Source organism: Collinsella aerofaciens (assembly GCF_015557435.1).
Taxonomy (GTDB): domain Bacteria; phylum Actinomycetota; class Coriobacteriia; order Coriobacteriales; family Coriobacteriaceae; genus Collinsella; species Collinsella aerofaciens_Z.
On record NZ_JADNOH010000070.1, the window covers coordinates 1 to 57,671 of the forward strand.

General features: G+C 60.1%; 49 protein-coding genes (1 of these 49 running past the window's edge). 12 read left to right on the forward strand and 37 right to left on the reverse strand.

The window, feature by feature from the left end:
• Positions 1-23: 23 nt before the first annotated feature.
• From groL to I2G43_RS06405, 3 genes are all read right to left on the reverse strand, one after another.
• Positions 24-1,661, reverse strand: a complete 1,638-nt coding sequence (gene groL, locus I2G43_RS06395) for a chaperonin GroEL (RefSeq protein ID WP_022094352.1) — start codon at positions 1,659-1,661, stop codon at positions 24-26.
• 96 nt (positions 1,662-1,757) lie between these two features.
• Entirely contained in the window at positions 1,758-2,051 is a 294-nt protein-coding gene (gene groES / locus I2G43_RS06400; RefSeq protein WP_022094351.1) for a co-chaperone GroES, read from the reverse strand.
• A 919-nt stretch (positions 2,052-2,970) separates the two neighbouring features.
• Positions 2,971-4,614, reverse strand: a complete 1,644-nt coding sequence (locus I2G43_RS06405; protein WP_229071649.1) for an amidohydrolase — start codon at positions 4,612-4,614, stop codon at positions 2,971-2,973.
• A gap of 162 nt (positions 4,615-4,776) precedes the next feature.
• Here I2G43_RS06405 and I2G43_RS06410 point away from each other — a divergent pair, with 162 nt between their 5' ends.
• On the forward strand, positions 4,777-6,240 hold the full coding sequence (locus I2G43_RS06410; RefSeq protein ID WP_195535512.1) for a M20 family metallopeptidase: 1,464 nt from the start codon (positions 4,777-4,779) through the stop codon (positions 6,238-6,240).
• Positions 6,241-6,380: 140 nt separating this feature from the next.
• Here I2G43_RS06410 and I2G43_RS06415 read toward each other — a convergent pair whose 3' ends face one another.
• From I2G43_RS06415 to I2G43_RS06465, 11 genes are all read right to left on the reverse strand, one after another.
• Positions 6,381-7,673 carry a DUF4013 domain-containing protein gene (locus I2G43_RS06415; protein WP_195535513.1) on the reverse strand — a complete coding sequence of 431 codons (1,293 nt, stop codon included), beginning with the start codon at positions 7,671-7,673 and terminating at the stop codon, positions 6,381-6,383.
• Between the two features lie 150 nt (positions 7,674-7,823).
• Positions 7,824-8,846: a YitT family protein gene (locus I2G43_RS06420; protein ID WP_117584120.1), complete on the reverse strand. Its 1,023-nt coding sequence runs from the start codon at positions 8,844-8,846 to the stop codon at positions 7,824-7,826.
• Positions 8,847-9,052: 206 nt separating this feature from the next.
• The gene (locus I2G43_RS06425) at positions 9,053-9,568 is read right to left on the reverse strand and encodes an Asp23/Gls24 family envelope stress response protein (RefSeq protein WP_055251999.1); all 516 of its coding nucleotides are present in this window, start codon (positions 9,566-9,568) and stop codon (positions 9,053-9,055) included.
• A gap of 44 nt (positions 9,569-9,612) precedes the next feature.
• Positions 9,613-9,990, reverse strand: coding sequence for a DUF2273 domain-containing protein (locus I2G43_RS06430; protein ID WP_233540326.1), 378 nt, complete (start codon positions 9,988-9,990; stop codon positions 9,613-9,615).
• The gene (locus I2G43_RS06435; RefSeq protein WP_195535514.1) at positions 9,983-10,528 is read right to left on the reverse strand and encodes a hypothetical protein; all 546 of its coding nucleotides are present in this window, start codon (positions 10,526-10,528) and stop codon (positions 9,983-9,985) included. The genes I2G43_RS06430 and I2G43_RS06435 overlap by 8 nt, the downstream gene beginning before the upstream one ends.
• A 166-nt stretch (positions 10,529-10,694) precedes the next feature.
• Positions 10,695-11,501: a YebC/PmpR family DNA-binding transcriptional regulator gene (locus I2G43_RS06440; protein WP_117734266.1), complete on the reverse strand. Its 807-nt coding sequence runs from the start codon at positions 11,499-11,501 to the stop codon at positions 10,695-10,697.
• A gap of 164 nt (positions 11,502-11,665) precedes the next feature.
• A complete protein-coding gene (locus I2G43_RS06445; protein WP_324249512.1) occupies positions 11,666-13,849 on the reverse strand; it encodes a DUF6020 family protein in 2,184 nt (727 codons plus the stop codon).
• A gap of 137 nt (positions 13,850-13,986) precedes the next feature.
• A complete protein-coding gene (gene lgt, locus I2G43_RS06450) occupies positions 13,987-14,808 on the reverse strand; it encodes a prolipoprotein diacylglyceryl transferase (protein ID WP_195535515.1) in 822 nt (273 codons plus the stop codon).
• A 109-nt stretch (positions 14,809-14,917) separates the two neighbouring features.
• Positions 14,918-15,196 (reverse strand): NifU family protein, encoded by a 279-nt coding sequence (locus tag I2G43_RS06455; RefSeq protein ID WP_195535516.1) that lies wholly within the window; start codon positions 15,194-15,196, stop codon positions 14,918-14,920.
• Positions 15,197-15,367: 171 nt separating this feature from the next.
• Positions 15,368-15,892, reverse strand: a complete 525-nt coding sequence (locus I2G43_RS06460; protein ID WP_195535517.1) for a deoxycytidylate deaminase — start codon at positions 15,890-15,892, stop codon at positions 15,368-15,370.
• Between the two features lie 188 nt (positions 15,893-16,080).
• Complete coding sequence (locus I2G43_RS06465) at positions 16,081-16,932, reverse strand: type III pantothenate kinase (RefSeq protein WP_195535518.1); 852 nt, start codon at positions 16,930-16,932, stop codon at positions 16,081-16,083.
• A 212-nt stretch (positions 16,933-17,144) separates the two neighbouring features.
• Between I2G43_RS06465 and I2G43_RS06470 the strand changes: the two genes are divergently transcribed.
• Entirely contained in the window at positions 17,145-18,848 is a 1,704-nt protein-coding gene (locus tag I2G43_RS06470; protein WP_195535519.1) for an OPT/YSL family transporter, read from the forward strand.
• 201 nt (positions 18,849-19,049) lie between these two features.
• Here I2G43_RS06470 and I2G43_RS06475 read toward each other — a convergent pair whose 3' ends face one another.
• Positions 19,050-22,505 carry a CAP domain-containing protein gene (locus I2G43_RS06475; RefSeq protein ID WP_195535520.1) on the reverse strand — a complete coding sequence of 1,152 codons (3,456 nt, stop codon included), beginning with the start codon at positions 22,503-22,505 and terminating at the stop codon, positions 19,050-19,052.
• A gap of 308 nt (positions 22,506-22,813) precedes the next feature.
• Here I2G43_RS06475 and I2G43_RS06480 point away from each other — a divergent pair, with 308 nt between their 5' ends.
• Positions 22,814-23,953, forward strand: a complete 1,140-nt coding sequence (locus I2G43_RS06480) for a DUF389 domain-containing protein (protein WP_195535521.1) — start codon at positions 22,814-22,816, stop codon at positions 23,951-23,953.
• Between the two features lie 116 nt (positions 23,954-24,069).
• Here the strand turns inward: I2G43_RS06480 and I2G43_RS06485 are convergent, their stop codons facing one another.
• The 14 genes from I2G43_RS06485 to I2G43_RS06545 form a co-directional block, all read right to left on the reverse strand.
• Positions 24,070-24,519 carry a hypothetical protein gene (locus I2G43_RS06485; protein ID WP_195535522.1) on the reverse strand — a complete coding sequence of 150 codons (450 nt, stop codon included), beginning with the start codon at positions 24,517-24,519 and terminating at the stop codon, positions 24,070-24,072.
• A gap of 106 nt (positions 24,520-24,625) precedes the next feature.
• Positions 24,626-25,315, reverse strand: a complete 690-nt coding sequence (locus I2G43_RS06490) for an aryl-sulfate sulfotransferase N-terminal domain-containing protein (protein ID WP_195535523.1) — start codon at positions 25,313-25,315, stop codon at positions 24,626-24,628.
• Between the two features lie 87 nt (positions 25,316-25,402).
• Positions 25,403-26,215 carry an aminoglycoside N(3)-acetyltransferase gene (locus I2G43_RS06495; protein ID WP_195535524.1) on the reverse strand — a complete coding sequence of 271 codons (813 nt, stop codon included), beginning with the start codon at positions 26,213-26,215 and terminating at the stop codon, positions 25,403-25,405.
• 87 nt (positions 26,216-26,302) lie between these two features.
• Positions 26,303-27,262, reverse strand: a complete 960-nt coding sequence (locus tag I2G43_RS06500) for a 3-hydroxyacyl-CoA dehydrogenase (RefSeq protein ID WP_195535525.1) — start codon at positions 27,260-27,262, stop codon at positions 26,303-26,305.
• 417 nt (positions 27,263-27,679) lie between these two features.
• Entirely contained in the window at positions 27,680-32,461 is a 4,782-nt protein-coding gene (locus I2G43_RS06505; RefSeq protein ID WP_195535526.1) for a 2-hydroxyacyl-CoA dehydratase, read from the reverse strand.
• Between the two features lie 12 nt (positions 32,462-32,473).
• Entirely contained in the window at positions 32,474-33,184 is a 711-nt protein-coding gene (locus I2G43_RS06510; RefSeq protein WP_195535527.1) for a TetR/AcrR family transcriptional regulator, read from the reverse strand.
• Positions 33,185-33,458: 274 nt separating this feature from the next.
• Positions 33,459-33,584 (reverse strand): hypothetical protein, encoded by a 126-nt coding sequence (locus tag I2G43_RS10615; RefSeq protein WP_267473453.1) that lies wholly within the window; start codon positions 33,582-33,584, stop codon positions 33,459-33,461.
• A 154-nt stretch (positions 33,585-33,738) separates the two neighbouring features.
• On the reverse strand, positions 33,739-34,596 hold the full coding sequence (locus I2G43_RS06515) for an HAD-IIB family hydrolase (RefSeq protein WP_195535528.1): 858 nt from the start codon (positions 34,594-34,596) through the stop codon (positions 33,739-33,741).
• A gap of 114 nt (positions 34,597-34,710) precedes the next feature.
• Positions 34,711-35,973 carry an MFS transporter gene (locus I2G43_RS06520; RefSeq protein ID WP_195535529.1) on the reverse strand — a complete coding sequence of 421 codons (1,263 nt, stop codon included), beginning with the start codon at positions 35,971-35,973 and terminating at the stop codon, positions 34,711-34,713.
• A gap of 101 nt (positions 35,974-36,074) precedes the next feature.
• On the reverse strand, positions 36,075-36,737 hold the full coding sequence (locus I2G43_RS06525) for a TetR/AcrR family transcriptional regulator (protein ID WP_195535530.1): 663 nt from the start codon (positions 36,735-36,737) through the stop codon (positions 36,075-36,077).
• A gap of 74 nt (positions 36,738-36,811) precedes the next feature.
• On the reverse strand, positions 36,812-37,150 hold the full coding sequence (locus I2G43_RS06530) for a P-II family nitrogen regulator (RefSeq protein ID WP_195535531.1): 339 nt from the start codon (positions 37,148-37,150) through the stop codon (positions 36,812-36,814).
• A gap of 207 nt (positions 37,151-37,357) precedes the next feature.
• Positions 37,358-38,635, reverse strand: a complete 1,278-nt coding sequence (locus I2G43_RS06535) for an ammonium transporter (RefSeq protein ID WP_195535532.1) — start codon at positions 38,633-38,635, stop codon at positions 37,358-37,360.
• A gap of 198 nt (positions 38,636-38,833) precedes the next feature.
• On the reverse strand, positions 38,834-39,853 hold the full coding sequence (locus I2G43_RS06540) for a putative ABC transporter permease (RefSeq protein ID WP_324249513.1): 1,020 nt from the start codon (positions 39,851-39,853) through the stop codon (positions 38,834-38,836).
• Positions 39,854-39,856: 3 nt separating this feature from the next.
• Positions 39,857-40,414, reverse strand: coding sequence for an HD domain-containing protein (locus tag I2G43_RS06545; RefSeq protein ID WP_195535533.1), 558 nt, complete (start codon positions 40,412-40,414; stop codon positions 39,857-39,859).
• Positions 40,415-40,642: 228 nt separating this feature from the next.
• Here I2G43_RS06545 and I2G43_RS06550 point away from each other — a divergent pair, with 228 nt between their 5' ends.
• The 6 genes from I2G43_RS06550 (at position 40,643) to I2G43_RS06575 (ending at position 47,167) form a co-directional block, all read left to right on the forward strand.
• Positions 40,643-42,424 carry a 1-deoxy-D-xylulose-5-phosphate synthase gene (locus tag I2G43_RS06550; RefSeq protein ID WP_195535534.1) on the forward strand — a complete coding sequence of 594 codons (1,782 nt, stop codon included), beginning with the start codon at positions 40,643-40,645 and terminating at the stop codon, positions 42,422-42,424.
• A gap of 456 nt (positions 42,425-42,880) precedes the next feature.
• Entirely contained in the window at positions 42,881-43,876 is a 996-nt protein-coding gene (locus I2G43_RS06555) for a glutamate ABC transporter substrate-binding protein (RefSeq protein ID WP_055251966.1), read from the forward strand.
• Between the two features lie 138 nt (positions 43,877-44,014).
• Positions 44,015-44,674, forward strand: coding sequence for an amino acid ABC transporter permease (locus I2G43_RS06560; protein WP_195535535.1), 660 nt, complete (start codon positions 44,015-44,017; stop codon positions 44,672-44,674).
• On the forward strand, positions 44,671-45,504 hold the full coding sequence (locus tag I2G43_RS06565) for an amino acid ABC transporter permease (RefSeq protein ID WP_195535536.1): 834 nt from the start codon (positions 44,671-44,673) through the stop codon (positions 45,502-45,504). The genes I2G43_RS06560 and I2G43_RS06565 overlap by 4 nt, the downstream gene beginning before the upstream one ends.
• Positions 45,505-45,540: 36 nt before the next feature.
• Positions 45,541-46,305 (forward strand): amino acid ABC transporter ATP-binding protein, encoded by a 765-nt coding sequence (locus tag I2G43_RS06570; RefSeq protein ID WP_195535537.1) that lies wholly within the window; start codon positions 45,541-45,543, stop codon positions 46,303-46,305.
• Between the two features lie 52 nt (positions 46,306-46,357).
• Positions 46,358-47,167, forward strand: a complete 810-nt coding sequence (locus I2G43_RS06575; protein WP_195535538.1) for a gamma-glutamyl-gamma-aminobutyrate hydrolase family protein — start codon at positions 46,358-46,360, stop codon at positions 47,165-47,167.
• Between the two features lie 915 nt (positions 47,168-48,082).
• Here I2G43_RS06575 and I2G43_RS06580 read toward each other — a convergent pair.
• The 7 genes from I2G43_RS06580 to I2G43_RS06610 form a co-directional block, all read right to left on the reverse strand.
• The gene (locus tag I2G43_RS06580) at positions 48,083-48,907 is read right to left on the reverse strand and encodes a hypothetical protein (RefSeq protein WP_195535539.1); all 825 of its coding nucleotides are present in this window, start codon (positions 48,905-48,907) and stop codon (positions 48,083-48,085) included.
• Entirely contained in the window at positions 48,904-49,629 is a 726-nt protein-coding gene (locus I2G43_RS06585; protein ID WP_195535540.1) for an ABC transporter ATP-binding protein, read from the reverse strand. Before I2G43_RS06585 ends, I2G43_RS06580 begins: the two co-directional genes overlap by 4 nt.
• 146 nt (positions 49,630-49,775) lie before the next feature.
• Complete coding sequence (locus I2G43_RS06590) at positions 49,776-50,105, reverse strand: helix-turn-helix domain-containing protein (RefSeq protein ID WP_195535541.1); 330 nt, start codon at positions 50,103-50,105, stop codon at positions 49,776-49,778.
• A 9-nt stretch (positions 50,106-50,114) separates the two neighbouring features.
• The gene (locus I2G43_RS06595) at positions 50,115-50,675 is read right to left on the reverse strand and encodes a hypothetical protein (RefSeq protein WP_195535542.1); all 561 of its coding nucleotides are present in this window, start codon (positions 50,673-50,675) and stop codon (positions 50,115-50,117) included.
• Between the two features lie 230 nt (positions 50,676-50,905).
• Positions 50,906-51,262: an Hpt domain-containing protein gene (locus I2G43_RS06600; protein ID WP_138113231.1), complete on the reverse strand. Its 357-nt coding sequence runs from the start codon at positions 51,260-51,262 to the stop codon at positions 50,906-50,908.
• 24 nt (positions 51,263-51,286) lie between these two features.
• Positions 51,287-53,167: a diguanylate cyclase gene (locus I2G43_RS06605; protein ID WP_195535543.1), complete on the reverse strand. Its 1,881-nt coding sequence runs from the start codon at positions 53,165-53,167 to the stop codon at positions 51,287-51,289.
• A 211-nt stretch (positions 53,168-53,378) separates the two neighbouring features.
• Positions 53,379-54,176 carry an alpha/beta fold hydrolase gene (locus I2G43_RS06610; protein ID WP_195535544.1) on the reverse strand — a complete coding sequence of 266 codons (798 nt, stop codon included), beginning with the start codon at positions 54,174-54,176 and terminating at the stop codon, positions 53,379-53,381.
• A 175-nt stretch (positions 54,177-54,351) separates the two neighbouring features.
• Here I2G43_RS06610 and I2G43_RS06615 point away from each other — a divergent pair, with 175 nt between their 5' ends.
• The 3 genes from I2G43_RS06615 to I2G43_RS06625 all read left to right on the forward strand — a co-directional run bounded on the left by I2G43_RS06615 (position 54,352) and on the right by I2G43_RS06625 (position 57,229).
• On the forward strand, positions 54,352-55,128 hold the full coding sequence (locus tag I2G43_RS06615; RefSeq protein WP_195535545.1) for a radical SAM protein: 777 nt from the start codon (positions 54,352-54,354) through the stop codon (positions 55,126-55,128).
• 143 nt (positions 55,129-55,271) lie between these two features.
• Positions 55,272-56,159: a type I methionyl aminopeptidase gene (map, locus tag I2G43_RS06620; protein WP_195535546.1), complete on the forward strand. Its 888-nt coding sequence runs from the start codon at positions 55,272-55,274 to the stop codon at positions 56,157-56,159.
• A gap of 134 nt (positions 56,160-56,293) precedes the next feature.
• Positions 56,294-57,229 (forward strand): D-2-hydroxyacid dehydrogenase, encoded by a 936-nt coding sequence (locus I2G43_RS06625; RefSeq protein WP_195535547.1) that lies wholly within the window; start codon positions 56,294-56,296, stop codon positions 57,227-57,229.
• A 174-nt stretch (positions 57,230-57,403) separates the two neighbouring features.
• Here I2G43_RS06625 and I2G43_RS06630 read toward each other — a convergent pair whose 3' ends face one another.
• Positions 57,404-57,671: the 3' portion of a PIN domain-containing protein gene (locus I2G43_RS06630; protein ID WP_195535548.1), read on the reverse strand. Its footprint extends 227 nt past the window's final position; 268 of the gene's 495 nt are visible here — the last part of the coding sequence; the start codon falls outside the window, past its right edge — the gene reads right to left on this strand; the stop codon is at positions 57,404-57,406.

The window sequence follows — 57,671 nt, forward strand, 5'->3', positions numbered from 1 at the left end:
GGGAGTTCTAGACCTTGTCGGCCTTAGTACATACCGCCGCCCTGCTGACCAGCGGTAGCAGCAGCGATAGCGTCCTCAAGCTGAGTGTTCTTGGGCACATCGGAGACGGTAGCCTCGGTGATAAGAATCAGGCTGGCGACAGAAGCAGCGTTCTGCAGGGTGACGCGGCTGACCTTGACGGGGTCGAGGACGCCCATCTCGATCATGTCGCCCCACTCGCCGTTGGCAGAGTTGAGACCCTGGCCGGCGGGCAGCTCGGCAACCTTGTCGACCACGACGGCGCCCTCAAAGCCAGCGTTCTTGGCGATGGTGGCGACCGGAGCAGTCAGAGCCTTCTTGACGATGTCGACGCCGATCTTCTCCTCGGGGTCGTCAAGCTCAACGGCGTCGAGCGCAGGAGCAGCGTCCATGAAGGCGACGCCGCCGCCGGCGACAATGCCCTCCTCGACAGCAGCACGGGTAGCCTGCAGGGCGTCCTCGACGCGGTGCTTGATCTCCTTGAGCTCGGACTCGGTAGCAGCGCCGACCTTGATGACGGCAACGCCACCGGAGAGCTTGGCCAGGCGCTCCTGGAGCTTCTCACGGTCGAAGTCAGAGGTGGTGTTCTCCATCTCGCCCTTGATCTGAGCGATACGGGCGTCGATGGCCTCCTTGGAGCCAGCACCGCCGACGACGACGGTGTTGTCCTTGGAGATGGTGACGGACTTAGCGGTACCGAGCATATCGGCGGTGATGTCAGCGACCTTCACGCCCAGCTCGTCCAGGGCAGCCTGGCCACCGGTGAGGACGGCGATGTCCTCCAGGATGCGCTTGCGGCGATCGCCGTAGCCCGGGGCCTTGACGGCGCAGACGTTGAGGGCGCCACGGATCTTGTTGAGGACCAGGGTAGGCAGAGCCTCGCCATCGATGTCCTCAGCGATGATGAGCAGGCCACGGCCAGCGCGCTGGACAGCCTCGAGAACGGGCATGATGTCCTGGACGCTGGAGATCTTCTGGTCGGTGATGAGGATGTACGGATCCTTCATCACGGCCTCCATGCGGTCGTTGTCCGTGACGAAGTAAGCGGAGACATAGCCCTTGTCGAACTGCATGCCCTCGACGGTGTCGATGGTGATGTCGAACGTCTGGGAATCCTCGACGGTGATGACGCCGTCCTTGCCCACGACCTCCATGGCCTCGGCGATCTTCTCGCCGACCTCGGGGTCACCGGCAGAGATGGTACCGACGGAAGCAATCTGCTCCTTGGTCTCGACCGGCTTGGCCTGCTTCTTCATCTCGGCGACGGCGGCGTTGACGGCCTTGTCGATGCCGCGACGGATGGCCAGCGGGTTGGCGCCAGCGGCGACGTTGCGCAGGCCGTCGTTGACGATGGCCTGGGCGAGCAGGGTTGCGGTGGTGGTGCCGTCACCCACGGTGTCGTTGGTCTTGGTGGCGACCTCCTTCACCAGCTGGGCGCCCATGTTCTCGATGTTGTCCTCGAGCTCAATCTCCTTAGCGACAGAAACGCCGTCGTTGGTGATGGTCGGGGCACCGAACGTGCGCTGCAGCGCAACGTAGCGGCCCTTGGGGCCCATGGTGACGGTAACGGCGTCGGCCAGGGTGTTGACGCCCTTGGCGAGCTTAGCGCGGGCATCGGTGTTGAACGTAATGTTCTTTGCCATGGTAGGTAATCCTCCAAAAGAAATGTGACTCGCGTCGCCGCTTCCGAGTCCTATGCGGCGGGCGCGTTCAAAGACGAATCAGAGATTCTGACGAGACTAGGCCTCGACGACAGCGTAGATGTCGTCGGCGCGCATCAGCAGATACTTCTCGCCGTCGACCTTGACCTCGTTGCCACCGAACTTACCATAGATGACAACGTCACCGACCTTGACGTCCATGGGGATGCGCTCACCCTTGTCGTTGACCTTGCCGGCGCCAACGGCAACGATGGTGCCGCGCTGCGGCTTCTCCTGGGCGTTGCTAGCGATATACAGACCAGAAGCGGTCTTCTGCTCGGCCTCGTCGGGCTTGACCAGAACACGATCTGCAAGCGGCTTCAAAGACGACATGCTTGTCTCCTCCTTTTTGGGCCGCGTGGTTATGCCACGCGAATTAACCCTTTTTGTTTGCGTACGCGTTGAATGGTACCCACGAATGGCGGGTTATACAACACGGAGTCAAAAAATCTTATTTTTTGGCACTTAGATTTTCTGAATGCCGGGGGATAACTTAGCGATGCCTCCCGTGTGGCTCCGGAGGGGCGGGGCATAAGGTTTCCTGCTCGGGCAGTCCTGCTCGCACGAAGGCCACATTAAGTGGCCTTCGGCTCGTGCGGAACTCGCGATAAACCTTATGCCCCGCCCCTCCGGAGTCACACGGGAGGCAGGTTAACTAATTCGGGCCCGGCATTCAGAAAAGTCAGTGCAGCAAAATGGCGATGCGGATAGGAACGTGGGCATGGTTTTCGCTGCGCGCACGGGTCCCCTGGGGAGCACCGTGCATTTTTGGGAGTATTCAGCAGGCCAGGGTGGCTGCATACGCGCCAGACATACCTTATTGGTCCCAAGAACGCCTTCAGCGGGCGGTTTTGGTCGGTGGGCAGACCCCGTTGGGACAAATGGGCGTACTTCGCGCCGTACCGGAGCCCAAAATGACGTCAATCTCCGTAACGTTACTCAGCCGCAGCGGCACCGGCAGAGCTCGCGGTGCTGAATACTCCGTTTTTTGCACGGTCCAGGCGGGGGTACATCAGGGCCAGAAAGAACATCCCGGCCTTTTTATGCAATCTGTAATGTGAAGTATGCAAAACACATGAGGTTGCACTGCTGATGTCCAAATTGAACGCACGGAGCAGCAGTACCTCAACCCCGCGCCCAAATCCAACAGAGCAGGGACGCTCATGGCGGATCCCCACCGAAACGCAAACGCGGCTCGAGCGCCATCCCAAAATAGGCTGCATGAGCCGCGTTTAACGGTACGACATGAATATCAGCGCTCGTAAATCAAGTTGCCTGCCAGGTAGGTGGCCTGAACCTTGGTGGCTTGGAGTTCTTGGGGGTCGATGGTGAGTGGGTTTTGGTCCAGGACTACCAGGTCGGCGTATTTGCCGGGTTCTAGGCTGCCGAGGTTTTGCTCGTCGCCCGCTGCATAGGCGCTGCCCAGGGTGTAGTTGCGCAGGGCTGTTGCTGCATCGATGCGCTCGCTCGGCAGCCAGCCGCCCTCGGGCCAGTGACTTTTGGGGTCCTGGCGCGTGATAGCCGTGTAGAGCACGTTCATGCTGGTAACGGGCGTGATAGGGCTGTCAGTACCGAAGGCTTGGCGGATGCCGCGCTGCTTATAGGTTGCAAACGGCCACATGATGCGGCTGCGCTCCAAGCCCAGGTCGCGCTCCGGACCACCTGGGTCGAGCGTGATATGGCAGGGCTGGCTCGAGGCAACGACGTTAAGCTTGCGTAGACGATCGATGTCCTCGGGCAAGAGGTTCTCCAGATGCTCGAGCGTGTTATGACCGTGCTGGGGCAGGCCGTACAGCTCTGCCGCCTCCTCAAAGATATCGAGCGCGGCATGGATGGCACCGTCGCCGATGACGTGGATGCGCACGGTGTGGCCGCGCTCCGCGGCCGCCAGAACTAGCTTGCGCATGCGCTCGGCGGGAACCGTCAGACGGCCCTGGTCGCCCGGGAAGCGCGGATTGGTATAGGGCTCGGTGAGATACGCCGTGTGTTCGCTCGACACGCCGTCGAAGAACTGCTTAAAGCCCGGTGCCGAGAGCAGCACATTGTTCGCGTAACGTGCCTGCAGCTCTTCCAAGTGCGACTGGTCATCCAGCAGCGTGGGGAACAGATGGGCTCGGATGCCCAACTTGCCGGCTGCCTGCAGTTTGTCGTAGACGTCGTCGCGGATAAAATCGCAGCCCGGCATGGGCATGAGCGACATATCGCATATCGAGGTGATGCCCTGCTCGGCCATACGCCTCATTTGATCGGCGTAAGCGCTTGCGATGCGATCCTCGCCCAGCCACTCAAGGCAGCGCGGTAGCAGCTGCATGGCAGCCGCCTCGTGAGCAATGCCCGTGAGCTCGCCGTTTGCGTCCTTGTCGTAGCTGCCGCCCGCTGGTGGCTCGCTGTCGCGCGTGACGCCGAGCGCCTCGAGTGCGCGGCTGTTGAGCCAAAGCGTGTGCCCGTCACCCGAATACATAACGCAGGGGCGATCGGGGAATGCCGCATCGAGCGACGCCTTGGTAGGATGCTCGGGCGGGTCCCAACGGTAGTCGCGCCAGCCCTGAGTCACAACCCAAGCGTTGTCGGGCAGGTCCTGGGAAAACTCGAGCGCGTGTTGCACCAGCGCCGCCTCGGACGTGCCCATATCCATGAGCATGTACGGCGAGGAGCCAACCGAAGTATGGAAGAAATGCAGGTGCGCATCGTGGAAACCGGGGCAGACAAACTGCTCGCCGTAGTCGATAACCGGCGTGGCGGCAGGCGCGGCGGCAATCACGTCATCGGGCGCACCGACTGCGACGATACGGTCGCCTGCGATGGCAATCGCCAGCTCGCGGGCGGTATCGATGCCGTCTTGCGCGGTAAAGACGTTCTTGGAGCGGATAATCCGATCGATATGTTGCATGGGCATCCCCATCTCTGGCAGGAAATTCAACACCCCCGAGTGTACTCCCCCGCCCTTGTAACAAAACCCCAAGCGGCAAACGGCAACTTTACCAGCCCTAGCGGCAGGTGGCATACTGGAGAGAGCCTGTACGATTTTGCGATCAACCCAGCAAGGAGCAAATCGACCATGACGAAGACCAAGGCACAGCAGATTATGGCGGCGACCGAGGCTCGCGCGGCTGACGACGTCACCGTAGCCATCAAAGATATCGCTACCGAGTTTGAACCCTATATCATCAAGCAGCGCCGGCACTTCCATAAGCACCCGGAGCTGAGCCTTGCCGAGGAGCGCACGACCTCCGACATCGCCAACCAGCTCGACGCCATGAATATCCCCTACGAGCGTCCGCTCAAGACCGGCTTGGTGGCAACGCTTCGCGGTACCGCGTCGGATGCCTACCATGAGGACGGCACGCCGCGCCGCCGTATCCTGCTGCGCGCGGATATCGACGCCCTGCCCGTCACCGAGCAGACCGGCGAGGAGTTTGCCAGCGTCAACGAGGGCTGCATGCACGCCTGCGGCCACGACTGCCACATCGCCATGATGCTCGGCACGCTGCAAATCCTGCGCCATATGACCGACGACATCCACGGCGAAGTCCGCATCGTCTTCCAACCCAGCGAGGAAAACGGCCAGGGCGCCAAGCTCATGATCGGCACGGGCGTGCTCGACGGCGTCGATGGCGCCTACGCCGCGCACATCTGGAGTGAGGTCGACGCCGGCACCGTGAGCTGCGAGCCCGGACCGCGCATGGCCAATACCGACTGGTTCCGCATCGACGTCCGCGGCACCTCGTGCCACGGTGCCATGCCCCAGCGCGGTCACGACGCCGTTATGGTTGCCGCCGAGATCGTCAACGCTCTGCAGACCATCGTTTCGCGCGAGATCAGTCCCTACGAGCCGGCCGTCATTACCGTCGGCGAGCTGCACGGCGGAACCGCGCGCAACGTTATCGCCGGCACGGCCTACCTCGCCGGCACGGTGCGCACCTACGGCGATTCGACCCACGAGGAAATGCCGGAGCTCATGCGCCGCATCGTGGAGCATACCGCGGCCGCCTTGGGCGCCGAGGCAAAGCTCACCGACTACACCATCGCCAACTACAAGGTCGAAAACGATGCCGCCTCGAGCGAGCGCTGCCGCCAGGCAGTAATCAAATGCTTGGGCCCCACCGGCCAAGGCCATTACCGCGGCACGCTTTCGGGCGAGGATTTTTCGGAGTACCTGCGCCGCGTACCGGGCGTGCTCGCCTTTGTTGGCACGCGCAACCCCCAGATTGGCGCCACGTACGCCCAACATTCTTGCTTCTACAAGATTGACGAGTCGGTACTGGCCAAGGGCTCCATGGTGGCCGCCCAATATGCCATCGACTTTTTGGCCGAGCCCACACAAGAAGAGCTCGACGGCCCCACGATTGCCGCGGTCGCCGAAACCAACCCCGACTTGGCCGCCAAGTTGCGCTCTGCCAAGGCCACGTCCGCCGAGGCTCGCGATGCTATCCATGATGCCCGCACGGCGCGCCATGCCGCCATCAAGGGCATCCATGATGCACGTGCCGCCGCTCGCCGCGAGGAGAAGCACGACGAGTAGTCGATCCACGACCATCTCGCAGTCATAGCCGCATCGCGATATCAAAGCGGGGGCGGACGCTTCGGCACGTCCGTCCCCGCTTATTTGTCAAGCGCTATTTCTACCGTTTCTACCCCGTCCCCAAATGGCAGGTGGCAGGGTTACTCGTCCTGCGGGTCCTCGTCGGAGCTTGGCGCAGGCTCGGGCTCAGGCGCAGGCTCGGGCTCCGGTTCCGGCATGGGCGCGGGCTCGGGCTCAGGCACGGGCTCGGGCTCAGGCTCAGGCTCGGGCTCGGGCTCGGGCGCAGGCGCCGGCGCCGCAGCGGAATCGGATACGGGCGCTGCGTCGGCGCTAAAACCAGCCGGAGCAGACTTCTTCTCAAACGGCAGCACAAAAGTCAGGACGTCGTCCTTGTCCTCGTCGGCCCACTCGCTTGCGTAGCGTGCAACCCAATAGCCAACGGCGCGATGCTTGAGCATGTTGCCAAAGACCGTGAGGAATACCGTGACAAACGCCGTCAGCACCAAGAACAATACGAGCGTGATGCCACCGCCGGTAACAAGCGCCTCAATAGCCGTAGGACGGTAGTAGTAGCTATACATACCGACAGAGGCAATGGTGCCAAAGACGAACGTCAGGATCCAGGTGACAACGTTGGCGACCAGGCCCGTCAAAAACTCGGGGAGGAACGAAGCGCAGAACAGCTTGGTCTTATTGTTCTTAAAGGCCGCCCAGACCTTATCGAGCGAAAACGCGCTCTCGACGCGGCCGGTCACCGCAAAGTGCATCACGGCGATGTCGGCGAACATGGTAAAGAAGACGCCCAGGACCGCCGCGGCAATCATAGCCAGAACAAACAGGCCCAGCGAACCGATCAGCGCGGCCTCGAGCGCATAAGAGCCGTAATATGAATACGAACCCGCGGCACCAATTACCACGCTCTCCACCAGCGAAAGCGCCACACCGATAACGGGAATGGCAGCGATAACCTTGAGCACGCCCGAGATAACACCCGAAAAGACGCCCAGACCAAACGACGTGGAGCGCATCAGCGGACGATCCATGCCGTCATCGACCTTAAGCGACAGGTCGCGGCCCCATTCGATGCCAAAGCCAGAACCGCATGCGCTTGCCACACAGGCAGCCAAAAAGCCGATGGCAGCCGCGATACCGCCGATAACGGGAATGAACAGCACGAGCACTGACACGACACAGATGAGCGCCGGCAAAAAGGCGATCTGGCACACGCGCTGCAGCACGCCCGGCGTCTTGGTCATGTCCTCAAACGCCTGAGCCACACAGCCCTTGGACGCATTCGCCACGGACGGTTGCGGAACAAACTGCTGGGGCTGACCCTGAGGGGCAGAGGCTGCGGCACCGGCATTGGGGGCACCACACGCACCACAGAACTTATCGTTGTCGCCCATGGGGGCACCACACTGCGAACAGAACATCGAGATCATCCCTTCGTATCTTGAGCGAATCATCTGGATCGCAAACGATGTCTTTGGCATCATTATCACCCAATGTGGGGACAAATACTCCAACATGACGCATTTGCAATACGCAGGGCGCTATTCGATTGTTTGATGAGCTCGACCGCGTTAGTTCGTTCCGCGGAAACCCTTGCCGACGATCTCGGAGCTGTCGACGATCGTGATAAAGGCACCCGGATCGACTTCGCGCGCATAGCGGCGCAGTTGCACGGCCTCGCGACGGCTTAGCACGCTCATGATCACCGTCACGCACTTGCCCGAGAAAGCACCGTAGCCGCGGCTGATAGTCGCCGTACGGTTGAGATGCTTGACGATAAACTCCTCGACCTTAAGGGGCTCGGAGCAAATGACCGTGCAGACTTTACGCAGGTGGATGCTCTCGATGGCCTTGTCGACCACAAGCGTCTTGGCAAACAGGCCGAGCACGCAATACAGACCGACGCGCGGGCCGTACAAGAAGGCCGCGATGGTCACGATGCCGATATCGACCAGCAGCAGCGCACGGCCGATCTCAAGCGTCGTGCGGCGTTTGAGAATCATGGCGAGGATGTCCGTGCCGCCCGTCGAGGCACCGATATCAAAGACGATGGCGCTGCCGAGCGCCGGCAGAATCACGGCAAAGCACAGGTCGAGCCACATATCGCCCGTCATCGAGACATCGGTCGGAATAAAGAGCTCAAACAGCGAAACATAGGCGGACAGCGCAAACGAGGCAAAGACACTCCACAGGATTGCCTTGCGCTCCAAAAAGATAAAGCCCAGAACGACAAGGACCGCATTGATAATCCACATAAAGACGCCGACGGGCAGGGTCGGGAACAGCGTGGACAGAATGACCGACACGCCCGAGGTGCCGCCAAAAGCAAAGTGATTAGGGGTTTTAAACGCGACGATGGCAAAGGCCGTGAGGATCAGGCCCAAATTGAGCTCGGCAAAAAAGCGCGGAAAGCCCGGCTCCTGGCTGCGCTTGCGACCAGCGCGCTCGCCCCGCTCGATAACATCGCGATCGACCACGCGCTCCATCGGCACTACGGGAGGACGATGCACCTCCTCGGCAGCACGCGACGCCGCCTCTGCCGCAGCGGCCTCAATTGCCCATGCCTTGCTTTCTGTTTCGTGCTCGTCGGCCATTACGGCAACTCCTCGTTAACAATTTGGAAACAATGTGCCCATTAGAGTAACGCGGAACGTGGGGATTGCAACCCTTAGTTAGACGAGCGGTATGACTATATCGGGAGCGTACAAAAACGGCCGGCCACGCTTTTGCTTGCGCGGTCGGCCGTTTAATGTTTTCGCAGATAAAACCTGCCAAAACAAACCTGTCCCTTTTTGGAAGGTTATTCGTGCTGGCTGGTGCGGTGCTCGTACTCCTCGGGGGTGATGACATCCTCGATGCGCAGGTTGACGCCCGCCACCTCAAGGCCAGTCATCGCGGCAAGGCGCTCGGTGACACGTGCCTTGACATCGTCGAAGATCGCGGGCGCATAGGCGCCGTACTCGATGATGACGGAGATGTTGACGACCACGCGATTGTCATCGGTGACCTCGACCGTCACGCCCTTGGTCAGATTCTCGGCACCAAACTGCTCCTGCACAAAGTGCATGAGGTTACCCTTCATGCCCAGAACGTGCGGAACCTCGCGAGTGGCCATGGCAACGATCTTCTCGATCACGCCGTTGGAATAGGTCAGCGAGTCCTCGGACTCGTCTGCTTCCTCGTCGTCCTCATCCGTATCGGACTCGGCCTCGACGAGAGCCTCGTCCTCGAGCGTCACATCCTCAGCTTCGGCGACGACCGCCTCGTTCTCCTCGAGCTCGGTATCGGCTACATCGACCTTCGTATTAAAAGCCATGGTTCCTCCTTATGCCTGCCGCGGATGCGACAGTCGAATACATATTAGCGGCCGCTAAACAGACGGCCGAAGAAGTTGACGATCCCGTTCTCGCCGTCGCGAATTTGGCCGATCACAGCGCCGATCAGCACGAAGAATGCAATGACGAGCGTGTCCCACAGGCCCAACGTGAGCACCAACACGGCGAGGATAAAGCCAGCGACGGCGCCGAGCGTGGTGTTGGGATGACGCACAGCATAGCTCCAGATGGCAGCGCCCGTACCCTTGATGAGACCCATAGCCTCGTCAAAATCCGCGGCTGCCGCGTCTTGCAACTCGGTTGCCTCCGCTTTGGAATCAACAGGTTCGTTCGCCGGCGTGGCGCTCTGGTCAATCGTCAGGCGCGGCGTACGAGCGGTCTTATCTTGATTGGTATCACTCACCGGAAACCTCCACGGTCTGGACGGTAGTCTTGGACGGCAAAAAACGGACGCGCGCGGTCGTACCCGGCGTGCCGAGCATGGTGTCGCAGGCTTCCTCGATGCGCTGCTGCATCGAGGAAGCCAGAGATGCCACGTCCTTATCGTCAAGCGCGATAGCCTCGACCTTAAAACGGACGTGCGAATCGTCGGAGCCTTGGACGCGGGCCTCGACATGCTCGACCATCACGCGGTCGTCACGCTCGGCAGCAGCCCTAGCGCACGAAGAAAGCGCCGCAAGGGTAACCTCGATATTGCGCTCCCCCGCCGGATGCACGCAGGACGGTTCGCGACGGGCGAACATCAGGCGGAAAAAGCTCAGCAGTGCGCCGAGCGCCACGACACCGGCACACGCCGTGACGACGATGCGCGGCATGGGGTCGCGCATCAGCAGCATAAAGCGATACGTATACGGCCCCCAAAACTGGCAGACAAGCGTACCCAGCGCCACGATGGTGGCAGCAAGATACACGATCGCTAGGGCTCGTTTGAGTACGCGCACGCGGCGCTCCCTTCAAATCTCGACTCTCGAAATGCAAAACGGTTCGCATCATTATAAAAGAGCCGGGTCCGGTGCTCTACGCACGCGGATCCGGCTCATCTATTCCACGAGGCTTGCATGCTCGCTTCATTATGCCCAGATATGCACGGCTCAATCCGTGCTGGCGCTACTCCTCCTCAAGGGCAGCGATGACCTCGTCGGTCATGTCCATGGTGCTGTAGACGTCCTGGACGTCGTCGAGCTCCTCAAGACGGTCGATGAGGCGCTGAACCTTCTTGGCGTCGGCGCCGGAGACCTCGGTCGGGGTGGTCGGGACCATGGTGGTCTCGGAGCCCTTGACCTGGACGCCCTGCTCCTCGAGTGCCTTGGAGACAGCCATGACGTCGTTAGCAGCAGTCCAGACAATCCACTCCTCGCCGGCGTCCTCGTAGTCCTCGCCACCGGCCTCGGCGATAGCCATCATGAACTCATCCTCGTCACCGGCAGCACCGTTGGCGATCATGGTCTCCTTCTTGGCGTTCTCGTCCAGGATCTCCTTGGCGACGACGATCTGGCCCTTGCGCTCAAACTGGAAGGCAACGGAGCCCGAGGTGCCCAGGTTACCACCAGCGTGGGAGAAGGCGGAACGGACATCAGCGGCGGTGCGGTTGCGGTTATCGGTCAGGCAGTCAACGTAGACGGCGACACCGGCGGGACCGTAGCCCTCGTACACGATGTTCTCGTAGACGGCGGCGTCAGCACCCGAACCAAAGGCCTTGTCGATAGCGGACTTGATCTTGTCCTTAGGCATGGACTGAGCCTTGGCCTTGGCAACGGCAGCGGCGAGGCTGGCGTTGTTCTCGGGCAGCGGGTCGCCGCCGAGACGGGCCGCAACGGTGATGTTGCGGCTGAGCTTGGAGAAGAGGGCGGAACGCTTGGCGTCCTGCGCGCCCTTACGATGCTTGGTTGTGGCCCACTTAGAGTGTCCGGACATACGTGTCTCCTATCGGTTTTGACCTAAAGCCCAGCGCAGATGCTCGGGCAATATAAACAAACGTCGTTATGATATACCTACTGGCCTGCGAGATAAACCCCAAAATGAAGGCGTCGTGATGATGGCCCCTTTGGTGCAAAGTAACCTGACCCCAATGCACCAGTTTAGGCCCAGAGGAGGTCGCTGCGGGTGATGGTGGCGCCGATGGCGAAGGGCATGCAGGCGATGGCCGGATACAGGTAGCGCATGTAAGTCGAGCCGTTGCACGGGCCAATCAGGCACACGGCGAGTACGCCCAACAGCGGCACCCAGATCGCCAGCGCACGCCATGAATGACGACGCAGCAGGTAGACCACCACGGCGATCATGATCCACACATAGGTGGCCGAGCTCATGGTGAGCGAAATAAACGGGATGCGCTGCACCGCTACACGGTACAGATTGATCAGGTGGTCGCACCAGCGCACCACGTTGCTGTCAACCGGATGGAAGTCGAAGTATTTGAGGTTGTCGGGGCGCGCCATGATCTCGGCACTGCGCGCCGTGCTGTAGACCCATGCGTCGCGGGCGCTCGGATAAAAGTAGCCATAGTAGTTATTGATAAGCGCTGAGATATAGCACTCGGGGTCCTTTTTAAACATCTGGGCCCAAACCTCAAAATAGGCGTCGATATCCTCCTGCGAGGCATATTCGTTAAAGCAGTTCTTGACGGCATCGGACTTGTCGGGGTTGTACCGGCGGCCCAGGTTTTCGTACTTGAGCACGCGATCGATCACGGCACGCTCTTCTTCAGTCACCAAACCGTCGCAGGGAGCTTCCACGATGGTGCCGTCCTCTTTAACCGTAGGATTGACGCCCGAGTTAAGGCCGTCGTGCTTTTGGACGAAGCGCGCCGTCTGCTGAAACGGAATCGAGAGCACCTCGCGCTTGGAGCTGGGCGTAATGTCGTGCGCCGGCATAAAGACCTTGGTGAAGTACATATTGGAGACAAGACAGAGCGCCAGAACGGCCAGGATGCCAACCCAGCGGAAGCGCGGCACGCGAAGCGAGGACGCAGCACCCGTCTGCTTAGCCGTACGGCGAGCCGCATGCACGTCCCAAGCGCAAAACGCCGCCGCGATCACGCATGCCGCCAGCGGAAACACCAGGCCGCCGTTACGCAAAAACGTCGACCCCATGGCGCCCAGGGCAAGCAACAGCCAGTCGTGACGCGCAAAAAGCACGGGCACGGGCTCGCCCACACGCTCGACATTCGCATCGCGACGAGGCAGGCCACAGGCCACAAGCTTGACGGTCTGCACCAGCAAAACCAAAAACGCATCGGTAAAGAGCACGTCTTTGGTGAGCAGCGCCGCGTAGTTTGAGAACATCGGCATAAGCGCAAAGAACAGCAGCGCCACGCCGCGAACGGGCATGCCGACGCCAAATTTACGCAGCGACGAGATGGAATATGCCATGCAGGCAGCCGTGATAATAAATTGGGCGCAGGTGTAGATGATGAGGCCCGCGTTTGCGCTGTTAAAGACCGAAAGGCCCAGCTGCACACACGAGCCGATAAGGGCCGTGTGCACAACCGGGTGATGCCCGTTGAGCAGCACATTGGGGTTGAGCAGGCGCAGGTAGTCGCTCGTACCGTTGGGATAGTTGAACCACTGGCGAATCTGCGCGCCCGTGTCCCCCATAAAAAGGCCGGGCAGCGAGGCGATGAGCGTGGGCGTCCAGGCAACCACGAGTACCAAGAAGGGGCCAGCAAAGGGGTGTTTTGAGAGCACGGCGTGGGCCACGCGCCACAAACGGCCAAAGCGCGCTTCCGAAAACGGAATGCGCCGAGTGCTCAGCCAGTCCAAGCACTCAAACGCCAGATAGAACGCCACGATTGCCAGGAGCATCCAGCCTGCGCCGCCAATCCAGGCGCAGATAATGCGGGCTTTGTCGCCGAGCACAATTTCGGCCGAATCGGTGAGGTCGTAGCTACGGCCGAACACCATGCAAATGGCAAAGAACAGCGACGGCAGTATGATCGACGGTCGCCAGGCGTCGCCGCGGCCAAAGAACACGTAGCGAAACGGCAGCGTGAGCAGGCAGGCAAGCGCCAGCAGCATGACCGCGTCGGTGTGTCCGGCAAACGAGAGGAGCACCTCGTAGCACACATACAGCATGCCCGAGGCCTGCGGGTCGATCGCTAGGACCGCGTTGCTCGATACCGGGGCGGGGTCGATGGAAAACGCCGTGGTCGCAAACAGGGCAAGCAAAAATGCGATGAACGTCTGCTTGGCGGGATAGCGCTTAAACCAAACGATGCGAGCGGCATCGCGCGCAGCTGTTGTGGAGAGGTCGGATTCCTTCACAGTCCAAAAAGCCTTTCTAGAAGCCTGCCAAAAAGGGACAGGTTTATTTTGGCAGGTTTTATCTGGGGAAACGTTACAGTTCCGTCATCGTTGCCCAGCACAACCACCACAAAGGTGCCTGTCTGTGATGGTTTGGATTAGGCGTCGAGGTAGATGCGCTGGGGGCGATTGCGGTGTCGGGCGAAGATGATGAGCGCCAGGCCTGCGATTATGAGCGGAAGGCTCAGCAGCTGCCCCATCGTGATGACGCCACCCAGCAGATAGCCCAGTTGTGCATCGGGCACGCGCACGAACTCGACGAGGAAACGGACGATGCCGTAGCCCATCACGAACACGCCCATAAACGTGCCCTGGGGCACCAGCGGCCTTTTGCGGCTGAGCACCTGCAGGATGCAAAAGAGCACGATGCCCTCGAGAAACGCCTCGTAGAGCTGAGAGGGATGGCGCGGCATATCGCCCGCGGTGCCACCGAAGATCACGCCCCAGGGCAGATCGGTCGGCTTGCCCCACAGCTCGCCGTTGACAAAGTTGGCGCAACGCCCCAAGCACAGGGCCAGCGGAGCGCCGATGACGGCAAGGTCTGCCAACGTCCATGCGTCGAGCTTATACATGCGGCACACGATGATGCCGCCGATAATGCCGCCCACCAGACCACCGTGGAAACTCATGCCGCCCTCGTTGGTGGCAAAGATCTCGAGCGGATGGGCCCAGTAGTAGCCATCGCCGTAAAAGACGACATAGAACAGGCGCGCGCCGATAATGAGTCCAAAGACCACGCCGACTACGACGCTCGTCAGGTCGTCAATCGTGATGTTAAAGCCCCAACGGCGCTGCGTGCGGTACATGACGACCGCCGTGAGCAGGGCGCCGACCACATAGGCCAGACCGTACCAGTAGATAGTGATGGGACCCGCCGAAATCGCGACAGGATCAAGCATATGGTAGAGGTCGTTGAGCATGTCGATCCCCCTGCTCCCTACATACAAATGCGGCCGCGGGCCTTACGCTCGCAGCCGCATATTTGGGCGTAACGTCTATGCGGAGTTTGCCGTCCGCAGCTTTCGCATCTTAGAACGGCGCGTACTCGTCGTACAGGTCCTCGGCCTCGCCGGAGACATTGACCTGCTCGACGCGGGTAACGCCGGGCACATGCTCCTTGAGGATGCGCTCGATACCCATGGACAGGGTCAGCGAGCTCATGGGGCAACCGGCACAGGCGCCCTGAAGCTCCAGCTTGACGACGCCCTCGTCGTCAACGCCCATATACTCCATATCGCCGCCGTCGGCCTGCAGGTTGGGACGGATCTCTTCAAGAACCTTCTTAAGCAGCTCTTCGTTAACAGCCACAGGGGCTCCTTTCTCACAATAACGCGGGCACGCCCGCGGACAGGGGCTATGTTACTACAGCCATGTACCCGCTCAAGCGCCAGCCATGCGCACGGACACGACTTTCACGAGCAGTCAATTTGGGACGGGGCTCTTTTGGCTGTTTTTGCCGCCAGCTGGCATTGGCACGCGCTACTGCTGAGCTTGCTCCCCGGTACCAATATGGACATCGACGATGACCTGGCGGTAGCTGATGCCGCAGGAGTCGAGGATACGGCGGCTGATGCGGCCGTCGTCGGTGTCGGCATACTTGTTGTCCAGGTAGACAACCTCGCCCACGCCCACCTGCGCCAGGATCTTGGCACAGTCGTGACACGGGAACAGCGTGACGTAGACTGTGGAACCCTCGAGGTCTTTGAGCGAGCCGCGGTAGTTGAGCACGGCGTTTGCCTCGGCATGGACCACGTAGTTGTGCTTGTCCTGCAGCGGGTCGTCGCTCGTGCCCCACGGGAAAAAGTCGTCGTTAAGTGCCGAGGGCGTGCCGTTGTAGCCCACCGAAAGGATGCGGTGGTTGGTGCTGGCGATGCACGCGCCCACCTGCGTGTTGGGGTCCTTGCTGCGGCGCTGCGCGGCAATGGCCACGCTCATAAAGAACTCGTCCCAGCTAATGACATCGCGGCGCTTGCCCGACGCAGTTTGATGAAGATCGTCCGACATGGCAGACACCTCCGTAATCGCAACATTTTGACCCATTGTAGCAGGTAGGTGGTGGGGGCGTTTCTTCCCCAGGTGGGACAAATTAATCAGTAGTTCTTGTCCCAGGTTTGAAAGCCATATCGAGCTTGTTGCCGCAAGCGACCCTGGGACAAGAACTACTGATTAATTTGTCCCACCGACCCCTCTGCCTACGCGCGGCGGGGCTTTTGGTTGATGCGGTAGAGCTCGGCGAGACCCCGCAACGTCAGTGCGTCATCTACCGTCAGACTGTGACCGACCAACGACGCGAGCGCCTCGGCGTCGTCGCCGGTAATGACGATGGGCACATCGCCCTCCCCCGCTGCCTTGGTCGCGCGCATCTCGGCAAGCACCATGTCGAGCATGCCGTCGATGCGCGCTACCTCGCCTAAGACCACGCCCGAACGCATGGCCTCGCGCGTGTTGCGGCCGATGACATGCGTCGGTGCCGAGGGCTCAACCTGGGGCAGGCGCGCCGCAGCGGCCGAAAGCGAGCGGGCACCAAGCGCCAGACCCGGCGCGATGACGCCGCCCACAAAGGTACCGTGCGCATCGATGACCTCGATATTGGTCGTGGTGCCAAGATCGATCACGATGCACGGCGAGCCGTAGACGGCGCGGGCCGCCACGGCATCGGCGATGCGGTCGGGACCGATCTCGGCCGGGTCGTCGTAGTGCACGGGCATGCCGGTCTTGAGGCCCGGCCCCACGGTGAGCACGCGTCCCGTGCAAGTACGGGAAAGCGCCGCCTTCCATGGGCGTTCGAGCGCCGGCACCACGCAGCTCAGCACGGCCGCCGTGGGCACGAGCGCGCCGGGCATGCCCGCATCAGCCGCCAGCGCGGCCATGACTTGAGCGAGACGCATGCGCGCCTCGTCTGCCGTGATGCGCGCCGGCGTTGTGATCTCGCACGTCGCAAGCGGGCATTCCTGCGCCGCGGCCGAATCCTCGGCAAACAGGCCAAAGCGAATGAACGTGTTGCCCACGTCGACCGTCAATATATATGCGCACCCATTAAGCATTGTCGGCGCTCCTTTCGTCTGCCCAGCAGTATATCCCGTATACAAATGCATCCCAAATTAGCTGCTTTTGGCGGAGCGCAGGGCGGACGATGCCGCTATACTGGTGCGCGGTCGTTTGCGAGCTCACGCGGCGGCCCTTGGTAACCCGACTTCCCGCGCCGCATCCGTAGCGGCGCTCCCGGGGGAAGCGGATATACGCAAAGGAGTTATATATGAGCAACCCCTCGAACCGCGCCTCAATGCGCGGGCAACTCACGCTGCGCGGCGTCGTCATCGGCGTCCTTGGCTGCGTGATCATCACGGCAAGCTCGGCCTACACCGCCCTCAAGATGGGCGCACTCCCCTGGCCGATCGTCTTCGCTGCCGTCATCTCGCTGTTCTTCCTTAAACTTATGGGCAACGCCAGCCTCAACGAGGCAAACGTCACCCACACCATCATGTCCGCGGGCGCCATGGTCGCCGGCGGCCTGGCGTTTACCATCCCGGGCGCCTGGATGCTGGGCTATGCCGACCGGATCAGCTGGCTCGACATGTTTATCGTGGCACTCGCCGGCACCATCCTGGGCCTGCTGGCCACGGCACTCATCCACCGTCACTTTATCGTGGACGCCGCACTTGAATTCCCCACCGGCAACGCCGCAGCTCAGACCCTGCGCGCGACCGAGGCCGGCGGCAAGACCGGTAAGCAGCTCTTTGGCTCCATGGCCCTCGCCGGCATCTACAGCGTGCTGCGCGACGCCTTGGGCATTGTGCCCAGCATGCTGTGCACGCTCAACATCCCCGGCGTGACCTTTGGTATCTACAACTCGCCCATGCTGCTCTCCGTCGGCTTCCTCGTGGGCTTCGCCCCGGTCGCCTTCTGGTTTGCCGGCGCATTGCTGGGCAACTTTGGCATCATCGTCGGCGGCACCGCTGCCGGTCTGTTCGACGTCGTGACCGCACAGGGCATTGTTAAGTCCCTGGGTATGGGCCTTATGATGGGCTTTGGCGTCGCCGTCGTCCTTAAGGACATCCTGCCGCAGGTCGCCGGCATCGTCCGCGGTCTTGCCGCCGACAGCTCCACCGACACCGACGAGCAGTCGCTCATCTCGGGCTCCCTTAAGCTCGACGCCGGCATCATCGGCCTGGGCGCCGCCGCCATCGCCGTCGTCATCGCCATCGCACTCGACCTTGGCCCCGTTCCTGCCGTCATCGTCACGCTGTTCACCTTTGTCACCACCATCATGAGTGCGCAGAGCTGCGGCCAGACGGGTATCGACCCCATGGAGATCTTTGGCCTCATCGTCATGCTCATCGTGGCTGCTTTTGCCCAGATCGCTCAGGTCAAGCTGTTCTTTATCGCCGGCATCGTGGCCGTGGCGTGCGGCCTTGCGGGCGACGTCATGAACGACTTTAAGGCCGGCGCCGTGCTGGGCACCAACCCGCGCGCGCAGTGGATCGGCCAGGCCATCGGCGGCATCGTGGGCGCCCTGGTCGCCACCGCCGTCATGGTCGCACTCGTCACCGCCTATGGCCCGGACGCCTTTGGCCCCGACAAGAGCTTTGTTGCCGCGCAGGCAAGCGTCGTCGCCACCATGGTCTCGGGCATCCCGAGCGTGCCGTGGTTCGTGGGCGGTTTTATCGCCGGCATCGTCATGTACTGGCTCGGCATTCCGGCCATGATGATCGGCTTGGGTGTGTACCTGCCGTTCTACATGTCGCTCACGGCCTTCCTGGGCTCCTGCGTCAAGCTCGCCTACGACAAGTGGGCCGCTCACCGCGACGCCACGGCCGGTCTTTCGGACGAGGAGAAGGCCGCCAAGGACGCTGCCTTCCAGGAGCAGGGCCTGGTCGTCGCCAGCGGCCTGCTCGGTGGCGAGTCCATCGTCGGCGTTATCTTGGCGTTTGTCTCTGTTGGCCTGAGCCTGCTGGGCTAAGCCGAGCAGCTGCTCGCCCGAATCCATTTTGTCTACGGCTAGCCCGGTAGGTGGCCCATGCGGTCGCCTGCCGGGCTTTTTCATATCGAAACAGTAAAAGGCCGGCGCGCAACTTTAAACAGCGCGCCGGCCTTATCAATTTAACTATCGAGGCGGCGTCGCAACAAACCGTAGTCCATTGCGAGGTCGACGCTCGAAGCGCTACATCTGCTTGCGACGACGGTCGCTCAGCGTCACGCCCGCGGCAACGAGCGTAATACCGCCAATAACGAAGACCTCGCCCGCAAGCGCGGAGTTGTCGCCCGTCTGGGAAAGTACGCCATCCGCAGTCTTCTTCTTGACGGCAGGGGCCTTTGCGGCAGTCTGCGTAACCTGAGGCTTGGCCTGCGGCTCGGCCTTGGGATGATACTTGTCGTACTCGGCCTGTGCGGCAGCCAGGGCGTCCTTGGCATCGCCAAGTTCTGCCAGTGCAGCGGCATAGGCGTCGTTGGCATCGGACAGCTTGGCATCGGCATCGCTCAGGGCGGCCTTGAGACCAGCGGCGGCATCGACGGCAGCCTTGTAGCGAGCGTAGGCGGCATTCAGCTTGACCAGCTTATCGTTGCCCGTCGTGCCCGCGGCAAGAGATGCCTTGTGGTCGACGGCCTCAAGGTCGGCCTTAAGTGCCTCGTCGTTTGCGAGCTCGGCCTTGGCCTTGACGATCTCGAGGTTCGCATCGACGACGGCCTCGTTGGCGGCCTCGAGCTGCTTCTGGGCATCGGCGACACCGGCGACGGCAGCATCATAGGCGGCCTTGGCGTCGTCGACCGCCTTCTGGGCGCCGGCAAAGCGCTCGAAAGCCTTGTTCGCGGTGGCCAGCTCGCCCTCGGCAGCCTTGGCCTTGGCCTGCGCGTCGGACACAGCCTGCGTCTTGGCGACAACTGCCTGCTTGGCGTCCGAAAGAGCGGTCGCGGCCTGTGCGCCTGCGGCCTTGGCCTTGTCTACACCAGCCTGGGCGGCGTCATCGGCCTTCTTGGCTTTGTCAAGGGCGCCCTGCTTGTTCGCAAGGTCCGTCTTGGCAGTGTCACGCTTGGCGGTAAGGTCCTTGACCGAAGCCGTAGCGTTGTCATACGCCTCACTGGCTTTGTCGGACTTTGCCTTGGCGGCATCGCGGGCGCTGAGAGCCTTTGCCTTGTGGGCAGAAGCCTCGGTGGCCTTCGTCTGGCAGTCTGCCAGCGTGGCGTTGGCGGCATCAAGGGCTGACTGGGCAGTAGCAGCATTGCTCTTGGCGGCGCTGAGGACGTCCGTCGGCGTCTTGATATCGATACCCTTGAGGTTTGCCTCGGCGGCATCGTATGCCGTCTTCGCGGCGGCGGCGCCGGACTTGGCCTTCTCGTACTCGCCCTTGGCGGTGTTCACGTTCGTGTCGGCCGCGGTATAGGCGTCGTGCGCGGAATCCTTTTTGTTGACGGCAGCGTAGTAGGCATTGCTGGTCGAACCGTAATTCTTCTGTGCCTCTGCCAGCTTATTCTGAAGCTGCTTCAGCTGCTCCTTCTGCTCCTGCGTGCCGCCTGCGTTGTAGGCGGAATCGATGTAGTCGTTGAGGAGCTTCTTGAACTCGGAGACAGTGAAATCGGCCTGCGTGTCATCAGCGCTGTAATCAAATATGGTTACCTCGGAATCGGTGTTCTTACCGCTACCGGTTGCGATGCCGATAGCCTTCGTACCGGCATCGATAATGTTGAGATAATGCCCGCACTCATGGTAGATGCTGTTGTAGTGCTGGTAGATATAGTAGGAATCATATCGATGGTTGCCGAGTTCGTCGCCATACTGCGCGACGTACTTATTGAATGCCTCTTTCTCTTGGGTGTAGAGGCCGGTGTAAGGCCAGCCGAGTGTATCCTCGGTTTCGCCGCCGGTATATGCGCCGCCTCCGCCGGCAAGATTTTCACCGTTGTCATAGTAGCAGCCCGAGTGTCCCCAGATGTTCGATGAATATGATGTATTGAGGGCGGCTGCCACGGTCATGCGGAGGCTGACGCTGAGCGCCGACTGACCGTTCGCCTTGCGGAGGTTGTTCTGGGTGTCGAGATATGTCAGGGCGTTGCGCATCTGTTCCAGGGAAAGCGGGTTGGTGTCGCGAGACATGTCCTGATCGACGTAATTGTCATACCACTCGGCTTTATCGTCCGCGCCGGTCAGCATCGATACAGCGTCTTGGGCGTTTTGCTTCTGCGTGGCTGTGAACTGGCTGCCGCCGATGATATAGTTCATGAAACCGAACATGCCCTGGCTGATGACATTCTGGTCTACGGTCATGTTCGACTTGAGGTCGGCAATCTGCTGGTTAAGCTTGTCGACTTCAGCGTTCGCGGCATCGTAAGCGCTCTTTGCCGATGTAACCTCAGCGCAAATAGAGTCGTATTCGGCTCGCTTCTGCTGACGGACCTCGACGAGTCGGTCGTACTCAGCCTTCTTGTCGGCCTCGGTCTGCTGGGCCTTCTCGTATGCGGCCTTCGCGGCGTCGCGCTTGCTGGCGGCGGCGTTGTACTCCTTGTTTGCCGCATCGTATGCAGACTGGGCAGATGCCACAGCAGCGTTGGCGGCGTTGGCCTTCTCCTGCGCGGCGGTGGCGGCAGTCTGCGCAGCCTGCAGGTTCGCCTGTGCGGTGGCGTCTGCAGTCGTTGCGGCATCGAGCGCGGTCTGTGCGGTCGCAAGCTCGCTGGCGGCAGTGTTCTTGGCGGCCTCGAGCGCGTTCAGATCGACGCCCATGCCCGAGGTCGCAGCATCGAGCGCAGCCTGAGCCTCGTTCAGCTTAGCTTGGGCGTTATCGCGCGCAGTGGTCGCAGCGGCGAGGGCAACGGCAGTCTCCTGCTTCTTGGCCTGGGCAGTCGTCAAAGCCGCCTCGGTATTTTGCTTTTCCTGCTGGGCGCTGGCCTCGACAGCCTTGGCCTGGTCCAGATTGGCCTGTGCAGTAGTAACAGCCTTATTGGCGGCATCGAGCTTTGCCTGCGCGTCCTCGACGGCCTTCTTGGCGGCCTCGTACTCGTCCATACCCATGGCCTCGAGCTTGGCCTGGGCATCGTCGAGAGCCTTCTTGGCCTCGTCCTGCTTTGCCTTGGCGTCCTTGAGCGCCTGGGTCTTATCCTCGACACTCTTGCTGGCCTGATCGAGCTGATCGTTCAGGTCGCCCAGCTTCTTCTGCTGCTGCTCGGTCTTTTCGACGGCCGCCTTAAGCTCGTCGATCTTCTCCTGGAGCGCGGCGACTTCTGCCGCGTTCTGCTCGACCTCGTTGTCGCTTACAGCCTGCGAGGCCTGATCTTTTTGCTGCTGGGCCTGCTTTTGAGACTGACCCGCCGCCTCGGCCTTCTTCTGGGCGGCATCGTAGGCAGCCTGGGCATCCTTGAGCTGCTTTGCCGATTCCTCGGCCAGCTGGGCAGCCGTCTTTACGACCGCTTGGTTACCGGCAACAACGGTGTTCTCTACAGAACTACCCCCCCCCTGGATAGAATCGCCGTTATCGGCTGACGGTGCAGCGATTGCCGCCAGCGGTGACATGAGCGGCTGAGCAATGAGGCCAGCCGTCAAAACGGTTGCGACGGCACGGTTGGCAACGCCCTTAACGTTGACCGCCTTGGCCCGAGGCTCAAAGTGTTGCGGATTATAGTTCGCCATGGCTTTCTCCCTTTTGACACGGATGTATCCATACGCCTCAAAAGGTAGCTGTCGATTTTTGAATTCTGTTGCGCAACATTGGCGACCAGCGTATTTTTTGAAATTCGTGCTCCTGCGCTTCACAATTTCGTCACATATGAAAGAGTTGGTGCATCATATTCTTGCGGGATGGAATCGAGCCTGTGATTTCCATTTGCTCCCACATCATCCGTCCTATCGGATCCCGCGTCCAACAGACACCTCGCCCGCCACGGTGTAGAGTAGGGACAACGGGCGCGATGCGCGGACCGCGCTGGAACGAGGTGGACATGGAACTCGACAAACAACAGATCAAGCGACTGCGCGAGCGCCATCACCGGCGCCACGGCATCCGCCCTGCGCACAGCGAGGCCATGGAGAACGCCACCCGCTTCCTAAATCAGGCGTTCAACATTCGCGAAGGTCGCGCACCCTATCACGTAATTCGCAAGCGCTTTGTAAACGGGGCGCGCCTAACCGGCTCGCATCTGTGCATCCTCATCATCGCCATGCTTATCGCGAGTATCGGACTCGATATTGACTCTGACATCGCCATCGTGGGCGCCATGCTCATCTGCCCGCTCATGGGCTCGGTCCTTGCCATGGCATACGGCATCGCCACGCTCGACCGCGAGATTACCGTCGAGGCCGTCGCGGGCCTGGCGCTGCAAATGGCCTTTTGCCTGGTAACGTCCACGCTGTACTTTAAGCTCTCGCCCCTTGGCGCCACCACGGCCGCCATCATCGACAACTCGACACCCACTGTGTGGGACCTTGCCGTCGCCCTCGCGGGCGGTTTTGCGGGCGGACTGGGCAACTCGCGTGACCAGGAACCTGCCACGCTTATCGCCGGCGTGGCCGTGGCGACCGCACTCATGCCGCCCCTGTGCGCAGCGGGTTACGGCATCGCCATCGCAAGCGGGTCGTTATTTCTCTCGGCGCTCTACGAGTTTGGCATCAACGTGGTCTTTATCGCGCTGGCGGCCGAAGCCGTGCTGCTTCTTTTGCGCGTGCCACTCAAGCGCGACCTGAACGGCGACGGCATTATGACCGCCGAGGAAGACGCCGAGGTCGACGAGCTGTCATGCAAGGTGCGCCGCCGCATCATTGTGGGCACGGTAATCTTTGCCATCCCCTGCATCGTTATGACGGCGGGCTCCATTGGCTCGGCGCAGGCCGGCGTGCAGGACGGCTACGGCGTCACCGAGACCACGCGCGAACTCGCGGCGGTGCTGCCGGGCTTTAAGGATTACACCGTCGCCGTCGAGACTTCGGCCACCGAAGGCGACGAGGAAGGCATCGTCGAGCGAGAGATTGTCGCCCATGTGACGACGAGCGAGACACTCGGAGCACACGACCGCCACGTCGCCCGCAAGCTCATCGACCTCAACGTCCCCGAACTCGACCGTGTGGAGTTTGACGTGAAGTGATGTGGAGCATGGGATGGATGGCGCACACAGGCGTAAGTCGCGGCGAGACGCAGACACAAGCAAAAAGAGGGGCGCAGTTCATGCCCACATCCCGCTCGCTGTTTTATTGCAGCGAATCACCCGTCCGTATCGACATCGCCAGACTCAACTGTAAACGCCGGATCGGTGCTCACAAGATAAAATCGGGTCACCTTAGTATTTCTAATTAGGTAGATCTGCCCCTGATCGCGCCGGCGCGATATATACGCAACGTGAACCGTGCCGAATTCTTCGCCGTTTTCCTTCTTTATTACCAGGATGTTGGGATCGTCCGTACGCTTAAACTGCCCGTCTGTGCAGGTTCCGTCTTTGTCGACCAGCTGCCATCGGCAGTTGTCCTCCTCATGAAAAGCCAGGATTTCCCGACTCGTTTTGTCATCCCGGTAGAAACCATCAATGGCAAAACCTTCGGAGGCGCATTTCTGCATATAGGACGTTTCTCGGCTTATAGCAAACAGCCCTGTAGCGCCCAAGAGCACAGCCAGGCAGACCACTGCAAGGGTTATCGAAATAACACGGCGATCCATGTTAGCCCAACCGATAGTTGTTTAACGGAGCGCGAAACATGCCTGGAACCTCCGATATCAGGGGGAACGTCGCCAGCAGACTGGAGACAACTATATGTTACTGACATTAAACCATACGGCTGCCACCCGCGGAGGGGGTATCGGCGAGCGGTGTGTTGGACTCGCCCGCCATGATAGTGAGGTGCTCTTCCTCCTCACCCTTGAGAGCTGTCCTCTTGACTGCGAACGTCGATGTGCGACTCGTGCCGTCCTGCGCTGTGCAGGTGAGGGTTACCGTGTTTTTGTGGCTGGGAATGAGGCCGATGACCTTGAACTCATGCTCTGTTGTTGGCGCATCACCGCCGTGAGGCGTACGGGAGAACGCAGCGACCTTGAGTGCATCGTCGGACTTCCTACGGCCGGCGACCTCGTAGGAGACGGTTACGAGATCCGTTGTCGCAAAACGTACGTAGCAGCTCAGGGTATCGGTGCCAAAGGGATCGGCTTTGACAAACGGGGCCGTTTCGTCGTAGCCGCCTGCAGCGTACTTGGCATCGAGTTGTTCTTTGATGGCCGCCTGCTTCTCGACGTTGTAGGTCGCGACGATCTGCTTGTGGATCTTCTTTTGCTCGTCGGTGAGCTCGGTATCCGCGTTGGATGTATCGCTCGCATCGGTTCCGGCAGCAGAGCAGCCTGCAAGTCCCGCGCTCGTCAGCGCCAACGCGCCCGCCGCCGTGCCCGCAAGGGCAGCACGGCGCGTGAGCAGCCGACCGCCTTCGTTACTCAATCCCATGTCGTCACCATCGAAGAATGTCATCGCTGCCGTTTCCTTCATATACCAGGGCGCTTGCCAAGCTCTGTCCAACTATGGCTCGAAGCTTAACAAACGCCCCTTAAGGCAAGCTTAGGCTCGCGGCAGTTCGGAGCCGTGGCCGCGACGGCGTTCGATCCAGCTCACGGCAAAGTCGACGAGCTCGCGCTGGCGCATAAAGCGGATCGTCCCGTTGCCGAGAGGAGCCGTGTGAACCGTGCATTCACGCTCAAAAGCAGCGCCGATCTCGTCGAAGTCCTCGCCGTTGACAGAGAGTGTGCGGTATTCCTTCCACACGCGCTGGCCGTTTTCCATAATCGCACTGTGCTCCACGCAGTCGTGCTTGCCGGGGTACTGCGCGCGGGCATCCGCCAAATGCAGGGATGTGTTCTTGTCGTAGCCTACGCCCACGAGCAGCACATAACCGTCCAAATCGTACAGGCGCGCGATGGGCGATCCGTCGCCAAAGATATTGCTTAGATCATGGTTTTCCGTCAGGAATTGCGCGTGCGGGCCGTTTGCCGCCACCGAACGCGCCGGGTGGTCGCTGCGAAGCGTACCCGGCCACGTGCGGAACATCTCGGCAACGGCCCCCATCGTATTGGTGGGCGTGATGCGCTTGTCGTAGGCCGGCCAATTATCGCGAATCAGCTGCCACCACTCTTGCGGCTCCTGCCAATGGACGCCGCTCGCCGGGTCCAGGTTTTTCCACGACTGGGCCGGCATCATGACGGTGCCGGTCTCGCCCACCGTCTGGAGCAGCGCCTCGATCACCGGTTGCGCGCCGCCGCACACATATCCAAGCGAGCTGAGCGAGCAATGGACCATAACCGTCTGCCCCGAGCACATTCCAACGGCAGAAAGCGCATCGAGGATATCCTGCTTGAGCACGATTTGTCGGTCCATTGCCGCTCCTTTCTATTTCTGGGTCCTTCTTCTCACTGTTGTCAGCCGAAAATGATCCGTTTTCCTCCGTCCCCGAGGGATCATTTTTTAGTACTTGAAGAAGCCCTCGCCCGAGCTTTCGCCTAGCTTGCCTTCGTCGAGCATCTTTTTAAGGACGGACGCCATGGCCTTAAAGTTGTAGGGCATCATCATCTTTTTGAGCAGCGGGCTCACCAAGCCCGGGACCTTCTGATATTGCATGACGATGTTATAGGCCGTCTGGATGCCCACGGTGTCGAACACGCGGAACGGGCCCTTGGGGGCGCCGGTGCCGCGCGTCCATGCGAGGTCGATGCTCTTGGGGTCGCTGACGCCCGAGACATACAGATCAAGGCCAGAGAGCAGCCACGGCACCAGCATGGAGTTGAGCAGGTAGCCGTTCTTTTCTTTGTTGACGGGAAGCGCCAGCATGCGGATGTCGTTGGCGAAGTCAACGAGCTCGTCAAAGTAGCGCTTGTCGGTCTGGTCCTGGGCCATGACCTCGGTCATGTTGTTCTTCCAGATGGAGTTGGCAAAGTGCAGTGACAGGTACTTCTCGGGGCGGCCGGTGTACTTGGCAAAGGTGCTCGGCAGCAGCGTGGAGGAGTTGGTCACGATAACGGTCTTTTGCGGCAGGACCGGGGCGAGCTTCTTGTAGAAGTCGATCTTTGCCTGAGTGTCCTCGGCCATGGACTCGATGACCAGGTCGGCGTCGGCCACAGCGGCTGCAAGATCGAGTTCCAGCTTGAGCGTGGAGTAAGCGCGCTCGACGGCGGCAAGCGCCGCTTCCTTGTCGAAGGGCTGGTCGCTGTCGGCGATGCCGGCGCACCACTCGCCCGTGCCGTCCGCCATGCCCTCGATTGCCGCGATGTACTCCTCGCGGACATGATCGATCTTGGGCTGGGTGCGGCCGATACTGCCTTCGCTGCGCAGCCAAATGGTTACATCAAAGCCGCAATAGGCAGCCTGGAAGGCAATCTGGCTTCCTAGCACACCGCCACCGGCAACGCAAACGGTCTTGTAGCTCATAGGAACAGTCCTCTCTTACGTAATTCCATAGATGTGTATTTATTCAACCGTAAGGAGGCCGCGCGGCGAGGGCGGGTCCCCTAAACGGACGGTATTTGGCGGCGAACGGCTACATCTGTTCATTATCTCAGGGTTCTGAAGGACATTTTGCTTGCCGTCGGACCGCCGTTTTCGGAAGTATGCGGCAAATTCTGGAACCCCCGAGCACACCCCCGTTTTCCGCAGACAAAGCCGCAGGTACAGAGCTTGGACATACCTGGTGTGTTCGGCCTATTCAGATTTTGCCGCATACTTCCGAAATCCGAGCTCTCAGGAGGCAACCGCAAGACCATTTACGCAACAGATGTCCAACAAAAACGGGTGATAGCCGGCACGGCTACCACCCGTTTGTCTTATATCCGACTCGAAGCAGACCGACTACTTCTTAATGCCGCGACCCAGGCGCTTGGCGACCGATGCCACGGCCTCCTCGCTCACCGAGTCACAGCTCGCACATCCGTCGTGGGCGCGCATCTGGCCGGTGACCTCGTCCATCGCGAGCGGCGCCACCTTCTCGAGCTTAAAGCCCTTGCCGGCACGCATGTTCTCCTTGGCCACACTGATCATGAGCTTAATGCGGTTGAGCTGGTTGACCTCGGATGCACCGGGGTCGTAGTCCACCGCGACGATGTTGCTCTCGGGATGCTGACGGCGCAGCTCCTTGATCACGGCCTTGCCCACCACGTGGTTGGGCAGGCACGCGAAGGGCTGCGTGCAGATGATGTTGGGCGCGCCGTGATCGATCAGGTCGAGCATCTCGGCCGTGAGCAGCCAGCCCTCGCCCATGTTGTTGCATACCGAAAGCACCGTACGAGCCTTGTCGGCCATGGTGCCGATACGCTCGGGCGCCTCAAAGCGCTCGGACTTCTCGAGCAGCTCCTCCACCGGCGTGCGCATCCAGTCCACCAGCTTAATAAGCGCCTGCATGCTAGCGCGAACCGTGGCAGAGCTTCCCAGCTCGTCCTTCTGCAGCTCGGCGTTGCTCATGGAGTACAGGAAGAAGTCGAGCAGGCCCGGCACCACGGCCTCGCAGCCCTCGCGCTCGATGACGTCAACCACGTGGTTGTTGGCCGTGGGATGGAACTTGACCAGGATCTCGCCGACCACGCCCACGCGCGGCTTGGTGCCCTCGCCCACAAGCGGCATGGTGTCGAACGCGCGGATGGCCTCGCGAGCGAGCTTGGTGTAGTTGTGCCTGTTGAACTTGGGCGCCAGCTTGCGGGCGCGCGCCATGCACTCCTCGTAGAGCGCGTTGGCGGCACCGGGCGTGGCCTCGTAGGGACGGCAGCGATAGAGCATCTGCATCATCACGTCGCCAAAGAGCACGGCGTACACGGCCTGCTTGAGCAGCGCCGGCGTAATCTTAAAGCCGGGGTTGTCCTCGCCGAGCGCCACAGCCGAAAGCGAGATCACCGGAATCTCGGGGTGACCGCTCTCGCGCAATGCCTTGCGGATGAGCGCGATGTAGTTGGTGGCGCGGCAGCCGCCACCCGTCTGGCTGATGACCACGGCCGTCTTGGACAGGTCGTAGCGACCGCTCTCGATGGCCTCCATGATCTGGCCCGTCACCAAAATCGACGGATAGCAGATGTCGTTGTTCACATAGCGCAGGCCTGCCTCGACGGCGTCGTGGTCGGTCGAGGGCAGCAGCTCCAAATTGTAGCCGGCACCGCGGAATACCTCTTTGACCAGGTCAAAGTGAATCGGCGCCATCTGCGGGCACAGGATGGTGTAGCCCTCGTCGCGCATCTGCTCGGTAAAGGGCACCTTGGGCCACGCGGTCGAAGCGCTCTCGCGCTGTGCCTCAAACGTATACTTGCGGCTCGCGAACGCGGGGGCATCCGTGGAGGGCGCCACAGGCGCGGCATCGCCCTGCTCGTAGGCCTCGCCCGCGGCCGTGGCCTCGGCCAGGCGCTCGGCCTCCTGGTCCTTGAGCGCCGCCATGAGCGAGCGGATGCGGATGCGCGCGGCGCCCAGGTTGGACACCTCGTCGATCTTGAGCACGGTGTAGATCTTGCCGCTGGCCTCAAGGATCTCCTGCACCTGGTCGGTAGTCAGGGCATCGAGACCGCAGCCGAAAGAGTTGAGCTGGATCAGGTCCAGGTCGTTGCGCATCGTCACAAAACGGGCGACGGCGTACAGGCGGCTGTGGTACATCCACTGGTCGACGACGCGGATGGGACGCTCGGGCTTCACCAGGTGCGCGAGCGAATCCTCGGTAAAGACCGCAAAGCCAAAGCTCGAGATAAGCTCGGGCAAGGCATGGTTGATCTCGGGGTCGTTATGGTAGGGACGACCGGCGAGCACAATGCCGTGACCGCCATGGTCCTCGACCCACTTAAGAGCCTCCTCGCCCATGGTCTGGATGTCCTCGTGGAAGCGCGCGTCGGCCTCAAAGGCAGCGTTGACGGCGGCATCGACCTCGGAACGCGTGATCTTGGGTCCACGCACGCGACCGCGACCGGCCTCAGCATCGGCCACACGGTCGACGGCGAGCACCTGGTACAGACGGCGCTTGAGCTCGGTCTTATCGTGATAGGGCACAAACGGGTACAGGAACTCGATGTTCTGCTCGCGAATCTCGTCGATATTGAGTGCCAACGCCGTGGGATAGCTCATGACGATGGGGCAGTTGTAACAGTTGCCGGCGGTCGGATCCTCCTTGCGCTCCCAGCGCACGCACGGCATCCAGATAAAGTCGACGTCGCGGTCGATGAGGTTCATCACGTGGCCGTGGCTCATCTTGGCCGGGTAGCACACGCTCTCGGACGGCATGGACTCGATGCCCGCCTGGTAGGTCTTTTTGCTCGACTGCTCGGACAGCTGCACGCTAAAGCCCAGGCGCGTAAAGAACGCATGCCAGAAGGGGTAGTTCTCGTACATGTTGAGCGCGCGCGGGATGCCGACGGTGCCGCGCGGGGCCTCGTCGGGACTCAGCACCTCGCGGTTAAAGAGCAGCTCGTTTTTCTTTTTAAAGAGGTTGGGGGCCTCGGTCTTCTGCTTTTTGTGGCCGGCGCCCTTCTCGCAGCGGTTGCCGGTAATGAAGCGCCTGCCACCGCCAAAGTCGTTGACGGTAAGCTGGCAGTTGTTAGAGCAACGGCCGCAGCGAACATGCTTTTGCGTCACGGTGAGGTGCGCGATGTCCTCGGCCGAAAGGATGGTCGAGGTGCCGTCGGCGCCAGCGCGATCGCGGGCGAGCAGGGCCGCGCCATAGGCGCCCATGCAGCCGGCGATGTCGGGACGCACGGCATGAACGCCGGTGAGCCGCTCAAACGCGCGCAGCGTGGCATCGGACATAAAGGTACCGCCCTGGACGATCACCTGGCTGCCGATCTCCTTGGGATCGCGCAGCTTAATGACCTTGAACAGGGCATTCTTGATGACGGAATAGGACAGGCCGGCCGCGATGTCGCCCACCGTGGCGCCTTCCTTTTGCGCCTGCTTGACGCGCGAGTTCATAAAGACCGTGCAGCGGCTGCCCAGGTCGACGGGGGACTTGGCATGGATGGCGGCATCGGCGAACGCGCGCACGTCCATGTTCATAGAGACGGCGAAGCTCTCGATAAAGCTACCGCAACCCGACGAGCAGGCCTCGTTGAGCATGATGTGTTCGATCACGCCGTCCTTGACGCGCAAGCACTTCATGTCCTGGCCGCCGATGTCCAGGATAAACTCGACGCCGGGCAGGAAAGCCTTGGCGCCGCGCAGGTGCGCGACGGTCTCGATCTCGCCGGAATCGGCCTTGAGGGCCTCAATGAGAAGCGCCTCACCGTAGCCCGTGGTGGTCACGTGGCCAATGGTGCAGCCGGCGGGGATGTGGTTGTAGAAATCGGCCATGATGACCTTGGCCGTGCCCAGGATGTCACCGTTGTTGTTGCCGTACCAGGTGTGCAGCAGCTGGCCGTCCTCGCCCACGAGTGCGGCCTTCATGGTGGTGGAGCCGGCGTCGATACCGATGAACACGCGGCCGGTGTAGCCGTCGAGCTTGCCCTTGGGGACGACCTCGGCGTCGTGGCGGGTTTTGAACTCGGCAAAGTCCTCGTCAGTGGCAAAGAGCGGGTCCAAGCGCTCGACCTCGGCACCCTGCGTGTCACCCAGACTGTCGATGGCATCGATAAGCTGCGGGAACGTGCTGAGCTTGTTGGACTCGTGCGCCATGGCGGCGCCGCTCGCCACAAATAGGTGAGCGTTTTGGGGCACAATGCGGTGCTCCTCGTCCAGGTTGAGCGTGAGGTAGAAGCGGTGGCGCAGCTCGGAGAGGTACTGCAGCGGGCCGCCCAGGAAGGCAACGTTGCCGCGGATGGGACGGCCACACGCCAGGCCCGAGATGGTCTGGGTCACGACGGCCTGGAAGATGGAGGCGGCCACGTCCTCGGGGCGGGCGCCTTCGTTGAGCAGCGGCTGGACATCGGTCTTGGCAAAAACGCCGCAGCGGCTCGCGATGGGATAGATGGTGGTGGCGTTGGCCGCGAGCTTGTTAAGGCCGCTGGCGTCGGTGTGCAGCAGAGTGGCCATCTGGTCGATGAACGCGCCCGTGCCGCCGGCGCAGGTGCCGTTCATGCGCTGCTCGATGCCATTGTCGAAGTAGATGATCTTGGCGTCCTCGCCGCCCAGCTCGATGGCGACGTCGGTAGCCGGGATGAGGGTCTCGACGGCACGTTTGCTGGCGATGACCTCCTGGACAAACTCCAGGTCGAGCCACTGGGACAGCAGCAGGCCGCCCGAGCCGGTAATGGCGCAGGTCATCTGGGCCGTCGGCAGCACGGTCGCAGCGCCCTCGAACAGGTCGCGGGCGCAGGCACGGACGTCGGTGTGGTGGCGCTGGTACTTGGCGTAGACGATCTGGTTGTCGTCGTTGAGCACGGCGAGCTTAACGGTGGTGGAGCCCACGTCGATGCCCAGGTGCAGGTTGCCACAAGCGTTCTCGGGGTTGAAGATCGCGCCTTCGGGGGCGTGGACGGCGGCTACGGGCTCAGCGGCGGTGGCGGGCTCGCTATCGACGGACGTCTCCCCTGCTGCGTTCTTGGCATCGGCAACTGCCTCGGCAACTTTCTCGGCAGCCGCGGTCGCGGCCTTCTGCGCGGCGTCCACCACGGCGGGCGCGGCCTCGCGTGCGGCAGCGACCATGCGGTCCTTGATGCCCTCGACGAGTTTGCTCATCTGTCTCTCCTCTTAGTTGTTGGGCTCGACGGCTGCGGCGGTGTCGGCCGCGTCCTCGAGCTGCAAATTCAATAACTTCATGCCGTATTCCGGCACGTTGATATCGATGGGTTGGCCATACAGGTCACCAGGGCGCACAAAAGCGAGCACCGTCATAATGCGCGCCATGGCCTCGGGCGATTCGGTGAGTCCACGCTCAAACCAGCGCTGAATCATGCCGACCTCGGCACTCACGACGTAGGTAACGTAGTAGTCAAAGAACGTGCCCAGCGCCAGGCCCAAAATACCCGTCTGCGCACGCGGCACCACAGCCTCACGCGCAGTGTCGATGATCCTTTTAATGAAGGCCTGGTCGCCGCCCGGACCCAACAGCGCACCGATTAAGTCGCGGTTGGCCGCAAGATAACGCAGTAGCTCAACCGAACCGGGCGCTGGCTCGAGCTCATCGATGTTGTGATAGAGGTCAGGCAACTGAGCTGCAGTGATGAGCTCAATGCGCTCACGGATCTCGGCCAGCAAGCCATCCTCGATTTGATTGATAAAGTCGGGAATATCGCGGTAGTGCGAATAGAACGTGCGGCGCGTAAGGCCGGCACGCTCGGTGAGCGACGCGACGTTAATGCGCGAAAGGTCGCCGCTTTCGGCAAGCTCGCTGGCAAGTGCCTGGCGAAGGGCACGCTGCGAGCGAAGGGACCGGCGATCGCATTTCTCGAGCTGGGACAAACGTCCTCCTTGTTACTCAGCCTGTGCGCTATTGCACAGTGCGAGTATTATTGCACACCGTGTGCATCAACACGTAAAGGCAATAATTTGGATGTGACGAAGGGCAGTCCCTTTGTCACATCCAGCGACCGCCTAGGTTGTGCCAGTTGTACCCGGCTTTTGGAGTGGCATTGCCGATTGTTCAAAATGTCATTCGTGGGTAGAATAGTGTCGACGGCAGCCCAAGTTCTGGAAAGCTGGGCAGCGCCGTTGTTTGCATTAGGGGGTCAACGCCTTAGCGGCGGCGACCCCTTCTGTCGCGCTTCGAACGCTGCTTGAGTGCCTCGGAAAGGCCGACAAGCGCCGTGAAGAACGGGACCAAAGCGGTCAGAAGTCTCACGAAATCAATCAAATCGGTCATGGGCATCACCTCCCATCAGATGGAGGGCGCTGCCCGACACATGGAGCTGCCGTCAACGATACCGATTCTATCAAAACTTAGTTATATATACGAATATATGTTCGCATGCCAAAGGTGCAGGGTTCTCATGAAAAAGGGCTGTCCCTTTGTCACATTATTCGATGACGGTGCGAGAGTTTTGCTTGCGCATGGTGGCGAGCATGTGTTTGGGGACGGCGTGGACCATGCAGCTGCCGATGGTCGCGCTCGCGGCGGCCTTGGCTGCATCGCTTGCGTTTTTGGTCGCGTAGCTGTGGCGGAAACGCTTGAGCATGGCGATGTCGTTGCCGCCGTCGCCGTAGACCGCGACCTCATCCTCGGCAATACCGTAGTAGCCCGCCAGCCAGGCCACGCTCTCGCCCTTGTTGCACGCCACGTCCGTGATCTCGAACATCACCGGATCGAACGGCGCGTTGACCACGCGGTCCGATCGCTCGGCCAAATATGCCTTAAGGTCGCGCTCCAGCTCGGGCGAGGTCACGCGGCAGTTGATCTTGCACACATCGTGGCGCAGGATGTCACCGATCGACTGGTCGAAATACTGCTCCTCGTGATACCCGCCACGTGCACGCATGCCGCGCATCACAATACGCTTGATGGGGCTGTCCTTTTTAAAGCCCGCCTGATGCATCTCGAACGAACCGCTCGAGAACATGCCATCGGGCGTGGAGCAGTCGAAGCAAATGTCCGGGAATGCCTTGAGCAGCTCCTCGGTAACCTGCGGATCGATGGTCCAGGTTTTGAGCACCTCGCCATGACTGTCGCGCACGATTGATCCATTGGAGCAGCAGGCGTCAAGCGCCAGGCCCGTAAAGCCATGCTCGCCGATCGGCAGCGTCGAGCGTCCGGTCGCGGGAACCACATGCAGGCCAGCCTCGGTCAGCTCGCGAATGGCGCGGCGGATGGTTCCGTCGGCCTCGTGCAGGGCGTTCAGCAGCGTTCCGTCTAAGTCACTCGCAAACATCTTGATCATGGGCATGCCTCTCCTTCGTCTGCACGATATTGTAGACGAGAACGGGCGTGCCCAAACAATGGCGTCCCGGCGCGACGTGCCACTGCCTCCACAAATTCACGGTGCCCCAGTGCCTTAAGACATTCGCCATAAGCGACTTTTCAGCCGATAAAACAGCGCTGTAATCAACGTCAGCACCGCCAACATTCCTGCGAATACAATCGCCGGAGTCCATCGATCATATGCGAGCCCGTAAACCAATTGGCCAATAGGCGTTGCACAGGAAAGCATCATATAAACGAGTGCCAGCACTTTTCCACAGAGTTCCTTTGGCGCTGACCGCTGAACAAATGAAACGATTTCGACCGATGCAATGCTTGCCCACGCCATGACCCATGCCGAGCCGGCCACAAGCGCGGCAAACGCAAATTCATCAGGACCGCTCAGTAGCGTGACAATAATCGGCACGACTCCAAGACAGATCATCGCAACATATCGACATATGCCCTTGAAGGAAAAACGATGTGACCAAATACCGACCAAACCACTGCCGACAAGACCACCTAAGCCCATAGCCACCTCAATAATCCCAACAAAGGATGACTGCATTCCGAGATGCTTCGCAACAATAACGGGAGCACCAATCGTTAACCCAACTAACGCAAGGTTCAAAATAGCCGCAATCAAAAACACAACGAGCAATGATGAGTTTTGAGACAGGTACCGAATCAACTCCCGAAAATCGTTTCGGCGTGTCGTACGAATCGCGCCGTCTCCCATCGTTTCAGATGAGGCATTTTGCTTGAGTGCGCCCCCGAACAGCAGGGCTGAAATCGTAAACGTCAACGCCGCGGTTTCGCATAGAGTATCGATACCAAAGCACCCATAGACTGCCGTCCCGACTACAGGCCCCAAGATATTGCTCATCATGATTATCTGCGAGACCAACGCAGTGGCACGCTCAACCTTTTCTTGGCCCGTCATACGCACCGCCTCAATTTGAAGCATCGGTTTCAGCAGCGATTGGATGCCATATTGGACGCAAAGCATTGCTGCCACGACAACCGCAAGAGGCAGCGAACGCTTCATGGGGATAAACAGCAGTGATGCAGCCATCAGAACAATGCCGAGTACCACAAGAACCCCGCGATGTCTTCCCCGATCCGCCAAAATCCCGCCAACCGGAGTCGCGAGCACGCCCGGTATGAACGCTATCGCCGCAACGGCGCCATATAACGTTGAGGAGCCGCTGCAATCGAACAAGTAAAGCGGACACGCAAAGCACAGTGCCGACAGCATCGAATACGCACACAGCTGTGCAACAAGAAGACCAAATAGCCTGATAGATCGCACTGTTTTTGGCGCCAATGAAACGCTAATTCTTCGCATCCCAGCCATAAGCCTGCCCCCAAATACATACTGTTAGTATGTATTTAATGACTTGAAAAGGGCAGCCGTGGCTACCCTCACAAATCAATTACATACCGTTGGTATCTATATTACCATCCGGCACGGTTCCATACGTCCCAAATCTGGGCCGTTGTCTGGAGCACTTCATTACCCAAATCAAGCCCCACCGCGGCCGCCATCTGCGCCAAACATTGTGCGCGAGCAAGCATTCGCTCCTTGGGCTCGAGCGGACGGAACAATGGCAGCAGCCAAAGATTCGCTAACAACGATACGGCCTCCGCTGCTTCGCGCGGGCATTCGCACGCAATGGAGCCGTCAGCGATGCCCTCCTCGATTACTGGCAAGAGATTGCCATCGGCCGACTCGTCAAACGAACCTTGGTACTGCATCGCCAGCAGCCGCGAGCTTTTTACCGGATCTGCCGCAGGATGCATGCGAGCCCATAGCTCGATTTGCGGAACGACGGACTCGGGCGCATAAAGTCGTTTGAGCTTTTGAGCTCCCGTCATATTGCCAGCACCGAGTGTCGCGCGACGGTGCTCAGTAATCGGAGCCGTTGCCCGATCAAATGCGGCGTTGAAAATCTCCTCTTTGCTCTTGAAGTGATGATAGACAGCACCCTTGGTCATGCCATTGAGGCGGTCGACGATGTCTTGAATGCTCGTCCCCTCATAACCCTGTACGCAGAATAGCTCCAGCGCCGCGTCGAGAATCTTCGCGACAGTCTCCTCGGGATATTTATTACGACCCATAATCCGTCCATCCACAACGCAAGTCTTGTGCCTCATTGCAGCATTTTAACGTTGCGGATGGTAGACGGTCGATTCTACACCGCGGCGGGGCCGTGTTCGCCGGTACGGATGCGGATGACTTCCTCGACCGGCTCGACCCAAATCTTGCCGTCTCCAACGGCACCGGTGCGAGCGGCGTTGCAGATAATCTCGACAATGCCGTCGACGTGCTCGTCGGCGCAGATGAGGGTGAACTGCACCTTAGGAATCGTGTTGACAAGCAACTCGTTGCCGCGAACGTATTCCTTCCAGCCATGTTGCGCACCGCAGCCCTGCACCTGGTTGATAGTCATACCGCGAACATCAGCATCAAACAGCGCGTCTTTAAGAACCTCAAGCTTCTCCTGGCGCACGATAGCCGTGATCTTTTTCATAATGAATTCCTCTCAAAAATCAACGTATCCCTTTACATGAGACGCGGGTTTCCCAGGTGCCGCAAACCAACCTCGGAAATCAAAAAGTTCAACTGACTGGTCTTAGCAGGTTTCCCAAGTGCCGCAGATTGCCGTGAAAGAGGAGCGAAGCGTACTTAAGTACGTGAGCGACGATTGAACGGCAAGGTGCGGTGCTTGGGGAAGCTGCTAATCGAGTCCGGAGAACGAAGGATAAGCGCTCTCGCCGTGCTGACTCGCATCCAGGCCCAGCGCCTCGTCGGCCTCGTCTACGCGCAGGCTGCCGTGGAACAGCGCCTTGACCACCGCGGCAATCACCAGGTCGAGCACCAGCACGATAACGATCGTCACCACAATACCCAGGATCTGCGAGATGAGCAGCGACACATCACCCGTGTAGAACAGGCCGCCCTTGCCGGTCCACGAAAGCTCCGGCACGCAGAACAGGCCCGTGAGCACGCCGCCCAGGATGCCGCCGATGCCATGGCAGCCAAACGCGTCGAGCGCGTCGTCGTAGCCGAACTTGGTCTTAAGATGGCTGATGGCGAAATAGCAGACGGGCGAGACGATCAGGCCCATGACCAGCGCCGCCCACGGCTCGACAAAGCCCGCGCCCGGCGTGACCACCACGAGGCCCGCGACCAAACCGGTGCTGGCACCCACCAGCGTGGGACGGCCGGTGTGCACGCGCTCGACGGCAAGCCACGAGACCATGCCCGCCGCGCTGGCCGTTACGGTGTTGAGGATGGCAAGCGCCGCCACGGCGTCGGCCTTGAACTCACTGCCGCCGTTAAAGCCAAACCAGCCAAACCAAAGCAGGCCGGCGCCCAGCGCCACAAACGGCACGTTATGCGGGCGATAGCTCACCATGCCAAAACCGCGACGACGACCGAGCATCAGGCAGAGAATCAGGCCCGTCAGACCGGACGAGATATGCACCACGTCGCCGCCGGCAAAGTCGAGCGCGCCGATGATGTCGCCGATAAAGGAGCCCTCGCCGCCCCACACCATGTGAGCAAGCGGCGCGTAAACCACGAGCAGCCAAATGCCCAGGAAGGCCGCCATGGCGCCGAACTTAACGCGCCCGGCAAGGCTACCCGTGACGATAGCGGCCGTGATCATGGCAAACGCCATCTGGAAGGCGATGTTGATGATCTCCGGGTAGGCAGCACCGTCCGCGGCATTGCCCTCGGCAGCCTGCAGCACCTGGTTGAGCACCGGCAGGCACAGCAGCTGGTCAAAGCCTCCAATAAACGGACTGGAGCCATCGCCGCCGTAAGCCAGCGACCAGCCGGCAATGACCCACAGCACGCCCACCAAGCCAATGACACCAAAGCACATGAGCATGGTGTTGATGACATTTTTGCGCCTAGACAGGCCGCCGTAGAAAAACGCCAGGCCCGGTGTCATTAAAAACACGAGCATGGTGCAGATGAGCATAAACGTTGTCGATCCCGTATCGTACATTCGCTCCCCCTTGGTCGCATGAACGTTGTCGGCGCTCATGATGGAGCCGAAGGGCAACTGGTGTAGACCAGATACGGCGTTGTTAAACGCTGCGTTTTCGAATGGAAACGGTGCCGCAATCTTGGAAACGGCGCGGCAACGGACGCGAAACGAACGGGAAACGTGCGGGCGAGAAGGGCGCACTTGGCCCCGCCCCGACTAGCGACGAAACAGGTCGCGAGCGCGATCGCGAAGATTGGTTGCTCGGATAACACCCTCGTAGCGGTTGATACGCAGACGAGGGAAGGCGTTGAAAAAGCGCAGATCGCGGCGGCTGAGCGACACGCTCGGCACCGGACGGCTCGCGCGATTGCCGGCACGGAGACGAGTGAGCGACGGGCGCGGCATACTCGGTGCGGCATCGGCAACACGGCGGGCGGCAAGCGCCAGGCCACGAGCGCCGTCCGAGATAAACGTCGGCATCGACGCTTTCTCACGCAGAGCATCGAGCGCCGCATCGCCCAGCTCGGCCAGCCATGCGTTGACGGCACGGCTGCGGATATGCGTCTGCGCCACCGAGTCAATTGCCGAATCGGGAATGCGCTCGAGCATGGAATCCGAGGCATCGGCGAGCGATTCGTTGATGCGGTCGGCAAGGTCGGCGCGCACGCGCTCGAGCTGATCGGACAGACGGCGCCAGCTCGCCAGCGAACACAACGCATCCACGGCCATCGCAACGGCAACGGCAAAGGCCGCCAGTCGCACGATCAGCACCGGCAGATGGCCGAGCAGCCCCAGCAGTGCCGGCTCCACCAGGCGGCAAATGAACAGCGCACCCAGGCCAAACGCGCAAGCCCAGTACAGGCAGATGCGTCCATGCAGGTTAAACGGCAGATGTGAATAGTCCCAAAACCGGGCGCCGGTCGTTTTTTCGAGCAACACGCCCACGCTATATTCGATCACGCTGCACACGAGCGCTGCGGCGACAAACTGGCTCGAGGCATCCGGGATCCCGCGCAGCAGCAGCCAGCAGGCAATGCCGCCCGCACCGTAGATGGGACAGCACGGCCCCAGCAAAAAGCCACTGTTGGCAAAGCGTCCGTGATTGAGCATGGCGCAGACTGTCGACTCCCATGCCCAGCCGCAAAAGCCGTAGAAAGCAAACGAGAGCACCAACGCCGAAAGCGGGCAGGCGGCAAGCGTCGCACCGCCAAATGCCATGCCGATCGCGGTTCCCACCGTCTACCCACTCCTCTTTTCGTTCGATTCTTTGCTCGAGCCGTCGCTCGAGCCCTCGTTCAAATCGTTCGCGCCGCCTTTGCGCGGCAGACGGCCGGCAATCGTCTCGCGCAGCGCGCACCATTTATCTGCCAGGCACACAATCCATGCCTCACGACACGTCGGCGGCACCGGCACCAGCGGAAACATATGACGCACGATGATATTCCGCTCGCGCGACGTCAGCTCAAAATCTTCCTCCGCACGCGCCAGGGCAAAAAACGGATGCCGAAATCCGTGCAGTCGATGGCTCGGGTCGGGGTCATGCCAATCGTAGAGAAAGTAATCGTGTAACAGGGCCCCGCGCAGCAGCGAGGCACGGTCGACCGAAATGCCAACACGGCCCAGGCGCTCGGCAAAGGACAGACTTGCCCGCGCCACCGAGGTCACATGCGTATACACCGTCACATCGCCATGCTGGATAAACTCGCGCGTCAGGTCCAGACGGCCCGCCTGTGCCAGTTGACGGGCAGCATGGTCTACTTCGCACGCGATTTTCTCGGCACGAACGGCATCGGACATGCTGCCTCCTTCCAGCGACTCACGACGACAAGGCACGGCCTGCGCGCAATGAATAAAATCATCATCGAATCTACCAGTATGGCATCGGACAAAACGTTTTGCCCCACCAGTTGGCGAATTACCGCGCCGCCGTCACATATCAAACGCCAAAATGTGCGAGACTGTCTTGTGCAATTGTGCCGGCCGAGGGAGTGCCGGCGCACGATTCGCATGGAGTAACCCACAACGATGCTGCTTACGCAAACGACAACGCCCGAGGACGTCAAGGCTCTCGATCGCGCCGAGCTTCCGCTGCTCTGCGGCGAGATCCGCCACGCCATCCTCGAAAGCTCCGCCGCCGTCGGCGGGCACGTTGCCCCCAACCTGGGCGTCGTTGAGCTTACGGTCGCGCTCCATCGCGTGTTTAACTCCCCCACCGACAAAATTGTCTTTGACGTGTCACACCAGACCTATGCCCACAAGGCGCTGACTGGGCGCGCGTACACTTATATCGACCCGGCACGCTACGGCGAGGTCTCTGGCTTTGCCAATCCCGACGAGTCCGAGCACGACCTGTTCGCCATGGGCCATACCTCCACGTCGGTGAGCCTGGGCTGCGGCCTTGCCCACGCGCGCGACCTGGCGGGCGACAGCTACAACGTCATTACCATCATTGGCGACGGTTCGCTTTCGGGCGGTCTGGCGTTTGAGGGCTTTAACAATGCCGCCGATCTCGACAGCAACCTGATCATCATCGTCAATGACAATGACCAGTCCATTGCCGAGAACCATGGCGGCCTGTATCGCAATCTGGCCGAGCTGCGCGCCAGCAACGGCACCTGTGAGCGCAACGTTTTCCGCGCGATGGGGCTCGACTACCGCTATCTGGACGCCGGTAACGATGTGTTGGCCCTAGTCGACGTGCTGCAGGAACTGGGCGATATCGATCATCCCATCGTGCTGCACGTCTCCACCGCGAAGGGCAAGGGCTTTGAGCCGGCCCAGAGCGACCCCGAGCGCTGGCATCATGTAGGTCCGTTTGACATGGCGACTGGGCGCAAGCTCTGCCCGGGCCATCCGAGCGAGCCTGCGCCGCGCACCTATGCCGACATTACGGGCGAGGCCCTGAGCGCTGCCATAGAGAGCGATCCGCAGGTTGTGGGCATCACGGCCGCAACGCCCTACATCATGGGCTTTACGCCCGAGCTTCGCGCCGCGGCAGGCAAGCAGTTTGTTGACGTGGGCATTGCCGAGGAGCACGCCGTGACCTTTGCCACCGCGCTTGCGCGCTCGGGCGCCAAGCCAGTCTTTGGTGTGTACGGCACGTTTTTGCAGCGCGCCTACGACGAGCTGTGGCACGACCTGTGCCTCAACGATGCCCCGGCGACGATCCTAGTGTTTGGCGCATCAATCTTTGGCACTACGTCCGAGACGCACCTTTCGTTCTTTGATATTTCCATGCTGGGCGGTCTTCCCAACATGCACTACTTGGCACCAGCCTGCATGGAGGAATATCTGTCCATGCTGAGCTGGTCGCTCGACCACCGCGAGCATCCTGTGGCGATTCGCGTGCCCGGCATTGGCCTGGTAAGCCGCCCCGACTTGGCGCCTGCCGAGGACGCCGATTACGGTGTCGCGCGCTACAACGTGGTGCGCCAAGGCCGCGACGTGGCCGTGCTCGCGCTCGGCGATTTCTTTGAGCTGGGCGAGCGTGTGGCAAACCGCTTGGCAGCCGAATACGGTATCGAGGCCACGCTCGTCAACCCTCGCTTTGCAACCGAGCTTGACCGCGAGTTCCTCGACAGCCTTGCCGCCAAGCATCGCGTTGTCGTCACCCTCGAGGACGGCATCTTGGACGGCGGTTGGGGCGAACGCGTCGCGTGCTACTTGGCCTGCACGCCCGTGCGCACGCGCACCTTCGGCATCGCCAAGGGCTTCCCCGACCGCTACGACCCCAACGAGCTGCTCGCTCAGAACGGCATGACGGTCGAGAACATGGCCGCCGAGGCCGTAAGGCTACTCAACGAGTAAAAAACCTCCGCAAGGGAAGCACCCATGCGGAGGTTTTTATTTTCGCGACGCGATTATCTCAATCTGTAACATCTATGGCCCGAATTCCCGTCTAACTGTTACAGATCTAGAAAAGACGTCTTAGTCCCTGACCTTTGTCTCAATCTGTAACAGATAGAGACCTTCTGGCCGTCCAGATGTTACAGATTGAGACATTCGAATTCCCCTAAAGAGAAAATCTCGATCTGTAACAGGTAGAACCCATTTCCTCGTCTAACTGTTACAGATTGAGACAAAGCAGCGAGACAGGCCACCACATCTGCAAGAACCACCACAAAGGTGCCTGTCCCTTTTTGGTAGGAAGAATTACCCATAAGGTAAGTATGTTTCTGAGTTATTTCGTGTTGACCCATTTGAGCGGGATAGGGTATAACTCTACTCAACCGCTAGGGATTTTATTGAGAAAGGTGTTCTACCATGAGCAAAAACCTCTCCCAGCAGGTCGTTCTCGACCGCCGCGGCTTCGTTGCCGCCACCTTCGCAACCGTCGCCGGCCTTGGTCTTGCCGGCTGCTCCGACACCAGCGCCGAGGCCGACAAGGGTTCCGCCGCCGGCTCCTCCAAGAGCTCCGAAGATACCGAGGCTTCCACCATACTCGATGCCAAGGCATTCGACAAACTCGTCGACAACGGCCCCAAGGCCGATGACGACGCCATCGCCGCCAGCACCTGGGCCACGGCCGTCAAGGACGCCGGTGTCTTTAAGATCGGTGGCGTTCAGACCTCCACACTTTTCTCCCTCCTCAACGAGAAAGACGGTCAGACCCGCGGCTTCGACGCCGGTATCGCACAGCTCCTGTCCAACTACATTCTGGGCGAGAACAAGGTCGAGATCACCCAGGTGACCTCGGACACGCGCGAGTCCGTCCTGCAGAACGGCCAGGTCGACGCTGTCTTTGCCACCTACACCATCACTGACGAGCGCAAGAAGCTCGTCTCCTTCGCCGGTCCCTACTACTACACCCAGCAGGCTATCCTGGTGCTCGCCGACAACGACGACATCAAGAGCGTCGACGACCTTGCCGACAAGAACGTCGCCGTCCAGTCCGGCTCCAACGGCCCCGCCATCCTGGAGGAGTTCGCTCCCAAGGCCAGCCAGCAGGAGTTCAAGACCGACGAGGAGGCCCGTCAGGCACTTCAGCAGGGTCGCGTTGACGCCTATGTCATCGATAACAACATGCAGCAGAGCGCCCTGGTCCGCGAACCCGGTAAGTACAAGATCGCCGGCAAGCCCTTCGGCAGCAAAGAGCCCTACGGTATCGGCCTGCCGCTCGATTCCGACGGCGTCGCCTTTGTCAACGACTTCCTTAAGAAGATCGAGGACGACGGCACCTGGACCGAGCTGTGGCAGATCTGCATCGGCGACCGTACGGGCGACACCAATGTTCCCGAGCTGCCCGAGATCGGCGCCTAGGCAGCGAACCTGGTAACGGCCGCTACGAAACCATACGGAAACGCGCGATGTGCTTTATTGCGCTAAACTGTTTCCTCACTGAGTTGTCGGGGCTTCCGTACACACGGGAGCCCCTTTCCTTACCGGCGGGAGGTCCGCATGAGTCTCTCCGAGCTCTGGTCGCTCTATGGCCAGAACTATATCGACGCGCTGCTAGCAACCTGGGGCATGACGCTTGAGTCGTTTGCCATCGCCATGGTGCTGGCCGTCGCCGTCACCGTGATGCGCGTGTCGCCGCTCAAGCCGCTGCGCGTCTTTGGCGACCTGTATGTCCAGGTCTTCCGTAACATCCCCGGCATCGCGCTGCTCATTATCGTCGTCTATGCGCTGCCGCCGCTCAAGGTCGTCCTGCCCTACCGCACCTGCGTCATCGTCGCCACGGTGCTCTTGGGTTCTGCCTTTGGCTCCGAGAACTTTATGAGCGGCATCAACACCGTGGGCGTGGGCCAGGTCGAGGCTGCCCGCTCGCTCGGCATGAACTTCAACCGCATCCTCGCCAAGATCGTGATTCCGCAGGCGCTGCGCTCGAGTGTGCTGCCCATGACCAACCTCTTTATCGCCGTCATGCTCACCACCGCCCTGGGTAGCCAGGTGCCGTTGCAGCCGCAGGAACTCACCGGCGTGGTAAGCTACATCAACACGCGCTCGCTCGGTGGCGTCGCCGCGTTCTTTATCTCGGCCCTCGGCTACCTGGGCACGGCTTTTGTGGTGAGCCACATTGGCAACTACATCGATAAGAAGGTGAGAATCCTCCGATGAGCAAGCACTCCTCCCCTGCGCTCACCATGCGCGATGCGCTCTACGAGGCTCCCGGCCCCAAGATGCGCGCCAAGATTCGTATCGGCACTGCCATCTCGCTCGTTGCCGTTGCGGCACTCGTCGTCCTCGTGCTGCAGCGTTTTTACGTGACCGGTCAGCTCTCGGTCCACTACTGGTACTTCTTTACGCACCTCACCACCTGGAAGTTTTTGCTCGCCGGCTTTGAGGGCACCGTCAAGGTCGCGCTCACCGCAGGCGCCATCGCTCTGGTGCTGGGTCTCGCCCTCATGCTCGGCCGCACGAGCGACATCAAGCCGCTACAGCTGGTCTGCCGCGTGCTCACCGACTTCTTCCGCGGCGTGCCGAGCCTGCTGTTCATCTATTTCTTCTTTTTGGTGCTACCCCAGTACAAGATCGCGCTGCCGTCGTTCTGGATGCTCACGCTGCCCGTCGCACTCGCCGCGGCCGGCGTGCTGGCCGAGATCTTCCGCGCCGGCGTCAATGCCGTGCCGCGCGGTCAGGTCGAGGCGGCTCAGGCGCTCGGCCTCTCCAAGGCTAAAATCACCTTTAAAATCGTGCTGCCCCAGGCGATTCGGTTTATCATCCCATCGTTGATTTCGCAGCTTGTGGTCGTGGTTAAGGACACCACCGTCGCCTACGTGGTGAGCTACCCCGACCTGATGCAGAACGCCCGCGTGCTTATCACCAACTACGATGCGCTTGTATCGGTCTACCTGGTGATTGCGATCATCTACATCCTCATCAACGTCGCCATCAACAAGGCCGCCATCTATGTTTCGCACAAGACCGGCGCAACCATCATTCGCTAAGTACCCACGTTTTTAAGGCATAAGGAGCCGAGCATCATGGCACAGAGCACTACTTCTACCGACAAGCAGCCGCTGATCGAGCTCAAGCACGTCGACAAACACTATGGTGACCTGCACGTCCTCAACGACATCAACCTGTCGGTCGACCGCGGCGAGGTCGTCGTCGTGATCGGCCCCTCGGGCTCGGGCAAGTCGACCATGTGCCGCACCATCAACCGCCTGGAGACCATCGACTCAGGCGAGATCCTCATCGAAGGCCAGCCCCTGCCGCAGGAAGGCAAGGACCTTGCCCGCATGCGCGCCGAGCTGGGCATGGTGTTTCAGCAGTTCAACCTGTTCGCGCACATGACCGTGCTGCAGAACGTCATGCTGGGTCCGGTCGACGTGCTGGGCGTGCCCAAGGACGAGGCGCGCGAGCGCGCCATGGACCTCCTGAGCCGCGTGGGCGTGGCCGAGCAGGCCGACAAAGTGCCCGCACAGCTCTCGGGCGGCCAGCAGCAGCGCGTGGCCATCGCCCGCTCGCTTGCCATGCAGCCCAAGGCCATGCTTTTTGACGAGCCCACGAGTGCCCTTGACCCCGAGATGATCAACGAGGTGCTCGAGGTCATGGTTCGCCTGGCCCAGCAGGGCATGACAATGATCGTCATCACGCACGAGATGAACTTTGCCCGCCGCGTGGCCGACCGCGTCGTGTTTATGGCCGATGGCCAAATCGTGGAGACCGGCACGCCCGACGAGTTCTTCGACCATCCCCAGACCAAGCGCGCCCAGGACTTCCTCAATTCCATCAAGGGCCACTAACCCAGTAACCACGCCCGCCCGCCATGTCAATCCGAATTCGAAAGCCACCCCTATGATCGGAACCCGCACCTCATCCTCATACACCCCGCACGTCGACGTCGCCCCCGCCGACCGCCCACTGATCCTCGTCGCGCCGCGCTGGGAAGAGGCGAAGCCGTTTTTAAGCGAGACGCTCTCCCCCAACGAGGAAATCGCAAGTGTCTTTGTCGATGCCATCCTTGCCGCCGGCGGCCTGCCGCTGCAGATGTCCATCACCGAGGACATTGAGGTCATCCGCCATTACGTCGATATCGCCGACGGTATCGCTATTCCCGGCGGCCCGGATGTCAACCCCAAACGCTGGGGCGATGATCGACCCTACGACCCCACGCTGTGCTGCGAGATCCGCGATAGCTTTGAGTTTAAGCTGGTCGGCGAGGTGCTCCGCGCCAAGAAGCCGCTCTTTACCACCTGCCGTGGCACGCAGTTGTTAAACGTCGCCACCGGCGGCACCCTGTGCATGGATGTGCCAAGTCTGGGCGCGCGCGAGGGTCGCACGCAGTGGCGCCACACCCACGTGCTCAACGACCCCGTGCACCCTGTCGAGGTCGTACCGGGCTCGCTGCTGGAGCGCGCACTCGGCGGGCACAAGCTCATCCAGACCAACTCGGCGCACCACTGCTGCGTCGACCGTCTGGGCAAGCACACGCGTCTGGTCGCCCAGGCAACCGACGGCGTGCCCGAGTGCATCGAGGTCGAGGGCCAGCCCTTCTGCCTGGGCGTGCAATGGCATCCCGAGTACACCTGGCAGACACTCGAGACCGACTTTAACCTGTGGAAGTCGTTTGTCGAGGCGGCGGCAAAGGTTAAGCAGGCCCGCTAGCTCGCGAATCACACAGGCTTAAACCTTCCATGCCAGGGGGGGGGCGGACACCAGCCACGGTGCCCGCCCCCCCTGTATTTGGTATGCTCGGTATGATTATCCCTCACAAACAATCAAAGAAATCTCGACCGCAATCGGTCGACGGTAAAGCAGATGGCTAAAACGCTTGCTACGTTTATTAGACAGTCAATTAAAATCGAAACGCATTGGCCATTCCCCAACGGGGTCACACCGCAAGTCCACATGAGCATCGAGGACGGAAGCGGAAGCATGGAATCGGCTCCGAGCTGTATGTAGATCGCTACGACGTTGACAACCAACAACATGCCAATGGGACCGAAGCCAGACCCAAAATAAGAAACAACGATCACGCTAGAGACCGTGTATGCCAGGCAGACGACACTGGTCAGAAGAAGTCGATAGCAAAATATATCTAGGTTAGAATACTGTTGTGCATCCGAAACGATCGCGCAGTTAAGACGGTACAAAACGACGCTCGACAGGACAAAGGCGCCCAAAAGGGCGAAAGAAGACAGCATCGCTCGCGCAACAGTAGCGCATACCCGCTTCCCTCCCCGAGCCTCCGACAACCCCCACGGTTCCTCAACAAAGCCCGAACTGACAAAGCACGGAACAATGCAAGCCGCGATGAACGGAAAGAACAATGCGTGAGCCAACGGGGCCACGTTGAACAACAGACCGCGAAAAACCTCTGCATTATCAAATAGAAGGACATCCTCTGCCGATAGCCGAAGCGTCGGGTCTGGGAAAAAGCCCAAGAAACTGTTCTCACGGAGGCTACAGAACCACATCGGGAAAGAATTAAGCTGCAATACCACCATGCACGCATAAATTGCCAGGATTAAGGCGTATGCCCATTTGCTCGCATGCTTCAATTCTGAATGGAGGAACCCTTTAATCTGACGAGCCATTGAGTACACCTCCGACATGACAGGTCACGAGAGTGTAAATCAATACCGATAGACAGCCGGCTGCCGCGCCATACCCCAGAAGCGTGAGCTGGCCCATATCGCTATACCCAAGGGCACATCCGACTCCAAGGTACGGCCCCGGAAGAAAGAAGATCCATCGCAAGGATGGTGTGGGCGACTGAAGGTAAGCTCCGTAGAGCGTCAGGCTCATGACAAACCCTATTATTACCGCAGCCCCGCTAAATACGGCGCTGCTTGTAATCCGGTAGATGGTCACCGTCTCCAACGCAACCGATATCACCAATACGGCGTTGACTAACATCGCAGGCAAAAATGCAGCCAGCATGCCGTGCGTGCAGTTTTGTCCCCCACGTATTATGGCTATTGCAAGCAGAAGAAGGCAAAGCACGCTATATGCTGCGACAATCATTAAAGCAGACGAAAGCACGTGTGCCAGAGCCCCATTAAAGCGGGCGAGGCCTCTTGCCGAAGAAATTCGGTATCCCTCTTTATAGCCATGCTCCTGTAAAAGCACCAGACAAATGATGAGTGGGACGAACAGGGATGTACCGACAAAAGCACTGCGCGCAAGGGACTCGTCAGGCGCAGAAGGGTCGATTACATTCCAGATGAAACCAATATCCTCCCCACAAACGCCATTGCCAAAGGCTAGCAACGTTGCTCCGTTATTTAGGATGACGCCAAAGAGAAGACCGAACGTCAACATAAGCGCAAGACCAAACTGCGCCGGGAACATTCTGTGCAAACGCATCAAATCTGCCCTTATGGGACGAATCGCCTGCTTCATAGCGAGACCGCCTTCATCAAGCGCCTGTAATACTCTTTTAGGGACGACGCCTCATCCCTTATGACGTCCATCGATTCCTTTTTCAGCAGTTCACCGTCATGAATAAACAGGCAGCTTGTTGCAACCGATGCCAACTCATCCAAATCATGACTAGAGATGAGCATGGTCTTACCCTGCTCTCGATTCAATCGACCGATAAGGGCCCATATATTCTCGATGCCCAGCGGGTCCAACCCATTTGCCGGCTCATCAAAAATAAGCAAGTCGGTGTCACCCAACAAAGCCGTAGCTATATCCAGCCGCCGTTTCATTCCCAGAGAAAAACTGCTCACGCTCTTTTTCTCTTCGACGTCCAGTCCAACCAGACTCAAAACGCGAGGAACCTCACGGCTCTCATCGAGCCCCCATTCCGCACATCGGATTTGAAGATTCTCAGCCGCACTGAGGGACTGGTATGCTCCGCTGGAATCTGGCACATAGCCAACATGCGCTCGCATCAGGCTCAGCTCTCTTTTTGACTTGCCTCCAAAGAGCTCCACGCTCCCCGAAGATGGCTCACAGAGGCCCAATACGATTTTAATGAGCGTGCTTTTGCCTGCCCCGTTCTCACCAACAAGGGCGCAGAGCTCAGACTGATGCACCTCGAAGGAAACGTCACGCAAAACGCGCCGTTTCCTATAGCGCTTCGACACCTTTGATAGCCTTACCGCTGATGCACTCATATCGTTCCCCCTTTCTCTTATCGAATTTACTTCTAGTTATTGTTTGTCGATAACTTGAATTTGTCAAGATAATTTCAAAAGAAAGGACCTGCGTTAAACACGGGTCCCATCGCACTGATATTTCGTTTTTAGTTGTTCGCTTTATGCTACTCGTCGCTCAAATCTACAGCAAAGACTGATGTCGGAAGCGACGCCTCGTTGCCTCCGCCGTCCCGCATCTGCCTCACGACATTTTTTGCGCGCTCGACAATAAGCTCCTCGAGCTCCTCCTCGCTCACGCGCTGAATAATATCTCCCGGCTGACAATCAAGTTCATCACAGATATCGAGAAGCGTCTTGAGGCGAATGGCTTTAATTTTTCCGTTTCTTAGCTTTGAAATATTAGCCGGAGTATGCCCCGTCGCCCGAATCAGATCGGCGCTGGTCTTTCCGGTCTTAAGCAGCTGTGTCTCGAGCTCGATGATGAGATAGCTCATGTTTCCTCCCTACACAAGCTCATCAGACTGCTCTTGGAGCAGCGAGGCATAACTCCAGATTGCCGAGATAAATAAACAGACGACCGCGCCGATAAACGACCCCGCATCCAAGGTAACACCTTGGCAAATCGCAACAACGAAGGAATGAGGCACGATGTAAAGCTCCAGTCCGCCAATGGTGAGATCGACCGATTCATAGGCACCAACAAGCGAAACCGCGGCGTTAACAGCAAAGGCAAGTGCAAGAACACGGATAAGCCGCACATGCGCCTTGGTAAAGGGCGATACGCCCCGCGAGATGTTACGGCCAATTCCGCACATAACGACAAGCGAAATACCTGCGACAAGCGCCATGCACAGTCCGCTTGGGATGACGACGCGCCCGCCGTCGAGAAGCGTCACGACACCGAAAGAATCGACAGAAGCAACGTTTGCAACCGCATACCAGATCACGTAAACAACCAACGCGGCAAAAGCGACGAGCATCCCTGCAAAAACGGCTGCCATGCAAAAACCAAGCTTCCTGATATTTTCGCCCGCCTTGACCATACGCTGAACGCTGTTGGACATACACTCACCCTCATCGACTCTATCGTTATTCGAACAGTTTATCGAACAACGATATGGATTGCATGCGGAAAGCCCCGCCAGTGCGCATAGGCCATTTACTAATCAGAAGGGGTGAGAGTGGATTTTTGGACACGTATCGAACGAGAGTGGATAATCTCCCACTTTGAGGCCGCCACCGGGCCTAAAACGGGAGAGTATCCACTCTCATAGTCATCAAAGCTCGCAAGCTCTTATTCGGCCGCCTCGCGCAGGGCCGACATCGTAGCCGCATATTGCTGCTGTAACGCATGCATTCCCTCGCGAGCGCCGTCAACAGCATCGGCGCCGCGCAGCGCTTCGGTCACCACGACCGCTGGCTCGTACAGATTATCGAATCCCAGGTTCTGGCTCACGCCCTTGAGCGTGTGCGCTGCCATAAACGCTTCCTCGGCGTCTCCTGCCGCCATGGCAGCTTCCAACTTGTCCATGCTCTCGTCATCTAAAAACTTGAGGGCAAAGCGGGCAAGCATTTCCCCGCCCATCAGCCGAGCACACGCGTCATCATAATTAGCGCCGATCTTCTCATACGCCTCACGCATGGAAATCATGGATTAAAAACTCCTTTGGTCAAACTAAATCGTGGGAAACGCGACGACGTCGGCAGGGCGTGCCAACGTCTCGGCAATTTGGTCTTGCACCTCGAGCAGACAATCGAGCAGCAGCGGGTTAAAGGTGCCGCACTTACCGTCCAGGATCATCTGGATCGCCTCCTCGTGCGGGATAGCGTCCTTGTACACGCGCACGCTCGTCAGTGCATCGTACACGTCAGCCACCGAGACCACCTGCGCGGCGATGGGGATATCGTCGCCCTTAAGGCCATCGGGATAACCCTTGCCGTCCCAGCGCTCGTGGTGCCAACGCGCAATCTGGTACGCATATTCCATAAGCGCATTGCCGGCGTGATGGCTACCCAGCTCACGCAGCATGTCGGCGCCGATCGTGGTATGTGTCTTCATAATCTCGAACTCCTCGGGCGTAAGGCGTCCGGGTTTGTTGAGAATCGCATCGTCAATCGACATCTTGCCGATATCGTGCAGCGCCGAAGCCAGGGCAATCGTGGAGCGCTCCTCATTGTCGAGGGAGATGGTGCCACTACGCTGGACCAGACAGCCAAGCAGCAGCTCGGTCAGCTTCTCGATGTTCGTAACGTGCCTGCCGCTCTCGCCGTTACGAAGCTCCATGACGCCGGCCATGATGTCGATGAGCATGCGACTGTTCTTGACACGCTCGTTGTACTGCTGGGACAGCAGGTTCGTCAGGCGGCGCTGTTTGGCGTATAGGCGGATGGTGTTGCTTACGCGGCGGCGCACGACACGGGAGTCAAACGGGCGGTTGATATAGTCCGAGGCGCCCAGCTCGTACGAGCGCAGAACCATATCATCGGAATCTTCGCTCGAAATCATGATGACAGGCAGATTGTCGATACCCGATCGGCGCGACAGATCGGCCAGTACCTCAAAGCCGCTCGCGCCCGGCATGACAATGTCCAGCAGCACGAGCGACAACTCATCGCCATAACGGTCGACCATATCGAGCGCCGTACGACCGTTATCGGCCTCGAGGATGCAATACTCGTCCTTGAGCATCTCGTTGAGAATGGCTCGGTTCATCTCGGAGTCATCGACAATAAGCACCGAAGGTTTTTCGCTTTGGAAGGCCTCGATGGAATCGGCATCGGTCACGACCGTACCGGCTTTTGCCTTAGCGCGGCTCAGTAACTGGACAGCACGGCCAACGCCCTCATCGACCGTCTCGCCATGAATGCGAACGCCACCAACACATGCCGTCAAGCTCACGTACTCATGGCCCGGAATAATCGTGGAATGGACGGCATCGGATACCTGACGCAGACGACGGGCAAAGTCATCGGAGGGAATATTGGGCATGACGACCACAAACTTGTCGCAGCCATAGCGCACAAGTTCGTCAGTCGAACGAATACCGCTGCGTATGGCTGTTGCCACAGCACCGAGCGCAAGGTCGCCGGCATGGCGGCCACATGTATCGTTGAAGACCCTAAAATCATCAAGGTCGATCACCGCCACGCCAGCCTTCATGCGGGCGCTACGAAGCTTTTCTTCGTAATATCGGCGATTGCGCACATTCGTCAGCACGTCGGTGTAGACAAGGTCCTCTTCTGCAGCCTCTTGCCCATCGATCGGACGCACCATCAGCAAGACATGAGGCTCGCCCTCGACCTTTAGAGGGCGCAGACGGGCGCGGTACTCAACACCATCGTTGAGCAGTTGCTCCGACACCTCATCGGAATCTGTCAAGGCCTCAAGACTCGACTGACGCAGACAAGGGCAGCGATCGCCGGCGAGCAGGCAGTTAGGCTCGCTCTTAATCTGATCGGCCGACAGCAAACGTACCACGGGGTAGGTCCTTGCGACACGGGCGACCTCGGCGGCAGCCTCCTCGTCGGTTAGATTGACCTTGTGATTATTGAGCATACGGGGCCCTTTCGATAGTTTCGCATGGAGCGGTGGGTTCCAAATGTTACAAGGGTAACACCTTGTCGATGCAGGTAGGCACGTGAATGCTGTTACATTTTTATGAGTTGGCAGACGGCGCGATTGAAGCCGCAAACGTAAGGTTTTGAGCGCATTTGTTAACACGGCCGAAACGTTTGCGGATGAAGCCTGTTTTGTTTTTTTGCAGCTGCTAGAACCCCAGGATGCCACGGACAGTCTGGGCAGCCGCTGCCGGGCGATCGCGCAGGCCGTTGTGCGCGCCGGGAACCATTACGAGGGGGCAATCCAAAAGCTCAGCCGCCATCCTCGTTCCCGCCTCGCGGGGCGTACCAATCGAGAGCTCGCCCAAAAGCACGGAGGCCACCGTTTTCGACGCGCGAACGCTATCCCAATCGGGAACGCAGGTCATAGTAATCCCGTATTCGTTCGCCATGAAACTGCGGCCGTTGCGCAGGGCATGCTTGGCTTCCGCCACGGTCAACTTGGGGGCCTCAGGGTCCGAATCGCCGATGGCGCCCAGGAAGGCCCGTAATGCCCTGGAGACCTTTCCTGCGGCGATCATCTCGAGCAAAACCGGGGCCGCGCCCAGACCGGCACCCTCATCCGTCACGGCGGGTTCATGCAGAATCGCACGCGAGATTATGGCGGGGTTTGCACGGAGAAGCTCCAGGGCCACCAGCGTACCGGCACTGTGCGCGAGCACGTTTACCGGAGCGCCAATATGCTCGATAACAGCTTGCAGGTCGGCGGCTTGGGCGGCGAGGTCGTAGCGTCCGTCTGCAGCGTCGCCACTCTCGCCGCAACCGCGGCGGTCGTAGGCAATGACGCGATAGTCGCAGGCGAGCTCGCGGGCGATACCGTCAAAAAAGACACCGTCGACGCAGGCGCCGTGAACGCACACCAAGGCGGGTGCATCGGACGATACACCCGGGCCGGCATACTCGCGGCAGGCGATCGTGGTGCCCGCATTCTCGACCGTAAAATCCATGTTGTGCCCCATCGTCTTGCGTTTTGTTAACAGATTAACTGTACCCGACCCGATACCTTTCATGACGCGGCATCGAAGGCAGAGTTAAAAAACGAAACCTGCAAAGCACAAGCCCGGACCATACGTTGGAGCCGATGCTATGCTTAAGGTTAATTGTCTTGAGGAGCTTTTACCTATGTCTACGTTTCTAAATGCCAGCCCCATCTTTGGGCCCGTTCGCAGCCGTCGCCTGGGCCTTTCGCTCGGTGTCAACATGATGCCGGCGAGCGGCAAGATCTGCACGTTCGACTGCATCTACTGCGAGAACGGTCTCAATGCCGAGCGCCCCTGTCACGAATCGTATAACACGGCTGCCGTGGTGCTCGATGCACTCGAGGCCAAATTGCGCGAGATGGCAGTCGAAGGTGAGCTGCCCGATGTAATCACGTTTGCCGGCAACGGCGAGCCCACCGCCGCACCGGAGTTTCCGCAGGCCATCGCCGGCGCTGTCGCGCTGCGCGACGAGTTTGCCCCAAACTCCAAGATCGCCGTGCTCTCCAACGGCACGCGCGCCGACCGCCCCGAGGTGCACGACGCGCTCATGATGGTCGACGACAATATCCTCAAGCTCGATACCGTCGACCCGGCGTTTATCCAGCTGCTCGACCAGCCTGTTGGCCCCTACGACGTCGAGCACCAGATTGAGACGTTCGTAAGCTTTGACGGTCACGTTATTATCCAGACAATCTTTTTGACCGGCGAGTATCAGGGCAAGCTCATCGACAACACCGGCGAGGAGTACGTCGGCCCTTGGCTCGCGGCGCTCGAGCGCATTCGCCCGCAGGAGGCGACCATCTACACGGTGGCGCGCGAAACGCCAGTCGCCGGCCTTACCAAAGCAGCACCCGAGGTGCTCGACGCGATCGCCGAGCGCGTGCGCGCCCTCGGCATCCCCTGCCAGGTGAGCTACTAGCCCACAACCGCCCAGGGTAGTCTTTTTGGGACGGGGCTTTTTAGCTGCCCCTTATCCCATGCAGGGTCAGCCAAAAGAGCCCCATCCCAAATGAGCTGGTCTGCGGGTGGGCTATACTAGCTGCGGATGAAAGGAAGTTAGCCATGTATGACAAAGGACCCGTACCCGGCCGCAACGACGCTTGCTGGTGCGGCAGCGGCAAGAAATACAAGAAATGCCACAGCGCTTTCGACGAGCGCCTCGAGCGCCTGTGGGAGGAGGGCTGGGAGGTTCTGCCTCGCACGCTCTACAAGACTCCCGCCGATATCGAGGGCATCAAGCGCTCGGCAGCCATCAACGTGGGCGTGCTCGATTATGTGGGCGAGCATATCGCCGCAGGCATGACCACCAACCAGATCGACCAGATGATCTACGACTACACCGTCGAGCACGGTGGCACGCCGGCCGACCTCAACTACGAGGGCTATCCCAAGAGCGTGTGCACCTCGATCAACGACGTGGTCTGCCACGGTATCCCCTGCGATACGGACGTGCTGCACAAGGGCGACATCATCAACGTGGACTGCTCCACGATCCTAGACGGCTACTTTAGCGACTCGAGCCGTATGTTCTGCATCGGCGAGGTCTCGGCCGAGCGCCAGCGCCTGGTCGATGTCACCCGCGCCAGCGTGGAGGCGGGTCTGGCGGCCGTCAAGCCATGGCTGCCGCTCTCCGTCATGGCCGAGGCCGTGCAAAAGACGGTCGAGGACGCCGGTTTTAGCGTGGTGCGCGAGTACGGCGGACACGGCATCGGTAAGGAGTTCCACGAGGACCCGTTTGTGGGCTTTACCACCGAGGCGCCCGATGTGGACACCATCATGGCTCCGGGCATGGTCTTTACCATCGAGCCCATGGTCAACGCCGGAGCGCCCGACATCAAGATCAGCAAGGGCGACGGCTGGTGCGTGCGCACCAAGGACGGCAGCGATTCGGCCCAGTGCGAGGTACAGCTCGTGGTGACCGAGGACGGCTACGAGCTGCTGAGCTGGTAGCCGTGGATGCGCCGGGCTTCACGATGGATATGTTAACCATCGCGAAGCCCGGCGTTTTTATAGCGTTTTGCCTGATAAAACCTGCCAAAATAAACCTGTCCCTTTTTTGGCAGGTTGAGCGGAGAGGACTGCCTGTGAACATCCTGGTTTTGCTGCCCGTCAACGACCGTCATCGCGCAATTCTTGAGTCGAGCGCTCCGGGCGAGGACTTTATCTACACGAGCGCCGACGCCGCCGCGCGCAAGCAGGTCGCCGATGCCGACGTGATCCTGGGCAACATCGACCCTGACATGCTCACGGCATGCGAGCATCTCCAGCTGTTGCAATTGCAGACCGCCGGCTATGACGACTACCTTGCCGCCGGCACCGTGCCAGCCGACGCCAAACTGTCTTGCTCGGTGGGCGCCTACGGCCAGGCCGTGAGCGAGCACATGTTTGCCATGGTCCTTTCCATGATGAAGCGCCTGCCCGGCTATCACGACTTGCAGCGCGAGCATCGCTGGGAGGATTTGGGGCCGGTTACCTCGCTCAAAAATGCCAACGTGCTGGTGCTGGGCGCGGGCGATATCGGCGGCCACTTTGCCACGCTCTGCCGCAGCATGGGCGCACACGTCCGCGGCATCAAGCGCCATCCGCTCGTCTATCCCATTGTGTTTGAGTACATGGACGGCATGGACGCCCTCCCCGAGCGCCTGGCCGAGGCTGACATCGTCGCATCCTTTATGCCCAGCACACCCGAGACCCGCGGCCTGGCGAACGCCGAGTTCTTCACCGCGATGAAACCGGGCGCCTTCTTTGCCAACGGCGGCCGCGGCGATCTTGTGGTCGCCGACGACTTGGTTGCGGCACTCGAGTCCGGGCACCTTGCCGGTGCTGCGGTCGACGTCACCGACCCCGAGCCGCTGCCTGAGACAAGCCCACTGTGGGATGCGCCCAACATGCTCATCACGCCGCATGTCTCGGGCTGGTTCCACTTGGAGGCTACGCTCAACAATGTGGTCGACATTGCCGCAGAGAATCTGCGTCACCTGCAAGCCGGCGAAACTTTACGTTGTTGGATCGAGCATTAGGGTTCCGCCGTTCTAACGAACGGCGGACCACTCGACGCTGCGAGCCCGCCGTTTGGCCAATCTGCCGTTCAATTTCAAAGGCGCGACCAGAAGGTCAGCGCCTTTTCATTTCACGGCACCTTGGCGCAAACGGCGGGCTCTCGCTGACTTTTGTTCGGCCAGTGAGGTCTAGAGCTATTTGAGCGTTGCTAAGTAATTTTTTGCGTCTTCTACACTCATTGCTGCGACGGGTGCGTGTAAAGAGAGCTTGACATCGTTGGTGACCAGGAGATCTGCCTTTGCGCGTATCGCTGCCGCAATGATTAAATCGTCTTCGTAATCGCTATGGAGCTCACGCTGCCTGCTCGCCATCCATATATCGCTCAGGTCACAGGGCACTGGCGTGGCAAGCTGCGACAGCACGCTAAGACAATCCCATGCAAGCGAAGTCGCTACCGTAGCG

Bases quoted from the DNA above. Each gene is read 5' to 3' on its own strand.
- groL (WP_022094352.1), bottom strand. From the start codon at position 1,661: ATGGCAAAGAACATTACGTTCAACACCGATGCCCGCGCTAAGCTCGCC.
- groES (WP_022094351.1), bottom strand. From the start codon at position 2,051: ATGTCGTCTTTGAAGCCGCTTGCAGATCGTGTTCTGGTCAAGCCCGAC.
- I2G43_RS06405 (WP_229071649.1), bottom strand. From the start codon at position 4,614: ATGCCCATGCAACATATCGATCGGATTATCCGCTCCAAGAACGTCTTT.
- I2G43_RS06410 (WP_195535512.1), top strand. From the start codon at position 4,777: ATGACGAAGACCAAGGCACAGCAGATTATGGCGGCGACCGAGGCTCGC.
- I2G43_RS06415 (WP_195535513.1), bottom strand. From the start codon at position 7,673: ATGTTCTGTTCGCAGTGTGGTGCCCCCATGGGCGACAACGATAAGTTC.
- I2G43_RS06420 (WP_117584120.1), bottom strand. From the start codon at position 8,846: ATGGCCGACGAGCACGAAACAGAAAGCAAGGCATGGGCAATTGAGGCC.
- I2G43_RS06425 (WP_055251999.1), bottom strand. From the start codon at position 9,568: ATGGCTTTTAATACGAAGGTCGATGTAGCCGATACCGAGCTCGAGGAG.
- I2G43_RS06440 (WP_117734266.1), bottom strand. From the start codon at position 11,501: ATGTCCGGACACTCTAAGTGGGCCACAACCAAGCATCGTAAGGGCGCG.
- lgt (WP_195535515.1), bottom strand. From the start codon at position 14,808: ATGCTCAACGACCTCTACCATATGCTTGATCCTGTCGCGATTTCGGCG.
- I2G43_RS06460 (WP_195535517.1), bottom strand. From the start codon at position 15,892: ATGTCGGACGATCTTCATCAAACTGCGTCGGGCAAGCGCCGCGATGTC.
- I2G43_RS06465 (WP_195535518.1), bottom strand. From the start codon at position 16,932: ATGCTTAATGGGTGCGCATATATATTGACGGTCGACGTGGGCAACACG.
- I2G43_RS06470 (WP_195535519.1), top strand. From the start codon at position 17,145: ATGAGCAACCCCTCGAACCGCGCCTCAATGCGCGGGCAACTCACGCTG.
- I2G43_RS06475 (WP_195535520.1), bottom strand. From the start codon at position 22,505: ATGGCGAACTATAATCCGCAACACTTTGAGCCTCGGGCCAAGGCGGTC.
- I2G43_RS06480 (WP_195535521.1), top strand. From the start codon at position 22,814: ATGGAACTCGACAAACAACAGATCAAGCGACTGCGCGAGCGCCATCAC.
- I2G43_RS06485 (WP_195535522.1), bottom strand. From the start codon at position 24,519: ATGGATCGCCGTGTTATTTCGATAACCCTTGCAGTGGTCTGCCTGGCT.
- I2G43_RS06490 (WP_195535523.1), bottom strand. From the start codon at position 25,315: ATGACATTCTTCGATGGTGACGACATGGGATTGAGTAACGAAGGCGGT.
- I2G43_RS06495 (WP_195535524.1), bottom strand. From the start codon at position 26,215: ATGGACCGACAAATCGTGCTCAAGCAGGATATCCTCGATGCGCTTTCT.
- I2G43_RS06500 (WP_195535525.1), bottom strand. From the start codon at position 27,262: ATGAGCTACAAGACCGTTTGCGTTGCCGGTGGCGGTGTGCTAGGAAGC.
- I2G43_RS06505 (WP_195535526.1), bottom strand. From the start codon at position 32,461: ATGAGCAAACTCGTCGAGGGCATCAAGGACCGCATGGTCGCTGCCGCA.
- I2G43_RS10615 (WP_267473453.1), bottom strand. From the start codon at position 33,584: ATGACCGATTTGATTGATTTCGTGAGACTTCTGACCGCTTTGGTCCCG.
- I2G43_RS06515 (WP_195535528.1), bottom strand. From the start codon at position 34,596: ATGATCAAGATGTTTGCGAGTGACTTAGACGGAACGCTGCTGAACGCC.
- I2G43_RS06520 (WP_195535529.1), bottom strand. From the start codon at position 35,973: ATGGCTGGGATGCGAAGAATTAGCGTTTCATTGGCGCCAAAAACAGTG.
- I2G43_RS06525 (WP_195535530.1), bottom strand. From the start codon at position 36,737: ATGGGTCGTAATAAATATCCCGAGGAGACTGTCGCGAAGATTCTCGAC.
- I2G43_RS06530 (WP_195535531.1), bottom strand. From the start codon at position 37,150: ATGAAAAAGATCACGGCTATCGTGCGCCAGGAGAAGCTTGAGGTTCTT.
- I2G43_RS06535 (WP_195535532.1), bottom strand. From the start codon at position 38,635: ATGTACGATACGGGATCGACAACGTTTATGCTCATCTGCACCATGCTC.
- I2G43_RS06545 (WP_195535533.1), bottom strand. From the start codon at position 40,414: ATGTCCGATGCCGTTCGTGCCGAGAAAATCGCGTGCGAAGTAGACCAT.
- I2G43_RS06550 (WP_195535534.1), top strand. From the start codon at position 40,643: ATGCTGCTTACGCAAACGACAACGCCCGAGGACGTCAAGGCTCTCGAT.
- I2G43_RS06555 (WP_055251966.1), top strand. From the start codon at position 42,881: ATGAGCAAAAACCTCTCCCAGCAGGTCGTTCTCGACCGCCGCGGCTTC.
- I2G43_RS06560 (WP_195535535.1), top strand. From the start codon at position 44,015: ATGAGTCTCTCCGAGCTCTGGTCGCTCTATGGCCAGAACTATATCGAC.
- I2G43_RS06565 (WP_195535536.1), top strand. From the start codon at position 44,671: ATGAGCAAGCACTCCTCCCCTGCGCTCACCATGCGCGATGCGCTCTAC.
- I2G43_RS06570 (WP_195535537.1), top strand. From the start codon at position 45,541: ATGGCACAGAGCACTACTTCTACCGACAAGCAGCCGCTGATCGAGCTC.
- I2G43_RS06575 (WP_195535538.1), top strand. From the start codon at position 46,358: ATGATCGGAACCCGCACCTCATCCTCATACACCCCGCACGTCGACGTC.
- I2G43_RS06580 (WP_195535539.1), bottom strand. From the start codon at position 48,907: ATGAAGCAGGCGATTCGTCCCATAAGGGCAGATTTGATGCGTTTGCAC.
- I2G43_RS06585 (WP_195535540.1), bottom strand. From the start codon at position 49,629: ATGAGTGCATCAGCGGTAAGGCTATCAAAGGTGTCGAAGCGCTATAGG.
- I2G43_RS06590 (WP_195535541.1), bottom strand. From the start codon at position 50,105: ATGAGCTATCTCATCATCGAGCTCGAGACACAGCTGCTTAAGACCGGA.
- I2G43_RS06595 (WP_195535542.1), bottom strand. From the start codon at position 50,675: ATGTCCAACAGCGTTCAGCGTATGGTCAAGGCGGGCGAAAATATCAGG.
- I2G43_RS06600 (WP_138113231.1), bottom strand. From the start codon at position 51,262: ATGATTTCCATGCGTGAGGCGTATGAGAAGATCGGCGCTAATTATGAT.
- I2G43_RS06605 (WP_195535543.1), bottom strand. From the start codon at position 53,167: ATGCTCAATAATCACAAGGTCAATCTAACCGACGAGGAGGCTGCCGCC.
- I2G43_RS06610 (WP_195535544.1), bottom strand. From the start codon at position 54,176: ATGGATTTTACGGTCGAGAATGCGGGCACCACGATCGCCTGCCGCGAG.
- I2G43_RS06615 (WP_195535545.1), top strand. From the start codon at position 54,352: ATGTCTACGTTTCTAAATGCCAGCCCCATCTTTGGGCCCGTTCGCAGC.
- map (WP_195535546.1), top strand. From the start codon at position 55,272: ATGTATGACAAAGGACCCGTACCCGGCCGCAACGACGCTTGCTGGTGC.